This is a genomic window from Winogradskyella ouciana (genome assembly GCF_965284585.1).
GTDB classification, from domain to species: domain Bacteria; phylum Bacteroidota; class Bacteroidia; order Flavobacteriales; family Flavobacteriaceae; genus Winogradskyella; species Winogradskyella ouciana.
In genome coordinates this window covers 2,941,242-2,998,912 of sequence record NZ_OZ260095.1, presented here as the reverse complement: position 1 = coordinate 2,998,912, position 57,671 = coordinate 2,941,242, and the positions used below count along the sequence as shown (strand labels likewise).

Here is a 57,671-nt window from a genome sequence, read left to right as displayed (position 1 = left end):
TAATAATAACTCAAATATATAATTTAACGTTTTTTTAGTAATATTTTTTAGACCAAATACCAATCTTCCTGTTTTAATAAAAACACATTGCATTTCGTCGTTAAAATAAGTAATTGGATGGGAATTTACTTGCCTCTTAACTAATTGATTAGTAAAGTATTGTGTTTATATAGAAGAGGAATTTATAAAATATTATTTCTTAAATATACACATGTGCATATACCTAAATTATAAAAAAGAAAGTGAAAGTATGGGTTATTTAAACATATCCATCCCTGGAATGTTGGGCATGCCTTCTTTAGCTACAGCAGCGATTTCGTTTTCATGAACTTCCGTTGCTTTCTCTATCGCTTTATTGAGTGTTAGGATTAAGTAATCCTCTAACATTTCTTTGTCTTGAAGAAGCTCGTCATCAATTGATATGGATTTCAGGGTTCTATTGGCAGTTATTGTAACTTTAAGCTTTTCATCATTGCTTATTTCATCTATTAAAACAGTGTGTAAGCGTTCTTTGGTTTCTTCCACTTTTTTTTGAGCTTCTTTTAATTTGCTCATCATTCCCATCATATCTCCAAACATAGTTATAGCCTTTTAAATTAATACGATGCAAAATTACTAAATTGCGCCACTTTTAGACTAATTTTTTCTTAAAAACAAATGACAAAACATTCTAATGTAAAACCTCCAATTGCAAAGAAGATTCCTCATCACTTAGAAAAGCATGGTGATCTGCGTGTTGATAATTATTTTTGGATGAAAGACAGAGATCATCCTGAGGTCATCAACTACCTTAATGCAGAAAACGAGTACTGTGACGCGCAAATGGCTCATACAAAAGGTTTTCAAAAAGATTTGTTTGAAGAAATGAAAGCCAGAATCAAAGAGGATGATTCTTCAGTGCCTTATAAGTATAACGGCTATTGGTATATCACTAGATTTGAAAAAGGAAAGGGTTATCCAATTTATTCTCGAAAGAAAGATTCGTTGAACAATCCTGAAGAAGTATTATTTGATTGTAATAAAATGGCAGAAGGCCATAGTTACTTTAAATTGGCAGGCATTAGTGTCAGCCCTGATAATAAATTGGTTTCATACGGAGTTGATACCACAGGGAGAAGGAATTACACCATACATGTAAAAAATATTGAATCGGGAGAAGTTGCAAATGATAGAGTTTTGCATACTACAGGGTCTTCAAGCTGGGCAAATGACAATAAAACACTTTTCTACACTAAGAAAGATGAGGTTACGCTTAGAGCATATCAGATTTATAAGCATAAATTAGGAGAAAAAGATGATGAATTGATATTTCAAGAAGGAGACGATACTTTTGGTGTTACAGTGTACAAATCCAAATCCCGAAAATATATCATCATCGCTTGTTATAGTACATTAACCAACGAGTACCATATCCTTAATGCAGACCAACCCGACGGAAAATTTGAAGTCTTTCAAAAAAGAGTTAGAGGACTAGAGTACAGTATTTCTCATTATAAGAATCATTTCTACATTTTAACCAACAAGGACAAAGCGACAAACTTTAAGTTAATGAAATGCAGAGAAGAAGATCGCAAAATAAATAATTGGGAAGAAGTCATAGCACATAGAAAGGATGTCCTTATTGAGAACATAGATATTTTTAAAGATTACCTAGTGGTAAGCGAAAGAAGTAATGGGCTCAATGAAATAAGAATAAAACGGTGGGACGGAACTCAAGACTATTACTTACCGTTCGATAATGAGACGTATACCGCATATACAGGCACCAATGTGGACTTTGATACCGAATTGTTGCGCTATGGTTACAATTCCCTAACAACGCCATCCTCGGTGATAGAATTCAATATGCGTACTAAGACTAAGACAGTTCTTAAAGAACAAGAGGTTTTGGGCGGAAAATTCAAAAAAGAAAATTATACTTCTGAGCGCATTTGGGCCACAGCGGAGGATGGAACCAAGATACCGATGTCTGTGGTTTACAAAAAAGGAATTAAGAAAGATGGAAATAATCCTTTATTACAGTATGCTTACGGTAGCTATGGCTCTACTGTAGACCCTTATTTTTCTTCTGTACGTTTAAGTTTGTTGGATAGAGGTTTTATTTACGTTATAGCTCATGTTAGAGGTGGTGAGTACCTTGGGCGCCAGTGGTACGAAGACGGAAAACTGTTAAAAAAGAAAAATACGTTTAAAGATTTTATAGCATGTTCTATCCACTTAATTAAAGAACGTTATACATCTTCAAAACATTTGTACGCCATGGGCGGAAGTGCAGGAGGGTTGCTAATGGGAGCGATAATTAATAAAGCACCAGAATTGTATAATGGCATTATTGCAGCTGTGCCCTTTGTGGATGTGGTAACAACAATGCTAGATGATTCAATTCCTTTAACAACTGGTGAATATGATGAATGGGGAAATCCAAACGATATTCTCTATTATAACTATATTAAATCCTATTCGCCTTACGATAATTTACAGTCAAAAGCATATCCTAATATGCTGGTTACAACAGGTCTTAACGATTCTCAGGTACAATATTGGGAGCCGGCTAAATGGGTTGCTAAACTGAGGAATATAAAAACAGATTCTAATAAATTATATCTAAAAACTAACATGGATGCTGGTCATGGCGGTGCGTCTGGCCGTTTTGAAAGCCTTAAGGAAGACGCAGAGGAATTTGCATTTCTCTTAGATTTGGAAGGTATTTCAAGTTAGTTCAAAAAAAAATGTTACTTTTGCAAGGTTTTATGTGTCTAAACTAAATGTTTAGAAGACAGAAATTAACATTTATGGATAAAAACAAAAATGTATTTGATAATGTATTACAGCTTATAGGTAGTACACCTCTTATCAAATTAAATAAAATGACCTCTGACTTTGATGGTGATTTTTTTGCTAAAGTTGAAGCATTTAATCCAGGTCATTCTTCCAAGGATAGAATCGCATTGCACATTATAGAAGAAGCTGAGCGTCAAGGTATCTTAACTCCTGGTGACACTATAATAGAAACAACTTCTGGTAATACGGGCTTTAGTATAGCTATGGTTAGTATTATTAAAGGTTATGAGTGTATTCTTGCTGTAAGTTCAAAGTCTTCCGCAGATAAAATAGATATGTTAAGATCTATGGGAGCTAAGGTTTATGTTTGCCCAGCTCATGTTAATGCAGATGATCCTAGGTCTTATTACCAAGTCGCTAAGCAATTACATGAAGAAATTAAAGGCTCCATATACATTAATCAATATTTTAATCAATTGAATATTGATGCGCATTACAACACTACTGGTCCTGAAATATGGAATCAAACCAATGGTGAAATTACGCATTTAGTAGCATGTAGCGGAACAGGAGGAACTATTTCTGGTATTTCTAAATATTTGAAAGAACAGAACCCAAATGTAAAAGTTATTGGTGTTGATGCTTATGGTTCTGTATTGAAAAAGTATCATGAAACCCGTGAGTTTGACGATAAAGAGATTTACCCATACAGAATCGAAGGATTAGGTAAGAACTTAATCCCAACGGCTACAGATTTTGACTTAATCGATAAGTTTGTAAAGGTAACTGACGAAGAAAGCGCTCACACCGCACGTGAGATTTCTAATACTGAAGGGCTTTTTGTAGGCTACACAAGTGGTGCGGCAATGCAAGCATTAAAGCAACTTAATGAGGAAGGTGAATTTAAACCTTCTGACAAGGTTGTGGTCATATTTCCAGATCATGGTTCTCGTTATATGAGTAAAGTTTACAGTGATAAATGGATGGCAGATCAAGGCTTTTTTGATAGTAAAAACGAAGTTTCGACCACCATAGAGTATATAAAATAAAGGAACTAACTAACAATAGACCTATCATAGAAATATGGTAGGTTTTTTTATGTTCAAAACTTAGTGGATAGTAAAATTAAATAAATTATGCTGTCATAATATTATTACCTAATTTTGCGGACACTAACAAGATTAAATTAACTAAGATTCAAAGTCTATTTTATGTATCATTCGGCATAAGAAAACTAGGCTTATTGCAACCGTAGCGTATGAAGGATTTATTTGAAAAGATTTACAGAGATAAAGGGCCATTAGGAAAGTGGGCTGCTCAAGCAGAAGGTTATTTTGTGTTTCCAAAGCTCGAAGGTGAGATTTCTAACAGAATGAAATTTCAGGGCAAAGAAGTTATAACATGGAGTATTAATGATTATTTGGGATTGGCTAACCATCCCGAAGTTAGAAAAGTTGATGCTGAAGCTGCTGCGCAATATGGCTCAGCTTATCCGATGGGAGCAAGAATGATGTCTGGTCACACGGATTTGCACGAGCAACTGCAGAGCGAACTTGCCGAATTTGTAAACAAAGAAGCTGCTTACCTTTTAAACTTTGGTTATCAAGGTATGGTTTCTACCATTGATGCCTTAGTCTCAAAAGACGATATTATTGTTTACGATGTTGACGCACATGCCTGTATTATTGATGGCGTTCGTTTGCACATGGGCAAGCGTTTTACTTACAAGCACAATGATGTAGAAAGCCTAGAAAAAAACCTAGAGCGTGCTACAAAAATGGCAGAACAAACTGGCGGAGGAATTTTAGTAATTTCTGAAGGTGTTTTTGGTATGCGTGGTGAACAAGGTCGATTAAAGGAAATCGTTGCACTAAAAGAGAAGTTTAACTTTAGACTTTTTGTTGATGACGCTCATGGTTTTGGTACGTTAGGTAAAACTGGTGCAGGAGCAGGTGAGGAACAAGGTGTACAAGATGACATAGATGTTTACTTTGCAACATTTGCTAAGTCAATGGCAAGTACAGGAGCGTTTATTGCTGCTGATCAAGAAATTATAGATTATTTAAAATATAATTTACGTTCTCAGATGTTTGCAAAGTCTTTACAAATGCAATTGGTGGTTGGTGCGTTAAAACGATTAGATATGTTGCGCACAATGCCAGAACTTAAAAAGAATCTGTGGACCATCGTTGATGCGTTGCAATCGGGTTTAAAAGAGCGTGGTTTTGATATAGGAACGACACAAAGTTGTGTCACTCCGGTTTACTTAAAAGGTAGTATTCCTGAAGCTATGGCCTTGGTAAAAGACTTGCGTGAAAATCATGGAATATTCTGTTCTATAGTGGTTTACCCTGTAATACCTAAAGGAATGATTTTACTTAGAATGATTCCAACGGCAACACATACTTTAGAGGATGTAAGGGAAACTTTAGACGCTTTTGATGCGATTAGAGATCGTTTGGTAAATGGAACATATAAAAGAATGTCTGCGGCTTTAATTGCAGCAATGGGAGAATAATAATTACTCAATTTTAGATATAAAAAAGGCTTTGCAATTTGCAAAGCCTTTTTTTGTTATAAGTCTTTTCTCAGTGTTTTTCTCCGTTTGTAAACTACAGGGTCAAAATGTTTCCAGATTTTGTGTATAGCCTCATTATCCTCTAATTCTGGTGTTCTGTAACAGGTTTGTATACCCTTTTTAGTAAAGGTTTCATAATATTCATTGAAGATTACAGCATGTACACCTTTGTTCTGATATTCTGGATGCACTCCAATTAAGTAAAAAATAACATCCTTACTTTTCTTTTTGGCTTTAAGAATATGACTAAAACCTACTGGAAATAACCTACCGTTTGCTTTCTGTAACGCTTCAGCAAACTTAGGCATTACTATGGCGAATGCAATAAGATTGTCATTTTCATCAACAACAAACTTTATATAATCGGGATTTACAAAACTTATAAATTTACTTTTAAAATAGGCTTTTTGAAGGTCTGTAATTTCGACGAATGAAGCGAGAGAGGCATAACTTTTATTAAATAAATCAAACATTCGATCAGCATAAGGCATGACCTCTTCAGTTTTTGTAAACTTCAGTGCTTTAAGCTTGTAACGCCTTTTAATAAGCTCTTGCGCTTTTTTAAAAGTCTCAGGTTTTACATTTTCGAAAGGAAACTTACTTTCAGAGTATTCCTTTTCAATTTTATAGCCGTTCTCTAAGTAGTGGTTAATGTAGTAAGGGTGGTTGTACCACGTAATCATTGGTGCTATACTATCAAATCCTTCTGTCATAACTCCAACTTTATCTAAATTGGAAAAACCGACGGGACCTTCGGCATACTCAAGCTGATGCTCTCTGCCAATGCGTTCAACGGTTTCTAATAAAGCCTTACTGACTTCCAGATCATCAATAAAGTCAAACCATCCAAAACGCATTTTTTTTATTTGCTGTTTGTTGACTTCGAGCCAATTTACTATAGCTGCCACACGACCAACAATTTTATGGTCTCTATATGCCAAGAAAAATCGAGCTTCAGCATCTTTAAAAATAGGATTTTTATCCTTGTCGAAGGTTTCTAGCTCTTGCCTGATAATTGGTGGAACCCAATATTTTGAATCTTTGTAAAGCGTGAAAGGAAACTTTACAAATACCTTTAGGTCTTTTTTGGTGGTGGCTTCTTTAATTGTAATCATGCAGTCGCTTATATGCCGTCAGAGTCAAAATCGTCAGTTTTCTTATCCCTTTTTCTTTTCTTTTTGAAATTTCCAGTATTGCCGTTACCATTATCAATTTTCTTGTCTTGGTGAAAATCTAAACGGTAAGAGGCACCAAAAGCAATATTAAATACTGAAGGCGTGTCTTTTGTGTTAAAAGCTATATTGGCATCGAGCTGAAAATCTTTGGTCCATAAATACGCACCGCCAAACCTAAAGATGTTATCTGCATAAAAATCGCTGTTGATACCTTGAGCTTCGCCAAACACAACCCATTGTGGAGTAAAGGAATGGGTTAGTGTAAAAATGTATTGAAAGTCTGAAAAATCAGAGCCAATTCTGTCTTTTATTAAATTCATGACAAAAACCCAACCACCGTTAAAATTATTTTGGGTGGCAATCATCACCTTTGGACTGAACCCTTCTACGTCTGGAGCTGTATATGGATTGTTCTTGGTGTCAAAATTGGCGCCAACATATACAGAGACAGCTGGTATTAAAGATTTCCATTGAAAGCTTCTGTTGGCATGGTAGCTATATAAGTTGGGTTTAGCCTCTTCGGCATTTTTATAAGGATCGTATACTAAATACTTTGCGCCGAATGTGAAATTTTTAAAATTAGAGCGTTTATCTTCAACTGGAACTGAAGCACTGTTGAACGTTATGTTATCATTCTGATATACACCATCCAAGGAAATTTCCAATTGCTCAAATAACAACCCGTAACGTACTGAAAAATCCAAACCAAAACCAGATACTTCATAATTTAATGGCACATGCTCTTCCTTTACGGTAAAAGCGCCAGCTTCAAACTGAACAACATTGGTTCCGACAGAGAAAGCACTTTCAGATAATCCTGGGCGATTAGAGTTTATGACTTCGGTATATTGCGCTTGTGTAGAGTTGTAGGTTAGCAGTAATAATAAAACGAAAATTGATTTGAGTATTCGCATTAGCTTTTGGTTTAAGTTCAAATATATATATTTTATACTTTTTTTAAGGAATAATAACGGATTATAAATACCAATAATTGTATTTTTGAATATTACTTTATTTTTAAATGATACAGCAAGCTTCGGCAATGGGATTATTAAGAACTATATTAATTATTTTGCTTATTTGGTTTGGTTTAAAGATTTTAACCAGACTTTTTGCTCCGTTTCTTATGCGTTTTGTGGCAAAAAAAGCTGAAGAAAAATTTGGGCAACAATTTGGTGGTTTTCAAAATCAGTCTCAACAACGCGAAGAGAAGAAAAGACGCGAAGGGGAGACGGTTATAGATAAAATGCCCGAACAGAATAAATCCTCTAACGAAAAAGTGGGAGAATATATCGATTACGAAGAAATTGATTGATATAGTTTTTGATTAAGCAGTAATTTTATCAAAAAAATAACTACTTTTCAGATTCAATTATATAGACGATATTCATGTCATTTTCCTTTAAACGTTTTTTACCACATCTCCTTGTTTTAATTGGGTTTGTGGTATTGTCATTAGCTTATTTTAGTCCGGTTCTACAAGGTAAAAAGATTTTTCAGAGCGATATAATGCATTATATAGGCATGGCTCAGCAGCAAAAAGAGTTCGCCAAAGCTACAGGTGAAGAAACCTACTGGACTAATAGTGCTTTTGGAGGTATGCCAACTTATCAATTAGGTGCAAAATACCCACATAACTACATAAAAAAACTCGATTTAACTTTACGCTTTTTACCAAGACCAGCAGATTATTTATTTCTATACTTTATAGGGTTTTACATCTTATTGCTATCGCTAAAGGTTGATTTTAAGCTGGCCGCACTTGGCGCACTGGCATTTGGATTTTCCACATATCTTATTATAATTCTCGGTGTCGGTCACAACTCAAAGGCACATGCAATAGCCTATATGCCATTGGTGTTATCAGGAATCATTCTCACATTCAGAAAAAAATACATTGTAGGGTTTCTGCTCACAACTGTTGCACTAGGTTTAGAGATTGTTGCCAACCATTTTCAGATGACCTATTATCTCTTGTTATTGGTTATTGTTCTCGGAATAGCTTATTTAATTGATGCCTACCGAAAAAAAGTATTGCCACACTTTTTTAAATCCGTTGGATTGTTGGCTGTAGCTGCTATTTTGGCTGTTGGCTTAAACGCCACTAATATTATGGCGACCCAAGAGTACGTAAAAGAAAGCACACGTGGTAAGAGCGAATTAACTATAAATCCGGATGGTTCACCTAAAGAAGTCTCTACTGGATTAAGTAAAGATTACATCACAGAATACAGTTATGGTTTTGCTGAGACATTTAACCTTTACATTCCAAAATTTATGGGTGGAGGCAATTCGGAGGACATAGGAAAGGATTCTGAAACTTATAAGACTTACGTTAATATGGGTGCTTCACCTATTGAAGCTTTAGAGGTTTCTAAAAACGCACCAATGTATTGGGGAGACCAACCTATTGTAGAAGCGCCAGCTTATGTGGGAGCGGTTATTATTTTTCTTTTTGTTTTGGGCTTATTCTTGGTAAAGGGAAGATTAAAGTGGTGGCTCGTTGGTGGTACTATTCTGTCCTTGTTATTGTCTTATGGAAAGAACTTAGGCATCCTCACAGATTTCTTTATAGACTATGTGCCACTGTATAACAAGTTTAGAGCAGTGACGTCTATTCAGGTGATTTTGGAGTTATGTATTCCTATTCTAGGGATTTTTGCACTGGTACGCTTGTTCAATGATTTTCAGAAAGATGAAGAAAAATTAAAGGCACTAAGAAACACGGTTATAATCACAGGAGGATTATGTTTGGTGTTTCTATTATTTAAATCGACACTGTTTGATTTTAAGAGTCCAAATGACCAAGGAATACCAGAACCCTTGCTAGATGCTATTATAAAAGATAGAAAAGCATTATTCACTACGGATACCATAAGAACATTAATTCTGGTTTTACTTTCTGCAGGAACCGTTTATTTCTTTTTAAAGAAAAAACTATCAGAAACTCTTGTAGTTGTTGTATTTGCTGCATTAATACTTTTTGATTTGGTAAGTGTTGATAAGCAATATGTTAATAACGACAAGTTTGTATCTGCTTTGCAGGTCGATAAACCATATCAACCTACTTCTGCAGATAAAGAGATATTAAAGGATGATGGTCATTTCAGGGTTTTAGATATGTCTACTGATGGACAGCGAAAGCCAGGACGTGCTGCATATTTTCATAATTCTCTGTTTGGTTACCATGCAGCGAAATTAGGCCGTTATAATGAATTAATGGAGTTTCATATTTACAACAATAATATGAATGTCCTCAATATGCTGAATACCAAATATATCATTGCCGAAGATCAAGGGCGCATATTTCCATATACTAATACTGATGCTAATGGTAATGCTTGGTTTGTAAGCAAATTGAAGCAATTATCAAATGCAAATGCTGAAATTAAAGCCTTAGATAGTTTAGACACAAAATCAGTTGCTGTTACCACAATGTCTGAATTTAGCAGTAAACCAGAAACTGTCCGATATGAAGCTGATTCAACAGCCTTTATTCAATTAAAAGAGTTTAAACCAAACTATTTAAAATACGAGTCCAACAACCCAAACGATGGTTTTGCGGTCTTTTCTGAAATCTATTATGATAATGGATGGAATGCCTATATAGATGGTGAGTTAAAACAACATATTCGTGTAAATTATGTTCTTAGAGGTATGGAAGTACCAAAAGGCAACCACACTATAGAATTTAAGTTTGAACCAGAAGTTGTAGAAACCGGTAGTACTATAGCATTGGCAAGTTCTGCTGTTTTAGGAATTTTATTGTTGTTGGGAATATTCTATACTTTTAAAAAGAAAGACAACTAATTGTCATTCCTGCGATGGCAGGAATCTACACTCTGAATAAATTAAATAGATTCCTGCCATCGCAGGAATGACAGAAATGAGCAAACAAAAGATTTTAATAATATGCTATTATTGGCCACCAGCTGGAGGACCAGGCGTACAACGATGGCTAAAATTTGTAAAGTACTTACCTGATTTTGGTATTGAGCCCATTGTTTACTGCCCTGAAAATCCAAACTACCCAATTATTGATGAGAGTTTAGTTGATGAAATTCCAAATAATGTAACTGTTTTAAAACAGCCTATAAAAGAACCGTATGGTTTGGCTAATGTCCTATCAAAAAAGAGTTCTAAAAAAATAAGTTCTGGTGTAATTCCAAAAAACAAAAAGCAATCATTAATAGAAAAACTGATGCTCTATGTTAGAGGGAATTACTTTATACCAGATGCTCGTAAAAATTGGGTAAATCCTTCGGTTGATTTTCTTTCAAACTATATAGGTGAAAACGAAATTAAAACCATTATTACCACTGGGCCACCACATAGCCTACATTTAATTGGCCTTCAACTAAAAGAAAAATTGAATGTTAATTGGATGGCTGACTTCAGAGACCCATGGACTACCATTGGTTATCATAAAGAACTAAAGTTAACAAAAGCATCAAAAGCAAAACACAGTGCTTTAGAAGCTCAAGTCTTAAACTTAGCGGATAAAATAATAGTAACCAGTAATCATACTAAGAACGAATTTGAAACTAAGACCAAACAGCCTATTACCGTTATCACTAACGGATACGATTCACATTCCATAAGGGTAGAAGGGAAGGATAAAAAGTTTACGTTATCGCATATAGGTTCATTACTTTCAGAGCGAAATCCTGCGGTTTTGTGGCAAGTGATTTCTGAATTGGTTGATGAAATTGAAGCATTTTCAGGAGCCTTTCAGCTCAACTTAATAGGTGTGGTTAGTGATGATGTTGTAGAATCTATTCATCAACATGGATTGGAACAGTTTTTAAATGTAGTTGGTTATGTAAGCCATGAGGAAGCGATAAAGTTTCAAATGAAATCTCAATTATTATTGTTAATTGAAATTGATTCCGAAGACACCAAAGCCATTATTCCGGGAAAAATCTTTGAATATCTCATTTCCGAAACACCAATATTAGCCATAGGTCCTAAAGACGCTGATGTGGAGCGAATCATTACATCCACAAATACAGGGACTTATTTTAACTACAACCAAAAAAAGGAATTAAAAAATCAGATCATGAGCTATTTTGAATCTTACCAAAAAAATAGCCTAGAAGTGAATGGTATCGGACTTCAAAAATATCATAGAAAGGCACTTACAGAGCAATTGGTAAGTTTAGTGCGTTAGAGTTTTGGAACTTGGTGTTTTTAAATTGTAAATTGTGATGCTATGGGCATCGTATTAAATCAATCCTTTAAAAATACAATAAGCACTTATATAGGTTTTGGTGTTGGTGCCATTAATACCTTGTTCCTCTACACTAACTTTTTAACCGATCAATATTATGGGCTAGTTGCCTTTTTGCTATCTGCTGCTAACATTATGATGCCGTTTACGGCATTTGGTGTTCATAATGCGATTATTAAATTCTATTCGTCTTTTAAATCTAAAAACAGCATCAATAGCTTTTTAACCTTAATGTTATTTTTGCCGTTGGCCTTTATTATTCCTGCTGTGTTTATAGGTTGTTTTTCTTATGAAGCCATAGGAACTTTATTGTCTAGGGAAAACCCTATAGTTAAAGATTATGTGTGGCACATCTTTATTCTTGCCGTTGCCATGGCTTATTTTGAAATATTCTTCGCCTGGTCTAAAGTGCAATTGCAAACCGTTTTTGGTAATGTGATGAAGGAAATATTTCATCGTGTTTGCATTATGGTTTTATTGTTTGCGGTGTATCTAGACTGGTTAAGTGTTGAGCAATTTATTTTGGCACTGGTTGGAGTTTATGTCTTACGAATGCTAATTATGAAACTGTATGCCTATTCTGTTAGGTTTCCAAAATTTAAATTTCAAAAAATCGAAAAGTTACCAGCTATATTAAAGTATGCTGGACTTATGATTATAGCTGGTTCTGTAGCCATGCTCATTTTAGATATCGACAAATTTATGATTGGCTTGATGATAGAGGATATTGAGCAAGTAGCTTACTATAGTGTAGCCATTTTTATCGCAACCGTAATTGCAGTACCGCAACGCTCAATGCATCAAATAATGATGCCCTTAACGGCGAAGTATCTCAATGAAAATAACAAATCAGCCTTAGAAGATCTATACAAGCGTAGTTCTGTGAGTCTATTGGTCATCAGTGGTTTTATTTTTCTATTGATTGTCTTAAATATTAATCAGCTATATGAAATACTGCCGGAAGAATTTACAGGTGGACTTTTCGTAATCCTAATTGTGAGTCTGGCTAAATTGTATGACAATAGTTTAGGGAATAATAATGCCATATTATTTAATAGTGATTATTACAGAATGGTGTTACTTTTTGGTGTCGCTTTAGCGATAATCGCTATAATTTTGAATTTTATTTTTATCCCAGTTTACGGTATAGACGGCTCGGCATTTGCAACATTTCTGGCTGTTGCTATTTATAATACGGTTAAAGTTGTATTTGTAAAGCTTAAGTTTAACGTACAGCCTTTTACATGGTCGTCTGTAAAGATTTTTCTCATTTTAATCTTACTTTCTGGACTCATGTATTTTTGGGACTTTCCGTTTCATCCAATAGTAAATATTGGTCTTAAGTCTGCTTTGGTTGGTCTTCTGTATTTTATCTTGATTTATAAATTGGATGTTTCAGAAGATATTTCTACCCAAATAAAAAAGTACCTAAGACTATAGGTACTTTATATAAACGAGAAATCCCGTAAGGTGCTCTGAGGCATACATCATACGGGACTTCTACTAACCAACCAAAAAAATCATGTTTTTATCTTTTATCCTCTGCTTCGTCTTGAGTTAGATCTGGTAGAACTTTGGTTGCTTCTTCTACTTGTTTTAGATCTAGACGATGCTGAAGATGACTTTCTCTTATTTTGAACTGTACTTCGCTGTCTGTTATTTTGCGTTGTCGTTCTGCTATATGTACGAGAGTTATTGGTTTTCGGTTTTCTTACCGAAGTACTTTTTTTTCTCTCTACTTTTTTAGACACAGAACCACGTGTTCTGGTCACATTATTATTAGTATTTCTTTTTGTTCTTGTACTATTACTCGGTCTAGTCACTCTAGTATTAGAACGTGTGGTAGTGCCTTTATCAGATCGTTTTATAGATCTTGTAGTCCTAGCATTGTCACCACGAGTTGCTCTTGTACTGTTGCCACGTGTTGCTCTAGATGTTCTGGTAGACGAGTTTTCTGCAAGACGTGTAGTTCTAGTTCTTGTGATTTCTGTGTTTCTGCGGGTAACCGTTCTCTGTATAGTACGCTCTCTTCTATTTCTTGGAGTCTGTACGTATCTATCACTAGTGTTTCTTCTAGTTACTTGTGCGTTGCCACGTCTTCCATTGTTAACATTGTAATATCTCACGTTGTTTCTATATGGTCTGTAATAGATATGTCTAACAGGTGTGTAAAATTGTCTGTATGGACGCACATTAACAACACAGTAATTTACTGGTGGAATAATGTAAAATCTATGCCAAGGTCTCCAAACGTATGCTCTGTTATAAACGTTGATGAACCCATCACATCTCCAATATGTATTGTTTCTGTAATAAACATTTAATCCACCAATTCTACTAATTCTGTTAAATCCGTTATAAGTGATAAAAATGTTACCGATTTGATTAACCCTTCCATAGAAATCATAGAAGATTGGTGTGTTTTCAATTTGAATGATTGCACCAAATCTATCATACTGCACATATGGGTTATAATCATAACCTGCGTTAAAACTCAAGGTAAAACCTGGTGTATCGATGCCAACACTGACGTCTGGTCCATAATCAGGTAAATAAAAATCGAATTGTCCGTCTCTGTAAACCGAAAATTCAATGCCTCCTTCAGTAAATATGAAAGAATTCCCATAACCTCTCACATAATTATTAATAGAAGCATCAGCCTCAGATGTTGTTGTGGTGGTTGTAGTTGCGAATGCAGTAGTGCCAAAAGCCACTATACTTGCAAATAAAAATAGAATCCGTTTCATAGTTAAAGGGTTTTAAAATTAAATTCATCTAGTAATAAACAAACAGCGTGCCAAAATATTTAACTATTTGATACACTGATATTTAACAAATCATAAAGGTAAATGCTTCAAAATTTATACTTTAGCCATCTATAAATAAACTTACCATGAGCGACTTAGAAGATAATAGCATTGAATTACGTAAGGTATTTAGTATAAAATCATTGTTTTTGAAGCTCATAGGTGTAACAGCAGCTACTGTGGCTATAAAAGGATTTATGATTCCTAATCACTTTTTAGATGGTGGTCTCTTGGGAATTTCAATTCTTTTGCACGAAATTTATCATATCGATGTTTGGATACCATTGCTTCTCCTTAATATTCCTTTTGTGTTTATGGGCTATAGGAAAATTGGTAAAAACTTTGCTGTACATGCTTTAGTAGCGCTAATTTTGTTAGGTGCAGCGCTTAATTTAATTCCCGTTCCGGCAATCACAAAGGATCATTTTTTAGTCGCTGCTTTTGGTGGTGTTTTTGTTGGATTAGGTATAGGCTTTGTAATTAGAAGTGGAGGAGTCATTGATGGATTGGAGGTGATAGCTGAATACACAAATAAGCAATTGGGTTTTTCAACAGCTGAGATAATTATCGCAATCAACACCACTATTTTCTTAATCATTGCTTTCTTTTTAGGCCTGGACAAAGCCATGTATTCTATAATTACCTTTTTTACTGCGGTAAAGGTTTCAGATTATATCGTAAATGGGATAGAGAAATTAATTTCATTAAATATTATATCTCCTAATTCTGAAATGGTTAAATCGCTTATTGTAAATGATTTCAATAAAGCTATTACGGTTTACAAAGGTGAAAGAGGAAATTTACCTGGTTCTTATGGAGTAAAAGAAGATTGCGATATTATTGTAACGGTAGTTACAAGATTGGAAATGCATAAAATTAAAAAAGCCATTGCGGAAAAAGACCCTAAAGCATTTATGTTTGTACAAAATATTAGAGAAGTTGGTGGCGGCATTCTAAGTAGAAAAAGTGCTCGTTGATGAAAGTACCCTTTAAGAAAATACAAGCTCATGTATTTGAGCTTTTAGAGAAAAATTTACCAAGCTATTTAACTTATCACAGTGTAGAACATACGCGCTATGTTTTAGAGAAGGTTATCTACATAGCTTCAAAAGAGAATATTTCTAAATCAGATTTATTACTCTTAAAGATAGCCGCCTTGTATCATGATGTAGGGTTTATTAAATCACATGAAAATCATGAAGAGATTGGTTGTGAAATTGCTTCAAAGGATTTGAAAGGTTTTCATTTTTCTACAGAAGACATCGATTCTGTATGCGGAATGATTATGGCTACTAAAATCCCTCAGGATCCAAAAAACCATTTGGAAGAAATTTTAGCTGATGCCGATCTGGAATATCTAGGCACTAAACATTTTTTTTCGGTTAGTGAATTGTTGTACAAAGAGCTTAAGTATTTTAATAAAGAACTAACGCCACAGGAATGGTATAATATACAAGTGGATTTTATTAATAATCATACTTATCACACCAATTATTGTAAGCACTATAAATCTTTCAGGAAATATAAAAACCTAGAAAAACTCATGTATCAGTCTGGTAATTTTTCAAAAAAATAAACCCTGAACTATTTGGGGATATATTCAGGGTTATTATAGCCATCAAATACAATTTAATGGTTTAACATATCAATCAAAATCTTTGAATTTTCCTTTCTTCTGCTTCTTTACTTTACCATTCTTTCTGTAATAGTAATGGTCGTCATCATCATCCCAATCGTCGTCCCAATCATCATCATCGAAAGAGTGACTATCAAAGTGATCTAGGGTACAGCCAGAAATTCCACAAAAGCCACAACCTTGGTTGCTAAAGTTTACCTGTCCTCGGGTACCAATCACCTCTCCATATCTATTATAAAGAATTTGTAAGCCACCAACCTGTTTTAGTTGGCCTCTTCTGTAACTCATATATACAGAACCAGCACGTTTAATTCTGCCTTGTCTGTCGTAATTGATAAATACGTTACCAATACGTCTTACACGTCCTAATCTATCGTGTTGTACCAAAACACCTCTTTCACCTCTATGGTATCTTGTGCCTGGTGCTCCGTAAGTTCTATTTGTGCCACGTCTATTACGTCTGTAATAGTGATTGCCTGGGACTGTAGAAAATGCTTCCGTATTAAAGTCGAAGCTTCCATCAGGAAAAATCAAAAACTCTACACCACGTTCTACAAACAAAATAGGTTGTGCATAACGATAGCGTGCATTTTTAAAATCTTCCCCATTTAAAACAGCATCTCCTGCTGTTGTCGCTGTGGCTGATGTTACTCCTAATAACACCATTGCCAAAAAAAGTACTTGCCTTTTCATATTTTATAGGTTTTTAGATTTGCCTAGCTCTAACTCGTTTAGAACTTTTAGGCTTACGCTATATGTCTGTAGAAAACCAATTAGCGTGCCAAGATTACAAATCGTTTAATCACAGTCGCTTACAAAACATTTTAAGGCAAGCTTTGTAACAAAATTGATGCTAAGTCTTCTAAATTATAGCTAACCATATTATAAATTTTACTACTTTTAAAGCAGACTAACCACCAATTATGGATACTAACCAAGCCACTTGCCAGAATTGCGAGCAACCTTACGATGAAGGTTTTCAATTTTGCCCTCATTGCGGACAAAAAACCAATGATGAGCTAACTATTGGTGTGCTTTTCTATAACACCATCAGCAATTACTTTTCCTTTGATGCAAGATTTTTAAAAAGCTTTATTCCATTAATGATTAGGCCAGGTTATTTGGCTAAGGAGTTTATAAAGGGTAAGCGGTTGTTGTATTTGCATCCAGCTCAGATGTATTTGTTTGTTGCTGTTATCTTCTTCTTTATTTTTAATTTTTATGTACGTGAGGGTAGGGAAGAATTAGATAAGAATATGCAAAGGGTTTTAGAGAATAGATCTGAAAAACTTGCACAACGTGATAGTGTCATTCCTCAAGACTCCATTAACGTAAACGAATTTGTTAAACCCCTTCAAGAAAATGGCGTAAATATAGGTTTAGATGAAGAGGGCTTAAAGGCACTCGACTCCATATCGAATATTAAGATTCCAAAAGACGATATAGAGACATCATTTAGTTTTAATGAACAAAAGTTGGATTCTCTAATTGCAAAAGGCGCAACAGATGAAGAGCTTTATAAGGCCATGGGAATGGATGAAGATGATGGTTTTTTAACCAGGAAGTTTTATGAGCAAGGATTAAAGTTTTACAGAACGATGGGTTTGGGTCAAATCTATCAAACCTTTATCGATAGTATACCTTTAGCTATGTTCTTTTTGTTGCCAATTTTTGCCTTTTTGTTAAAACTATTCTTTTTTAACAAAGGAAGATATTCGCATCATTTAGTCTTTAGCTTTTATTATTTCTCGTTTTTGTTTGTAGTATTCAGTATTATTTTTGGCGTTAACCGTTTTTGGCCTATACCAGATTGGATAGACTGGCTTGTAGCATTTTCTACATTTATTTATTTGCTTCTAGCAATAATTAAATTTTATGGACAAAACTGGTTTCTAAGTTTTATAAAAAGCGGTTTGGTGAGCTTTTTATTTTTATTATTTGTTTTGCCTTTATCTTTTGGAATTCTTGGTGTAATTGCGTTTCTGTTCTACTAGTTTTCCATTTTAGTCAAAACACTATAGCCCATTAACTTGCCTTTTTTGTTATAAGACTCAGAGCGCACTAAGCCAATACCTTCTGAATACCATTCTTTAGAAGAGGCTCTTACTTTAACAATCATTTTAGTACTGATGTTTTGTGATATAACAATACAATCAAACTCACCAGCTTCTGTAGTTAATGTCTCTCTTTTTTCTACTTTGCGGTCGGTTATTTCTATTGTCATTTTAAATCCGATAGCACCAGAAGATCCTATACTTACATTTAAAGTGCCATCTTCTAGTTCAGTACCTGGACTAGCGTCCATTTCAGGGATTTCAAATTTTGAAGCATCTACTTCTACATCCATTCCGTCGTACTGCGACATTTGACTTCCATCCATTTTAACGGCCATATCTAGATCAAAAACACCATCAATGCATTTCGCTTCGTATTCGCTCTCAAAAATTTGCTTTCCTTTTTTGTCAAAAGTTGTTGTTTTTATTTTAAAGGTCACTTCATTACCGTCCACGATTTTATCAACCAATTCATAATTGACCGTTCCGGTAATTTTCCCTTTGGCATTATAGTTTGTCAATTCCCATTTTGTGCCTTGTTCTGTAGGTACATAGGGTTTACAATCTGTTTGTGCAAAAGACGTGTTGCACACTATAAAAAGTAATAGGATGGAAGTTAATGTTTTCATTTTGTAAAAAATTGGTTAATAGCTGTTTACAATTTACAAAATGAAAATTAAACGAAATAATTTATCCCTTATCCTTTTAGGTTAATTTTAGACTAATATCTAGGTTAAAGCTTATCAACTAAGTATCTCCCAGTGATTGAACTGTCGTTCTTTACGAGTTCTTCTGGAGTACCAAAAGCCACTAGATGACCTCCCTGTTTTCCACCTTCAGGTCCTAAATCAATGATATAGTCAGCACATTTTATCAAATCGATATTGTGCTCAATAACAATTATAGAATGTCCCTTTGCGATTAATGCTTGAAAGGATTTTAATAGTTTCTGTATGTCATGAAAATGTAAGCCTGTCGTAGGTTCATCAAAGATGAATAAAGCGTTGTCGCTTTTGCTACCTTTTCCTAAGAACGTTGCCAACTTTATACGTTGTGCCTCACCACCAGAAAGAGTAGAAGAGGACTGTCCCAAAGTAACGTAGCCTAAACCTACGTCTTGCAGTGGCTGTAACTTTTTCTCAATTTTAGTTTGCTTATAGGTTTTAAAGAAGTCTATAGCATCATCAATCGTCATATTAAGAATATCGTCAATAGACTTACCCTCAAAAGTGACTTCCAATACTTCTTTCTTAAAACGTTTACCGTTACAAGTGTCACAAGTTAAATGCACATCTGCCATAAACTGCATTTCAATAGTCACTTCGCCTTCACCTTTACAAGTTTCACAACGTCCACCATCGACGTTAAAACTAAAATGTTTTGCTGCATAGTTTCTAATCTTGCTCAATTTTTGTGATGCAAACAACGCTCTGATGTCATCGTAGGCTTTAATGTAAGTCACAGGATTAGAACGCGACGAGCGACCTATTGGATTTTGGTCTACAAACTCCACATGCTGAATGTTACTATGATTCCCTTTCATTTCTGTAAACTGACCAGCCTTATCACTAAACCCAGTTAATTTCTTCTGTATGGCAGGAAATAAAATCTTCTTCACCAAAGTACTTTTTCCACTACCAGAAACACCAGTAACAATGGTGAGCATTTCCAATGGAAAAGTGACGTCTATATTTTTAAGATTGTTCTCGCGTGCGCCAATGATTTCAATGTTGTATTTTGATGTTCTACGTTTTTCAGGCACTTTAATTTCTAATTGCCCATTCAGATATTTTGCCGTTAAGGTATCTGAAACCAAAATGTCCTTAAATTCTCCAGTGGCCACGATTTCACCACCAAACGTACCAGCTTCAGGGCCAATGTCAATAATTTCGTCGGCAGCTTTCATGATGTCTTCATCGTGCTCAACAACGATAACGGTATTGCCCAAGTCGCGCAAAGATTTTAAAACTGAAATTAAGCGTTCCGTATCCTTTGGATGCAAACCAATACTTGGCTCATCTAAAATATACATGGATCCCACTAAACTACTTCCAAGCGATGTTGCTAAGTTGATGCGCTGACTTTCACCACCAGATAGCGTATTGGATTTTCTGTTAAGTGTCAAATAGTTTAGTCCAACATTTGAGAGGAACTCGAGTCTTGTGTTGATTTCGGTCAGTAAACGTTTGGCAATTTTAGCATCGTATTCGTTTAGCTTTAAATTCTTAAAAAACTCAGCCAGTTCGTTTAATGGTAAATCCACCAAATCCGTAATCGTGGCATCGTTGATTTTTACATAACCAGCTTCTTCTCGTAAGCGTTTGCCCTTACAAATGTTACATTTGGTCTTGCCACGATAACGCGACAACATCACACGATTCTGAATTTTATAAGCTTTAGATTCTAATTCGGCAAAGAAACTATCTAATCCTTCAAAATATTGATTACCAGACCAAATCAATGCTTTGTGTTCTGGACTCAATTCAAAATAAGGTTTGTGTATAGGAAAATCAAACTTATGTGAATTATTCACCAGTTGATCTCTGTACCAGCTCATACTTTCACCTCGCCAAGGAAAAATAGCATTTTCGTAAACCGACAATGCTGTGTTTGGCACTACTAAATCTTCATCTATACCTATAACATCACCATAACCTTCGCATTTAGGACAAGCTCCATAAGGGTTGTTAAAGCTGAATAGGTGAGCGTTGGGTTCAAGAAAAGTCATGCCATCCAATTCAAATTTATTGTTGAAAGTAGTCTGCTTTCCGTCTGAAAGCGATTCAACAATGCATGTACCTACTCCTTCAAAAAAAGCGGTCTCAATGGCATCTGCCAGTCGATTTAAAAAATCTTCATCGTCTTTATAAACAATTCTATCTACAACGAGATAAAGGTCTTTTGCTGATTTAATATTCTGCTTCAATGCATCATCGATGCGCAAAACTTCATCCTTAACTTTAACTCTTGCATAACCTTGTTGCTGAAGTGTTTGCAATTTGTTTTCAACTGTTCGGTCTTTTTCTAAAATAATAGGTGATAACAATAATAGTTTTGAACCTTCCTCAAATTTTGAAATATAATCTATGACATCAGTGACTCTATGTTTTTTTACCAAATCTCCAGAAATAGGAGAGTAGGTTTTACCAATTCTGGCAAATAATAATTTTAGGTAATCGTAAATTTCGGTAGTTGTGCCAACGGTTGAACGTGGGTTTGTTGAATTCACTTTTTGCTCAATGGCTATAGCAGGAGCAATGCCTTTAATGTAATCTACCTTTGGCTTATTTAATCGTCCCAAAAACTGACGCGCATAACTACTCAAACTTTCAACATAACGTCTCTGGCCCTCAGCATATAAGGTGTCAAATGCTAAACTCGACTTACCTGAGCCAGATAACCCTGTAATAACCACTAATTTATTTCTAGGAATAACAACATCAACATTTTTGAGATTATGCAATTTTGCACCTTTTATGATGATGTTTTCTTTCGGATTTACGTCTAAAATAGTAGTGTTCATAGGATTTTTGAGAATCTAATTTCGCAAAGATACTACATCTTATCCATCTATTAAAGGAACATTTTTTCCGATAAAATGTTAAAATTTGGTAATATTTTTTGCTTTTTCGGAATGATTGTTGTTATATTTGAAGCATAATCATTTAAAAAACAACTGCGTATAGCATAATATTACTTTAGAAAATTTTAACCCCTTGCTAAGAAGTCCGCTTCTTACTACTAAGAGTAATATTATGAAAAAAGAACTTATCCAAGACGCAGAGTTGGTCAGCAACTACATTAAAGGAGACGAGAACGCCCTTGCCATATTGATAGGCAGGCACAAACAGAAAATCTATAGTTTTATTTATTCTAAAGTATATGATAGAGACATCACAGAAGATGTTTTTCAGGATACCTTTATTAAGGTCATTAGAACCTTAAAGCGTGGTAAATATAACGAAGAAGGTAAATTTTTACCTTGGGTAATGCGTATTGCCCATAACTTGGTCATTGATCACTTTAGGAAAAACAGCCGAATGCCAAAGTTTGACAATGCTGGTGAGTTTAGCATTTTTTCTGTTTTAAGCGATTCTAGCTTAAATGCTGAAAAAAGCATGATAAAGGAGCAGGTAGAATCTGACGTAAGACGTGTTATTGAGGAACTTCCTGAAGATCAGAAACAAGTGCTTATGATGCGTATGTACCAAGATATGAGCTTTAAGGAAATCTCAGAGCGCACAGGTGTAAGCATTAATACAGCGCTGGGTAGAATGCGTTATGCGCTCATTAATATGCGTAAAGTTATAGAACAAAATAATATCGTTTTAACGAATTGATACAATAAAGTGTTTTAAGGTGCGTTTTTAATCCATATAACAAATCCAAAACTGGTAATATGGAAAAAATTTACTCTAACGCTTCCCCAAAAAAAAACAACCTGCATCCAAAAGATGAAACCGTGAGTTTCCTTTTGAATTACTCAAAGGCTTTAAGTGTTATAAATTATAATAAATTGAAGTTTGAAGCACTTCTAAATTAAGTTGGAAAAGAATCCTGATTTTTACGAATCAGGATTTTTTTTGCTTTTTATAATACTCGTCTAATACCGATTTTCGCCCAATGGTTTTGGTAATAATATCTTTTTCCAAATCCCAGCCACGCGCTGGGGAATACTCTCTACCATACCAGATAATTTGAAGGTGTAGATCATTCCAAAGTTCTTTTGGGAACAAGCGTTTGGCATCTTTTTCGGTTTGTACTACATTTTTACCATTGCTTAAATTCCAACGGTACATTAGACGATGAATGTGCGTATCCACAGGGAATGCAGGAATCCCAAATGCCTGTGACAATACAACTGCAGCTGTTTTATGACCCACAGCTGGCAAGGCTTCTAGCTCTTCGTAAGTCTGTGGAACTTTGCCATTATGTTTATCAATTAAAATATGCGATAAGCCATAAATACCTTTGCTTTTCATTGGAGACAACCCTACTGGTTTTATAACTTCTCTAATTTCTTCGACACTCAATTTAATCATGTCATAGGGATTATCAGCGCGTTCAAATAACAACGGTGTAATTTGATTAACACGCACATCAGTACTCTGTGCAGACATCAATACCGCTATTAATAAGGTATAAGGATCTTTATGGTCTAATGGAATGGGAATTTGCGGATATAATTTATCCAAAGTATTGATAACAAAGTTTACCTTTTCTTGTTTGGTCATTTCGCTGTATTTTTACAGAAACACAAATTTAAGCAATTATGACACATTTAAAAGAAGGAGATAAAGCGCCTGATTTTTCAGCAAAAGACGAACAAGGCAACACGGTTTCTTTATCAGATTATAAAGGTAAAAAGTTAGTGGTTTTCTTTTATCCAAAGGCGAGCACACCTGGATGTACAGCTGAAGCTTGTAACCTTAATGAAAACTACGATAGGTTTAAGTCAAAAGGATATGAAATTTTAGGAGTAAGTGCCGATAGTGCCAAACGTCAGTCTAATTTTAAAAATAAGTATGGATTTCAATATTCACTTTTGGCAGATGAAGACAAAAACGTAATTGAAGCCTTTGGAGTTTGGGGACCAAAGAAGTTTATGGGCAGAGAATATGATGGTATTCATAGAACCACTTTTATTATTGATGAAAATGGTATAATAGAAGATGTGATTACTAAGGTGAAGACCAAAGCGCATACATCTCAGATTCTTTCAGAGTAGATTGTTGTTAAAATAATAAAAAGCGACTTTTTCAATATTTTGTCTAATGAAAGAGTCGCTTTAAAAATTTTAGATTTTGCAATTTTATTTATGCATCACCTCTTCAGATTCGCATCCAAATAAACTCTTTTCCTTAATTAAGTTTGAAACACCTTCAGGGAGCATTTCTTCCCAACCATCTTCGCCATCTGCAATCATTTTAAGGACCGTTCTAGAGAATACGGCTAGGTTTGAGGTATCAAAATCAGTAATATCCACAACCTTACCATTGTATTTAAAGAACTTGTAAAGCTCTTTCATACGAGGGTGTACCTTAAGGTTTTCACTATTGGTTAAGCTGCCATCATCGTTTTGCATTGGGTAAAGATATACACGCAAATCTTTATAGAATAATTTACCGAAGGCTTCTAGAATTCCACCACTTAAATGGCGATAGTATTTTTCATCAAAAATATCAATGAGATTGTTAACACCCATTGCAAGTCCCATCCGGTTTTTAGAATATTGAGAGAAATATTCAACCAGTTTATAATATTCCTGAAAATTGGATATCAAAACCGTCTGACCTAGAGAGCATAATAATTTTGCACGATCCATAAAATCTTGCTCATCAATTTTACCTTCTGCTCTTAAATTGGATAATGTAATCTCAAAAATGACTTGAGTATTGTCCTTATCAACCTTATTCTCTTTTATGAACATATCGTATGATTTCTCATACATATCCATATTCACTTTGGTAACAGGTCTAAAACTACCTCTTAAAGCAAGGATATTCTTTTTATACAGTACACGAGCAGGCAGTACATTGTTTCCATCTGGTGCAAACATTACAGCATCTGTCATTCCGTTTTTAACTAGCTGTAAACTCATTAATCTGTTATCTACATCCTTAAAAACAGGTCCAGAGAAATTTATCGTGTCTATTTCAAGTTGGTCTTTATCTAAATGATCATATAAATAGCGTAATAATTTTCGTGGTTGATTGTATTTGTAAAAGGCACCATAAATTAAATTAGTTCCTAGTTTACCAAGTGTCTCCTGTTGTAATCGCGCATCATTTTCTTTAAAGCGAATGTGAAGTAAAATATCATTATAAGCTTGGTCAGGTGCTACCTGATATTTTATACCAACCCAACCATGACCTTTGTATTTCTTTGCAAAATCAATTGTAGCAACTGTATTGGCATAAGCGAAGAAGATCTTGCTTGGATGCTTTTCCCTAACGATTCGTTGCTCAATTAGTTCAACCTCATGATTGAGCATTTTTTGAAGTCTAGCTTCTGTTACATACCGCTTGTCATCCTCAATACCATAAATAGCATCACTAAAGTCTTTGTCATATGCAGACATTGTTTTTGCAATGGTACCTGAAGCACCACCTGCTCTAAAAAATTGGCGTACAGTTTCTTGGCCTGCACCTATTTCGGCAAAAGTTCCGTAAATGTCTTTATTGAGATTAATACGTAAGGCTTTGTCCTTGAGGGAGGGAATGTTTTCAAATTCCGAGTCGCCTATATACGTTATTTCTTCCATGGATATTGGGTTTGCATCGTTTTAGCAAAGGTATTAATTTAGTATCGCAAACAAAAAAATAAGCTTACTTTTGTTATAAACTTAACACCCTTGAAAATTACATTTTTAGGCACCGGAACCTCACAAGGGATTCCAATAATCGGAAGCACACATCCTGTGTGTTTAAGTGATAATCCAAAGGATAAAAGATTACGTGTCTCGGTTTTGATAGAATGGGACAATTTTAGTTATGTGATTGATTGCGGTCCTGATTTTAGACAACAAATGCTCAAGGCAAATGTTGCTAAAATTGATGGTATCGTTTTTACGCATGAGCATGCAGATCATACCATGGGTTTGGATGACATAAGACCATTTTTCTTTAGACAAGGTGATATTGATCTCTACGCTCACAAGCGAGTTTTTAAAGCCTTGAAAAAACGTTTTGATTATATTTTCACTTCCGAGGCCAAATATCCTGGTGTGCCGAGTGTTAGGACGCACGAAGTTAAAAACAAACCGTTTGAGCTTGGTAACCTTAATGTAGTTCCCATTGATGGATTGCACCACAAATTACAAGTATTTGGGTACCGATTTAAGGATTTTGCCTATCTCACTGACATGAATTTTGTGCCTGATATGGAGGCAGATAAGCTTAGCAACTTAGAAGTTCTCGTTGTTAATGCACTTAGGATAAAGCCTCATTTATCTCATTTTAACCTTGAAGAAGCTTTGGATTTTATTAAACGAGTAAAACCAAAACGTGCTTATTTAACTCATATTAGCCATCATATGGGTTTTCATGATGATGTACAACAAAACTTGCCAAACAACGTTTTTCTGGCATACGATAACCTACAAATAACCATTTAAGATATTATGAAGAGTAAATTATTTATGTACCTGTTTATTTTTTCGGCATTGCTCATTATTTTTCAATATGTAAATTCTAAAAATATAATCGACAAATACGAAAATGACATTGATAGTTTTAAGACTGAAATTGCAGAACAGGAAAAAACCATCGAAGCCTTGGAAGAGCAAAATTTTGAATTGAATTACTTTAACATAGATCGAAATGACAATGCTCTGGATTATTTTGTTGCACAAGGTTATAACACCGAACAATTAATTAATGCGATTAAAGAAGGACTTTATAATATGAATGATTACGAAGGTGATGACCATCCCATTGTACCATTTGTATCCATGACAGATTCTAAGTTACTAATTAATAAAGTTAGAATCTTAAATCATAGATGGATTGTTGCAAACTTTACTGATGGTGAATATTGGGGAGAAATCTTTATCACCTATGAAATTGATGAGAACAACGATTTAAAGTATAAGCTTGTTGAGTATTTTATGTATCCTAAGGTCGCATAACATAAGACTTAATAAATGTTAGGTTGAGCGCAGTAGAAGCTCAATTAGTTACGATTCAATGTTTTAAATATAGTCTTTCAGCCAATCCTTAAAATCATAAAAATTCTGAGGTGCAACACCATGGCCAACGGGATATTCTTTATACGTATAGTTAATGTTTAAAGCCTTAAGAAAATCTGGTGTTTTTCTTGCCCAATCCACAGGTATTACCTGATCTGCCGACCCATGAGAACAGAAAAAATTGAGATGCGAAACCTCACTATCTTCAATTGAATCGGGTAAAATACCTTTATTGATGTAACCGCTCAAAGCCACAATATTTTTAATTTTTGTTGGGTAATTAAGCGCCACAGCATAGCTGAGAATGGTACCTTGGCTAAATCCTAAAAGCGTTACATTTTCAGGATTCACGGGATATGTTTTGCAAGCATAATCTATAAAATCTGCAATTTTATCAACCGACTCAGTGGCTTGTTCATCATCGCTCCATTTGCCTTTTTCAGCATCGAAATTTATAGCATACCATGCATTGCCAAAGGGTTGCATCGCGTAGGGCGCTCGCAGTGAAATGATAAATAATTCTTCTGGCAATTCTGATGCAAAAGAAAATAAATCATTTTCATCGCTTCCGTAACCATGGCACATAATCATTAGAGGTGTATTTTCCTTTAGTTTAGAAGGTCTTTTGATGTAATGTAAATCTGCCATACTTATTGTCCGATGGATTTAAATAAATTTTGAAACACGCTGCCAAGTATTGGGATTTTGTTCATTTTGCCAGATATGGCGCCAATTATTCCATAAATAAAAAGGACAGAGAAAAATATCCACCAAGAATAGGTGATATTCCAATTATTAAAATAGCTTACGACATATCCCATTATCATGAAGAGAATCCATAATCCAAGCCCTTGTCTAACATGAAAAGAAATAAAAGGGTTTCGTTTTTCTTGATTCATAAAGAAAGCAATTAAGACGCCAATAATCGTTATATACGCAACAATTCCTAGGGGCTTACCTTCTTCAATTGTATTTTGATCCATTATTTTAAAACAATTTTATTATTAGCGATAATGCCATAAGTCTTCCCGTTTAATTCCTTGCCTAAAAATGCACTGTTCTTAGATCTTGAAGTGATGTCAGATTTATCAAATTGATAATTAACATTTGGATTGAACAAACATAGATCCGCAGCTTCACCTTCTTTAATTATTGATTCCTTCACGCCAAACCGTTCTTTGCCTTGCGTTAATAGACCAATGGTTTTTTTGGTAGTAAAAACAGTCTGTAGTGCTCCAAATGCAGATTCTAAACCAATAGTCCCATATTTAGCAAAATCGAATTCCACTTTTTTATCCTCTATATCAATCGGATTATGATCCGTTGTGACCATATCAATAGTGCCATCTTTTAAACCTTCAATTAAAGTATCACAATCGTTTTGTGTACGCAAAGGTGGCAGTACCTTATATCTCGTGTCAAAACCTTCTAAACTATCATCAGTAAGCACTAGATTGTGTATGGCAACACTACAGCTTACATCGAGTTTCTTTTGCTTTGCAGCTCTGATCAACTCGACAGATTGTGCAGTTGATATGGTTGGGATATGTAATTTACCTTCGGTATATTCCAATAAAAATAAATCTCTGGCAATTTGAAGTTCCTCTGCCAAAGCCGGATTACCTTTTAAGCCTAGGCGTGTGCTATTAATATTTTCGTTGACCACTCCCTTTCCAGAAATTTTTGATTCTTGAGGAAATGAACAGACCAAACCACCAAAATTACTCGCATACTGTAACGCAATCTTCATTAAGTTAGGATTGGATATAGGTTTTTGATAATCATAGAATGCCACAGCTCCAGCATTTTTCATATCAAAAAGCTCTGCTAAATCTTTTCCATTACTGCTTTTGGTTAAAGCACCAATAGGATATAGGCTCGTCGCTTTGCTCTGTGCTTTTGACTTTACAAACGTAATATCAGCGTAACTGTCAATTACAGGATTGGAATTGGCATTCAGTGCAACCGAAGTAAAACCAGATTTCGCAGCTGTGTTTAAACCGTTTTCAATGGTCTCGCGTTCTTCGTAACCTGGCTCTCCAAAAGATACGCTACTATCAAACCAACCTTGGGATACGTGTAGATTATCTAATTTTATTTCTCTGTAATTATTGGGATTTGAAATGCGTTTGGAAATCTTAGCGATACGACCTTTTTCAATTAAAATATCAACCGTTTCGTTGTGAAAATCACTTTTAGAATCAACGATAGTGGCAGATTTTATGAGTGCGTTCATTTAAGATATTTTAGTAGAAGTATCTCTATAATTAAAAATACCAGTGCAAAAATAACAAACCATTTCCATAGCGCATTAACATTTGTGCTACTTTTTATATCATTGATTGTAGATGCTAAGCTGCTACTTACATCAGTATTGGATATGTTTTGTAAGTCATAATAGCTGAGGTTACTTTCGTTTCTGTTGTAATTAAAACTAAGATTCTGTATAATTTGTTCTTTGTTTTTTACATTAAGTATGCCTGCAGTATTAGGGTAGTCTTCCGTTTCCATCACTACTGATTTGCTATAGGTTTTCTGCAGGGGAATCACAGAAGCGTCATCTGAGGATAAAGTTAAAATATCATCCTGACCCAACACAGCATTTACGGCAATGGTATTGGGTTGGCCAATGGAATAGTAAAGTTGAGATAACTTTAGGCTTTGCTTCCCAATATTGTATAGCACAGGAACAATTAAAGGCGAATTTTTAAAGTTGGAATTTTCTTTATTCAGTGCAGACGAAAATGCATATGAACCAGCGTTTCCTGTTAAAAAAGAACTTCCATCTTCATAAGATAAAACACTGTTGGAATTTGAAGAAAATTGATAGGAACTGCTAACCTTTGGGTATTGAAAATTGGTCACTTTTGAATAAAAAGCATTGGCCAAAAGTGGATGGTTATAATTAATGGTTGTTATTCGTTTCTCATTATCATTTAAAGAATTATAATAAGAAATATTTAAATTATTAATTAATTGATTATAAGAATTTAAATCAACATTATTTGAAGGTATTATTAAAATACTTCCTCCGTCATTTTTAAACGCATTTATTGCTGTTTTTAAAGCTTCTGAAATCGTTTCAATCTCATTTAACACAATTAAATTCTGATCTGGGATGAGATTAAAATTTAGAGCGTTAAAATTATAAGCTTGGTATTCAAATTCATCATCGGTATAAATGCGTTTTAGAAAACCGTCTTCTGCTTCTTCTTTAACAGCTAAAACCTTAATTTTCGGTTTATCATTTATATTAAAATAAAAGACGTTGTCGTACAGCAAACCATTGTCTTCAACAACCAATTTACCATTAATAGCCATAGCATTAGATATGGTGAACGTGGTTTCAGCATCACTATCAATATCCACTGCGCTTTTGGCTAATAAAGCATCATCATTAAATAATGAAACCGTTACATTCTCTAAAGCCTCACCTTGGTTGGATAGCTTTACGTTTAAGTCTAGTGTTTCCGCAGTTGTATTAGTAACATAAACACTATCTATACTCACATTAGCTATAAGTGTAGATTTTGGTTGAACTAATTTTAAATTCAATGTACTGTCAGCTTCAAAGGTCAAATTATTTGCTTTTTGCTGAAAATCTGATACTAAAACCAAATTACGAGTTGAAGAACCATCATCCGAAAATAGTTGCCTGCCTTTTAAATACACGGCATCATAATCAAGTTGAGTAGGGGAATGCTCTAACTGTATTAAATCATTCTTTAGTGCTTTAACCGTTGTATTTCTAAAGGTTTGGGTATTGGTAAAGAGCGATATGGGCTCATCTTCTGGTAAGGTGTTGATAATGTCTTGTATAGCTTCATTCAATAATGTACCATTTTTACCTTTGGCTTGCATACTGTAGGAGTTATCCAAATAGATGACTGTTTCCTGAGCTTCATTAAAATCTTCTGTATTAGGAATAAAAGGTTGGGCAAACGCGATAATTACACAGGCTAACAGTAGCATACGAGATAAAAGGGTTAACCACTTTTTTAATTGTGAACTCTTACGTGTTTGTAATTTTACCGCCTTTAAAAACTTTACATTGGTAAACTGAACTTTTTGAAAACGACGAAGCTGAAATAAATGAATAAGAATGGGAATGACCAGTAAAAATAAGGCGTAAAGTAATTCTGGGTGTTTAAACTGCATTCATCGAATTTTAGGAGACCTAGCAGGTTTTACAAACCTTGCAGGTCTAAAGCTCAAATATAGAAAATGCAAAACGATAACAGTATTGCGCTTTTGAGAATTTTAACAGAAAAAGAAATAATCAATCATAGATTTCATGCCATTATCAGTGAAGTACTGTCTAATCTCTTGCTGTTCATGGTCATTGGCAACGGTTACAATACTCTGAGGATGGTTTAGTTGCAATAAATAATCAAAATTAAAAAGCTCTTGATCGTAAATATGTTTGCCTATTTTTTTCTCGTTATCGCATATCCAGTAAAACGGAACTTTCTTTTCAATTAAAAGCTTCGCCACGGTCTTCCCTTTATTACCAGCTCCCCAAATAGTTAAGGGTCGGTTTGGGTTGTAATCCAACTCTAAAAAATAATGCACCTTAATATCCAAAAAGTAATTAATGGCATAATGTTCATGGGTTCTCGATGTACGTGTACTGTAATCGCGCCAATGGAGTAGGACTTTATCACAAGGAATACAGGTGTAATCTGCTTTATAAAACCGAAAAGCCAAATCATAATCTTCAGGATAGCGATTGGGTTGAAAGCCTTCACAAGCTATAAAATCATCACGATGCAACATCCAACATGGTGACGGAATAACACATTCTTTATAGATTTCAGAATAATTGCTTCCTGTTGCAGTCAATTTATTAATCCAGCGTTCGTAGCGTGCATAACCATCGCTAACACCATCTGACCTGAAGTATTTCACTTGTCCGACGGCAAGATGCGCCTTTCCATGTTTTAAAAGACTGTTCAGCATGATTTCTAAACGATCAGATGACATAATATCATCGCTATCCATTCTGGTGATATAACTTCCTGACGAATGCTTAAAAGCCGTTCTTAAAGCTTCAATGATGCCATTACCATTGTTGTTGTAAAGCTTTATTCGGGAATCTTGGTTAGAAAATTCTTTTACAATTTGTTGCGAGGAATCCTCAGAATGGTCATTGACAAAAATGGCCTCCCAGTTTGTGTAAGACTGATTTATGATGGACTTTAAACATTCAGTAATAAAGTCTTCCGTATTCTTAAATGGGATTAAAATGCTTACAAGCGGTTTAGACATGGCACGAATTTAACAAAACCTTTAGGTTTATAATAGTAACAGATTGTAGATTTGTGCGTCTAGTAAAAAAAATAATAAGATAAACATGAAGAATTATATAGCCATACTTGGCTTAAGCGTAATTTTGGTAGGCTGTGGTTCAGCAAAGCCAAAAGTAGATGATTTAGCGGTAAACAATCCTATTGAAACAGCTTTAGATTTAACAGCAGTAGTAGATGACAAGGTGCCAGTAACCATTGATCCTGGTCGTTTTACTGCGGAAACGGTAACTTATAGATTACCGAGAGTTGTTCAGGGAACATACTCTGTTAGTGATTTCGGAAAGTATGTCGATGACCTTAAGGCATTGGATTACGATGGCAATGAATTGGAAGTTTCTAAAGTAGATACCAATACTTGGACCATTTCTGACGCTACTAAATTAGATAAGCTTACCTATTATGTTAATGATACGTTCGATATAGAATCGAGTGGAGGTATAGGAGGTGAAAATCCATTTTCTCCTGCAGGTACTAATATCGAAGATGACAATTATGTATTAAACCTTCATGGATTTATAGGATATTTCGATTCTCTAAAGAATAACCAATATGCATTGGATGTTACGGCACCAGCAACTTTTGTAAGAACTTCAGCTTTAGAAAATACAGGTATGAAGTCTAGCCCAGATGGAAAATCCATAACAAGCAGTTACTTCGCACAGCGTTATTTTGATATTACCGATAACCCAATGATGTATGGTAAGTTGGATGTTGAAGAATTTATGGTTGGTGATATTAAGATTGTTTTGAGCGTCTATTCACCAAATAATGTACATACAGCTGCAAGCCAGAAAGAGACGGTTTACAAAATGATGCAAGCCCAAAAAGAATATTTGGGAGACGTCAACAGTACGGCACGTTACGATATTTATTTATACTTATCAGACGGTTCTGAAACCGCGCCAAAAGGTATGGGAGCTTTAGAGCATCACACGTCTACAGTAGTAGTTTTACCTGAATCTTCAAGTAAAGAAGGTTTGGCTGCTTCTATTATTGATGTGGTAGCGCATGAATTCTTTCATATTGTAACACCATTATCGGTACATTCAGAAGATGTACACTATTTTGATTATAACCAGCCTACGTTCTCTAAGCATCTTTGGATGTACGAAGGTGTGACGGAATACTTCGCACAGCACTTTCAGGTATATGAAGGGTTGATTGAGCCTAGTGCTTTCTATAACACTATAATGTCTAAAATAGCCACGTCAAAGAATTTAGATGATGCCATGAGTTTCACAATTATGAGTGAAAACGTATTGGAAGAGCCGTATGCATCTAATTATTACAACGTCTATATGAAGGGTGCTTTAATCGGTATGTGTATTGACATATTAATGCGTAAAGAAAGTGATGGCAATAGAAGTATGTTGTCTTTAATGAAGGAATTATCAGCTAAATATGGTAAAGAAAAGCCATTTGAAGATGATAAGATTATAGATGAAATTACAGCTATGACTTACCCAAGTGTTGGTGAGTTCTTAAAAACACATGTTGAAGGAGATGTACCCATCAACTATAACGCGTTTTTTGAAATGGTAGGTTTAACTATGGGTGAAACTGAAGTGCCAACAAATTACATCTTTGCAGGTGGACAGAACATTATTTTTGATGCAGACCCAGACAAAGGAACCATTTTCTTTTCGCCTATGGCATTAAAGAATTCATTTTGGGCATCCCAAGGAGTTCAAGCAGGTGATGTTATAAAAAAGGTGAATGGTACAGATTTAACTTTGCAAAATGCACAGCAAGTAGTTGGAGGTATGTTTGCATGGCAAGTAGGGCAGGAGTATAGTTTAAACATTGAGCGCAATGGTGAAGCTATGGAACTTAAAGGCACTTTAACTGAAGCTACAGCAAAGAGTGAATCCTTAGTTGAAGACCCAAATGCTACTGAAGCGCAAAAGGCGTTAAGGGCTGCTTGGTTGAAAGGGTAAACTTATTATTGAAATTAATTATAAAGGCTTCTTCCGAAACTTAGGAGGAAGCCTTTTTTTGTGTAAGATGCTGGAACAAGTTCAGCATGACAACGATTGATATTTGTTACTACATTTTTGTCGTTTTTCAGTAATCCCACAGTTTGTCATTCTGAATTCATTTCAGAATCTTGTATATGATATGGTAAAAGATGCTGAAACAAGTTGAGCATGACAAGGATTTATGTTTCTTTCTACATTTCTGCTGTAATCCAATACTACCTTGATTTGTCATTCTGAATTCATTTCAGAATCTGATAGGGTTAAAGATGCTGAAACGAGTTCAGCATGACAATAGAATTGGGTATTATTGCCATATTATGCAATTCACTCAGGTTTGGTTTGTTGTTCAGAACTTGATTCAGAATCTAAATTTTTCCATAAGTCATCCCAATTTGGATTTGACTCTTCAATAAGGTTAATCTTCCATTGACGTCTCCAATTCTTTATTTGTTTTTCTCTTTTAATTGCATCTTCCACATATTGATATTCTTCAAAATAGACCAAGCGCTTTAGTCTGTACTTAGAAGCAAAATAACTCCCAATACCATCCTTGTGTTTTTCCATTCTATCGTCAATGCCTCCAGTGAATCCTGTATATAAAACACCTCTTGGTTTGTTGTTAACAATATAGACCCAGTAGTTATGGTAAGCGCGTTTTGGCATTTTACTTTATTTAAGATGCTGAAACGAGTTCAGCATGACAAAGGTTAGTATTTGTTTCTATATTTCTATCGTTATTCAATAATCACTTAATTTGTCATTCTGAATTTATTTCAGAATCTAGGATGTGCTGTACTGCTTAAAGTTTTAGATGCTGAAACAAGTTCAGCATGCCAAGGATATAAGTTTGTTTTTAATTCAGAATCTAAAATCTAATCAATACTTCGCAGATTTACCGTTTGATGCCGAGTTTTTAATAAACTCTCGTAAATCTTCGTTGGCTTGTATTAAGTCTTCGTTACGTAGATACATCATGTGGCCACTTCGGTAGCCTTTAAATGAAAAACGATCTTTCATCTTTCCGCTTGGATCTATTTGCCATTGTGAGTATTTGGCAGCAAAATAGGTTGTAGCTCCATCGTAATAACCAGACTGCGTTAAGACCTTCAAGTATGGATTCTGAGCCATGGCTTGTCGTAAATCTTCTCTGGTGTTATCATTGGTTCTGTCCCAGTTACCTACATTTCCGAAGACATTGTACTTTACGTCGGTCTTAAAATTCAATTCATTCTGAATGTAGTAATTAATAGCTGGTGTAAAGCTATGTAGCCATGAGGTGAGCTCTGCACTGTAATCTGGACTCGTGCCTGTTTCAACCCTGTCGATTCCAATGTATCTTGAATCTAGTCGTCCTATGGTTTCGCCGGTTTTGTCTCTTAGGAGTTCTTTCCAGAAATAACGGTTAGGTACATCTAGATTTTGTTGTAAGATTACTTTTTCCGATAGGCCAGAATACTGACTCATCTGTTTGGCTACGGCTTGTTTTTCAGCTTCAGGCAATGACCAACCTTTGGCTATGGCTGGCATTAATGTGTTTATGGCAAAATCTTCAGCTTCTGGTAAGACTTCTAATAAGTCTTTGTTCTGAAGTTCTGGAGATAAGGCCTTGTGGTACCATGCAGCTGCTGTGTAGTAAGGTAAATTCAAGCTAGAAGCTAATGGTCCACCTACACGCAATACTTTATAATCTGCAGGTGATACTAATATTACGCCATTGAGATACATCCATTGGCTATTCTGTAGTTCTAAGGATAAGCCCATCACTCGTGTGCCACCATAACTTTCGCCTATGATATACTTTGGCGATTCCCAACGGTTATGTCGTGTGGTAAAGGTATTCATCCAACTGGCTAAATATTTAATGTCGGCATTAATGCCGAAGAACAGTTTATCGTCTGGCATTTTTCCTTCTTTATCTGCTACCTTACGTGAATAGCCTGTATTCACTGGATTGATAAACACAATATCTGCCACATCTAATATGGAATTGGGATTGTCCTTTACTCCATAAGGCTGAATGGGATAACCCTCATCATCAATTTTTAGGATTTTTGGGCCAGTGTAGGCGATGTGCATCCAAACCGAAGCTGACCCTGGACCACCGTTAAAAGAATAAATGATTGGTCGTTTGTTGTCCTTGCTATCATTGGTGCGTTTGTAGTAGGTGTAATAAAGCGATGCTATCATTTTGCCCTCATCATCCCAAACGGGTTGAAAGCCTGTTTCTGCTCTGTAGTTGACTTGCTTTCCTTTTATGGTCACGGAATTTGTGGTGACGTATGCTGTGTCAATAGGGATTTTTAGGTCTTGGGAGAATAAAAGACTCGTGCAAATAAGTGCGAACAACGATAGTTTTAGTTTCATGTGAATAAAATGTTTCTTTGAGATGCTGAAACAAGTTCAGCATGACAAACTGTTATTTTTTCTCTTATTATATTTTGTCATTCTGAACTTGTTTCAGAATCTATTTTTTAAAAATTAAAGATAAACAACTAAAATTAAAATCCCTCAAAAACACCTAATCCGAATAGGGCGAAATCGTATTTTACGGGATCGTTTGGGTCTAGTTGTCTTAAGTTGGTGTCTAATTCTGCTAGGGCTTTGGCGTCGTTTTGCTTTCGTTTTAGTAGGCCCAATTTTCGGGCGACGTTACCGGAATGCACATCTAATGGGCAACTGAGTTGGGTAGGTGAGAGGCTTTTCCAAATGCCGAAGTCCACACCAGCGTTGTCGTTTCTTACCATCCAGCGGAGGTACATGTTAATGCGTTTGGCTGCTGAGTTTTTTAACGGATCGCTGACGTGTTTTTTGGTGCGCTCTAGATGTGGTATCTCAAAGAACACCTTTTTAAATTGATGGATGCTCTGTTGAAGGGATGCTTTTTCTGCGTGTTTTGAGAATACAGTTTCTAATCCACCATGTTTGTTGTAAATATGTTGTAGGCTTTTTACAAATTGCTTTGCATCTTCGCTATTGAAGGTTCTGTGCACAAAACCCTCAAAGCGGTCTAGGTCTGATTCTTGGTGCTGGGTTATAAACTCAAAAGGGGAGTGGTCCAATAAATCCATCATTCGCTTTGCATTGTTGATAATGCTTTTGCGGTTTCCCCAAGCGATGGTTGCGGTTAAAAAGCCTGCAATCTCAATATCCTCTTTTGTTGAGAATTGATGTGGCACTTGTATTGGGTCGCTCTCAATAAACTTTGGGTTGTTGTATAGATTGACCTTTTCATCTAAAAAGGTTTTGAGTTCTGTTTTTTTGAGTTTCAATAGTGTGTAGTGTTTGGTTGCAAAATTAAGGGTTTATTGCTGAATTGCCATGTGTGGATATTGGCTTAGGATTGGGTGACTCTACTCGAGTCTGCTAACGACTCTGTCTAACTTAGAATTAATACATAGTAACCTTCACTAAGGGTTGTACGAGATTGTCTGGCTTCAAGATTTTGTAATTCCAATAAATTAAAAATCATATCTTTAGAGAAACCAACCAACAAGATCCCGGCTTTCTCGGGAAATAGAATATGATAAAATTCTTTAGAAAAATTCGCCAAAACTTGCTTATGGAAAACAAAACTGGAAAGTATTTTAAATATGCTATCGGAGAAATTGTTCTTGTGGTTATTGGGATTTTAATTGCATTATCTATTAATAACTGGAATGAAGAGAGAAAGTCTGTTAATAAAGGAAAAGAATTAATAAGACTCGTCTATAATGACTTAAAAACTGATATCACTATCCTAAATGAGATTGTCGAAAGGTTAGATGAACAATCAAATGCTGTCGATAATCTTTTGAAAATATTTGAATCACAGAATCAATTTATTAAAGATACACTTGCATTTTCAAATGACTGGTCACGAAGTTCATGGCCATTAACTGTGGACAGAACTCAAAATACATTCTCAGAATTAAAAACATCTGGACAAAGTACTTTAATTAATGACAATTCTTTGATTGATGATTTAAATCAATTTTATAATAGCTATGATTCTCGTATTAAAAATTACAACGAGTATCCTAAAGATGTACGTTTGCAAAAAAGAATAATCAATTTGACATCAGGCAATTTATTCGACGCCAAGACATATCAATCAAAAAATATTACTACTAAAAATTACATACAAGATGTTTTAGAAAATCCAAAAGTACACAAATTGCTTCTGGGTATATATAGGTCTTGTCACTACAATAAGATATTTTTTAATGATTTATTAGTTAAAGCAGATAACATTATAAAATCAATTGAAGATCGACATCCAGATAAAATATATTAAATAACGAAAGCACAACAACGGCTATAATTCATTGCGGTTGAATTCCTTATCGGAATTGCTTCGCCAGTTCGCCACTAAAAGTGACTCGTGTCAATACAATTTGCTATCTTTCGGTTACTGCGGAAAATTATAGCTGATTTACAGCAACGAAATCATATAGAAACACGTTGTAGCACATTACAAGCAACATTAACAATGATAAAACAAAATACCTTTTTATTACTCTCAATCTTACTTATCTTGAGTTGCACTCAAGAAAAGGAGAGCTTGCTTTTCTCATCAAGTAGAAACGGAAATTCGGATGTTTTCATTATGGATATTGATGGAGAAAACAAGAAAGCATTAACTCAAACCGATTTTGAAGAATGGGGACCGACTTGGATTAATAAAAATGAGATTAGTTTCTTAAGACAAACTGAAGATTCTATTTTTAGAGTAAAGTTGAATCTAAAAACAAAGAAAGAATCTATTATTAAACACCCAACCAACTGCGCATTAGACGATAAAAATATTCTCTATTCGTACGAATTAGAATTATACCCCTGCAAAAATGATATTTTTATATTGAACTCAATAACAAATGAAACTATCAACATAACTGATAATTTGGATGGAGTAGCTAATTATCCAAGTTGGAGTCATGATGGAAAAAGTGTAGTGTTTACAAGTAATCATTTGGGAACCAATGAACTTTTTGAATACAAAGTTGATTCTAAAAAAACACATCAGTTAACCGATTCCAAATCGAACAATGAACGAGGTGAACTCTCGCCAAACAGAAAATTTTTAGTTTATAGTTCAGACTGTTTTAATAAAGGAAACCAAGATATTGTTTTGAAAGACTTAAAAAGTGGCGATATTAAAAATATATCGGAAAGCTCTGGAATGGAACTCATCGCTCGTTTTTCAAATAATGGGAAGAAATTATACTATGGGTCTAACAAAGATGACAATTGGGAAATCTATGTTTATGATTTAGATACTAAAAGCCAAACCCGATTAACTAATAATCAAGAATTTGATGGAGACCCTCGAATTTTGAAAATCAAATAACGTGCTACAACAACGTATAACGCTCATTGCTAGATTTGTTTCCATCGGAATGATACGCGGAGGCGAGAAATGTTGAATTCTTAAGTGATTTTAAATCTGATACAACGCAACGAAGCGTTATAAAATACCGTTGTATGCAAGCTGGAAAATAAGCTCTGTTTTATCGATTATTATTACATTGAACATAGATGACGTAATAATGTCATAAGCATGACGACATCAATGTCAATACTTCTGTTTTACTTTTGTTTCAGACATATAAACATAATTATATTAATGAAAACAGAATTATACATCAATCAGAAATCAATAATTCTTCGTGCATTAGGCCTCGCCAAAAAGGCAATATTGATTGCATTTGTTTTAACTCCTATTCGCTTTTCCCTTGAACTTGCCAAATTGCCAGAGCGTGCAATTTTTATTGTTGGTTTGCTCTGGCTAACACTAGGGTTTGCAATTTATTGGGGAATAAAGCTATATAATGAAAAACATGCCTATCTTTTACTATTATTGAGTTTACTGATTTATTCACCGATTTCAAGATTTCCTGTTGCGGTACTGTGGTGGATTGACACTAAATGGGAAATTGGCACTCATTATGGATTTTATTTTAAAAATTTTGGACAAGCTCTATTAAATCAGGTAGGTTATGGTTCTCTGGTTCAAATCATCCCTGGATTTATATTAGGGTCAATAACAATAGCTATAATGAGTAACAGAAAAGGTGCAATAAAGAAAACTAACAATTTAGAAAATGAATAAGAATAGCTTAGGGTTAAGAATAAAAGAACTAAGAAAACAAAAAGGGATGTCGCAAGAGTTTCTTGCCGACGAATCAGGACTAAGTTTGAGAACTATTCAAAGGATTGAAAATGGAGGTACAAATCCAACTGGTGAATCACTTAAACGATTATCGAATGCATTGAATGTAAATCCAGATGAATTAATTGATTGGTCTATAAAAGAAGACAAAAGGTATTTGACGTTTCTAAATCTTTCTGCCCTTACTTTTCTGTTCTTTCCTCTGCTAGGAATTTTAGTGCCATTCATATTATGGACATCAAGAAAAGGTAAAATTAAAAACATCAATAAATTAGGTAAAGATCTAATCAATTTTGAAATAACTTGGACATTACTTCTGTTTTTTATTCCAATTGTATTGTTTCTCACGTCAAAAATCGGGATTTTAAAAAATCTTACTCTTAGCATAATTTTCATTGTTATTGGAGGTATGTATTTAATTAATCTGATTTTTATATTACTAAATACGTTAAGAATTAGTAATGAAAAAGATGTAATCTATATTCCAAGAATTAAATTTTTAAGATAAGAGCCAGTTGCCAACAATGTATAACCACAATTTATTCACGAAATAGTATCATGACTAAAGTGTTCATCGGTCGCTTCGCTCGGTCGGCGGATTCGGCTACCCTTTGACTGCGCTAAGGGCAGGCTCAAGCGAATCCACTTGGAATTGCTAACGTCGGTGCTTAACCGAAAATTATTAACTTTAATCCCGTGACTGACGGTTATACCAACCGTTGTAACCAATTAAAATGAACGCAGAAATAACATCGAATCTTACGAATTTATTCAACATTAATTTAGAAGTAATTAAGAACACTTCGATTGAAAAAATGTTCAATGAACTAATAAATGAAAACCCAAAATCATTCAATGTAAATCTTGGATTTTTAACAAATTTGTTTGATAACGAGGAAATTAAAAGTTTCAAAAAAGCAAAAAAGAATACTGAATTGATTTCAGCTTTTGAGAATGCAAAAAAAATGGAATTTGATGAAAAAGAAATCATTGCAGAATTTAAAACTGATATTTTAAATTCTATTCCAGAATTGAAAAACAAAATTGACTCTGAAAACAAAGGTTACAAAAATCAAATAATATTTTTAGAATATGATTATGAACCTTGCGCCTATTTTTGTGGTTTTGGAAAAGGAGATTATCCGATTTTAAAAAAACCTGAATATTTTGAATTTAACTTTCAAGAAGAATTATATGCTGGAATTGGAAAAGTGGATTATTCTAAAATATGGAGAGAATTGTCTTTAATAAATGAAATTTTAGAGGATTTAGATATTTACGACCAAGTATGCGAAACTGAACTATATCAAAGTTTGCTAAATTGTGTAAAGTTCAAAACTTATTTATTACTTAATAAGGCTTTTGACGAAATCGGAATAAAAGCATTTGACGGAATAGAAATTGAAAAACCATTAATGATTTACGGAAATGAACATGATTGTAAATCAATTAATATTTATGCTTACGAATAAAATAATTGGTTACGCCAACGTGTATAATTCATTGCTAGTTGTGGCTTACTTACGAAAGTCCTCGCAGACTAATTATCTGTGATTTATTTGCTAACTTTAGTACTTAAACACGCAACAAAACTATATACAAAGACGTTGGTAACAATTAACGACAAACTTTACGAACAAGAATAAAAATGGAATTATTAAACAAAAAAGAATACGCAATACCGATATTTATTCTCTTTGTCTTTTTTATGTTTTACAAGCCTGTAATTTGTTTTTTAATTCTTGGTTCTTTGGCAACTTTAATCGGAATAAAATCTTGGATTTTTATAGTTGATATTCAAAAAAACGGAATTGAAAGCAATGGAAAAATACTATCCTATGAATCTGACGAAGACGGACATAAAACCCCAACGATTGAATTTGAAACCAAAAAAGGGAATCAAATCAAGAAAAAACCATATTATTATGCGTCAACTGATTTGAGTAAAATTAGAACTTATAAGAATAAAATTGATGAATCTGTTTCTGTATTGTATGACAAAGAGAATCCTGAAAAGTTTGTTATCGGAACTGAACGGGATTTTAATTATTTCAGTCTGATTTTAATTATTTTAGTTGGAGTAGTTTTTTTGACAGTTGGAACTTTAAGCCTTTTGGAAATTATACAAATTGATTTTTAAAATAACTGTTGCTAACAAAGAACTGAGTTAAAAAACAAGCAATTTTAAGCTAATTTAATCAATTGTAAACTTATGACGTGTATAGTTCATTGCTAGTACTCGCATACTTACGAAAATCCTGACGGATTTTCTATTCGGTTTGTATTTGTTAAATTAGTTACTGAAACACGCAACGAAAGCTATACACAAAACCCGTTGTACAACATTTAAAAAAACCTAATGGCAAGTATTGATAGAGCAGATTGGCATTATGGAAATGATTTTCCCGATAATCTTCCCGAAGAAAATAGTGGAACTCATATTGGAATGTATCTGAATTGGATAATTGACAATAATCTAATTAGTGAATTTCATCTGACCGAATCAAAAGACGCAATTGAAAAAGTAAAATCAGGAGAAATAACAGGTCGAGACTTTTTATTTGACTATTGTGACGGAAAATTTTGGAATCAAGAATTAAATGAAATCGGACTCAGGTTTACCGAAAGTTACTACGCAACTGACAAATATTTTGGTGATTATGCCAAGGTTTTAGCGAACGAATTGGATAGTATTTATGAGGTTAAAGACAATCGACAAAATTACGCTCTGATTAAAGAAAAATTAGACCAAAGATTTGAAAAATGGAACTCTCGTAACAACAAGAAGTTTTGGGAGTTTTGGAAATAAAAACGTTGTACAACAAAGTATAACCGCAATTTATTCACATAATAGTATGATGACTAAAGTGTTCATCGGTCGCTTCGCTCGGTCGTCGGATTCGGCTACCCTTTGACTGCGCTCAGGGTAGGCTTAAGCGAATCCACTTGGAATTGCTAACGTCGGTGCTTAACCGAAAATTATTAACTTTAATCCCGTAACGGACGGTTATACGAGACCGTTTTGCTTTATTATCAGAAACCGATAACCAATGATTAAATTTTTTAGGAAAATTAGACAAAAACTACTATCTGAAAATAAACTCAGCAAATATCTGATTTATGCCATTGGAGAAATTGTACTTGTGGTTATTGGAATTTTGATAGCGTTATCAATCAATAATTGGAATGAGAACAGAAAGAACAGGATACTGGAACAAGAAATTCTTAAGGATTTGAAAGAAGAATACGTTCTAAATCTTTCCCAACTTCAGCAAAAAATTGATATGCGAAATTCAATTATACAAAATTCTAATGATGTGCTTCGCTATATAGATAACTCGGAATTTGATATTAATAGAGATACACTAATTCATAAAATAAGATACCTGGGATTAGACCCTACTTTTGACCCCATTCAAAATGACCTTATCACGTCGGGTAAAATTAGATTGATACAGAATAAACCCTTACGTAAATTGTTATCAAGCTGGACTTCTGATATACTTTCTTTACAAGAGATGGAACTTCAATGGCAAATTCTAAAAACAGATTTGAATATTCCTTATCAAATAAGTCTCGGAATTTTTAGAGATATGGTACACTCATCGTACGAATCCAGTGGAACACCGATTTATCTCGTAGAAAAAAGTAATGATATAGATGGAAGATTATTTGTCGGGAAATCCAAGAACACACCAAGTTCGGAAGAAATATTGCAAAATTCGCAACTGGAATCTATGATGGCTAATGCCATTGCTCAAAGTAATTCGACGAATATGCAGGCATTGGCTTTGAAAAAAAGAATTGAATTAATAATTGATTTATTAAATAAAGAAATTAAAAAATAACGAAAGCACAACAATGTATAACGGCAATTAATGCACGAAATAGTATCATGGCTAAAGTGTTCATCGGTCGCTTCGCTCGGTCGGCGGATTCGACTACCCTTCGACTGCGCTCAGGGCAGGCTCAAGCGAATCCACTTGGCATTGCTAACGTCTGTGCTAAACCGAAAATAATCGCTAATTTAACCCGTCTCTGACGGTTATACTAGACCGTTAGCAAACATTTTGACAAACAACTTAATCATGAGCTCTACAAATATTTTATATTTTTGTGTATTCTTAAAAGCACAAGTCTATTAATTTTAAAAAAATAACATGAAATATAATTTACTGTTTATAATCTTACTGTTTTTTTTTCTATACAGTTGTTCGTCTGAAACTGATGATACTGCATCAGAAGAAATTTTATTCGAAATAACAAACATCTCACCCTTAACTGGTCAATCAGGGGATGTTATTAATGTAACTTGGTCTGGTTTTAATGAAGTGATAAATTCAAGTATTATAAGATTTAATGGAGTAGATTCACAAATAAATAGTATTGAAGAAAATGAATTAACATGTGTTGTGCCAAATAACGCAACTTCTGGTAATATACAGTTAATATTAAATGGTACTGAAGCTTTGTCTACTGAAGACTTTATTATTGATACAACACAAAACAATCAAAATTTTTATATAGATAATGTGATGCCAAGTTTACCTAGACCTGGTTATGAAATGATTATAGTAGGAAGTGGATTTGGTAACTCTGATGAAAATGTGACTGTTGCATTTATGGATGTTTCAGATACTGTTTTAGAAGCTAAAATATTAGAAGTTTCAGATTCTCAAATTAGACTAGTTGTACCAACTAATGCAGTTAGTAGCGATGTATCTGTTACAATAATTTCAGAAACAGTAACTGTTTTTCAAAATATTGCAGAAATAATGCATAAGGGTTTGTATTTTTTTCAAGATGGATTAATTAGAACTTTTAATTATAATATAGATAATTATATGCTATTAGCTAATTACTCAGCAAATGTGTTTTATGATGAGTTATATAGTTTTACATATAACCCTTCTCAAGATACATTTTATGGTTTTAACCATCTATCAGACCAAACAAATACTAAGTTAAGATATTTTGGATATAATGATACTTCAAATCAATGGAATGTGAATTTAATTTGTAATACCACATCAGGAGGCTCGGTATGTTCTAATGATTTTGCAGTGGTAACAAATACACTTACAAATAAAAATTATTACATTAATCGATACGAAAATACATTTACAGGTCTATCTTTTAATGAAATAAATTCTAACGGTGAAGTATTGGTACAATATGATTTTCCTAATATTAATACTATAGGTTTTTCAGATAACAATATTCTGTTTATTGAGTCAATTAATTCTTTCATTTTTGTTGAAAATAGTTATGACGCTATTACCTTACATTCTGTAGACGCTTCAACATTCACATTAACTTCACATACGCTTTCAGGAACTATTGATTACGTAGATGAGTTGTTTTCTGAAATATGCTATAATAAATTTGAAAATCAATTATATGTAGCTAGAGCAGATGATATCTATAATATAGATTTTGCTAATTTTACAGTAGAGCGACTAAATACAAACTGGTTTGAATATATTAACACAGGTAGTTATACTAATTCACAGCCATGGAATTTTATATATTATGAACCAACAAACGATTTTTACATTGAAGCACTAATACCAAATGAGGGTCCAAGGATTTTTGCAATTAACTTATTAACTAAAGAAACTCGATCAATTCACGGAAGTAGTTATGGAAGTGGTGGGCGAGTGTTTAATTGGGTTTTAAAAGATTAATTAAAAATAAGCTTACAATTGGAATTGAATCATTAAGTCATTTTAACTCTTATTTTATCATCTCTATAAAAATATTTTAAAAACGTTTTACAACAAAGAACTGAGTAAAAAACAAGTAAAAACTTATTAAATTTTTACCAAAACACTTTTATATTCCGCATTGTAAATTAATCCTGATTTAGCTATTTTAGTGCCAACCCACGCAACGACGCGTTACACAAGCACGTTATGCACAATTAAAATATTGAAATGATTTAATAATTATGGACGCATCAATTCACGAAATGATTAATTATTTACAAAAATATAGCCTTCTCTTTGTTGCATTAGTAATGCTTTATAGCTGTCAAAAAGAGACTAAAAATCAGTTGTTAAAAGACAGGATTGAAGCAGCAGTAAATTCAAGGCAAATGCCCGACCCTGCCAAGCAACTGATAAGTTTTAAATCCCCAGATTGGATTACTTTGATAAGTCCGGATATTGCCGAACTCAACAGACATTTTGAATATTATTTACCTACCGTTACTATAAGTAAGAGAGATACAAAAACCAAACAACTAGAAGAAAATCTGTCAGAAACATTAGGACAAGAATTGTTAACGAGTACCTTTTTCAAAAAAGAAACTACCTTAGATGACATTTGTGCTCGTAAGGCTATAAATGGGGTGATTGTTCTTCACAAAGGAAAAATCATATATGAAAAATATCCAGACATGAATCCAGATGACAGACATATTACCGCATCCATTGCCAAATCATTTGTGGGTACGGTAATTGCAATTCTTGCAGACCAGAGACTATTACATGAACAGGATTCCATTACCAAATATTTACCAGAGCTAAGAGATGCAGGTTTTGAGGATATTACAATTGAACATTTACTGCGAATGGCTTCAGGGATTAATTGTAGGGAACATTTACCCGATATGGAAGCAATCACCAATCCTGAGTCTTGTTTTTATCAACTTTTAGAACATACGGGTTTGTTTCCTGAACCCAATTCTGGATTTGAAAAGGAGTTTCTACAAGTCATTAAAGATTTTGGAATAGCGGAGCCTCCTGGGAAAACTTATGATTATACCGGTGCCAATTCTGTACTCCTTGCTATGATAGCTGAACGAATCACAGACACTCCCTATCATGAACTTGTGTCCTCAATGATATGGTCAAAAATTGGAGCGGAGCAAGATGCTCTGATTACAATGGCAAGCACGGGTATTTCCGGAAGTTATGGCCCCATGATGATGACTTTGAGAGATATGGCAAGGTATGGTTTGGCATTTACTGAGGATGCCGATATCAAAATTGCTTCTGACAGGTATTTGAAGGAAATTAGAAAAGGTAATCATGATTTATTTCTTTCCAAGGACGGTTTTGGAGATTTAGTGTGGTCTCAACAATATGAGGGACAGGGAGCCATGTTTCAGAGCTATCATTGGGATGTTGTATTTGAAGATGGAGATTTCATAAAACATGGTGTTGGAGGTCAGGCTCAATATATTTCACCAAGTAAAAGGCTAATAATTGCTTTTAATAGTTCCCCTAAAACATCATATGAAGAAAATCACAGCTTGCAATATCTAGTAAGAAGTTTAGCTCTTTTAGACCAGTTTAATTAAAAAACATGTGCATAAAATGCGTATAATTCATTGCTAGTTATAGCCTACTTACGAAAGTCCTCGCGGACTTTCTATCTCTGGTTTATTTGCTACTTTAGTTCTTAAACACGCAACGAAACCATAGCCAAACACGTTGTGCTTCATTATTTGAACAACTTAATTCAATTAAAATGATATCTTTAGAGAAACCAACCAACAAGATTCCCGCTTTCTCGGGAAATAGAATATGATAAAGTTCTTTCGAAAAATTAGACAAAACTTGCTGATGGAAAACAAAACTGGAAAGTATTTTAAATACGCTATTGGAGAAATTGTGCTTGTTGTTATTGGGATATTAATTGCACTTCAGATTAACAATTGGAACGAGGATAGAAAAGTAAGAAAACTTGAGACGCAGATTTACAAAGAATTGAAAAGTGATTTGGTTCAAACTAAAAATGATATTGAAAAAGTAATTTCCGAACATAAAAAAATCCTTAAATCTACTCAACAACTTATCTTTGATATCTCTAATAAAAAATTATATTCTGATTCTATATATAGATTATTCGCTGATGCTGGAGGTGATTTTAAGATAATTCCAAAAACAAGTGCTTTTGAAAACCTTAAAAATATTGGTCTAAGTACAATATCAAACGACACTCTTCGTATTTCTATCTCAAACTTATTTCAACTAGATTTAAAACGCTTAGGAGATGAATTAGGTGTTCAAAATACCAGTTTTAATATTACTGAACAATTGTATCCTTATCAAATGAAGTATTTGTTTCTTGATACAAATGAACCTACAAACTATGGCTTTAAACATTCAGATACGATTAAGGTTTACAAATTAAAAATAAAAAATTACGATACGTTTTTGACAGACAACAACCTTCTAAAGACATTACAATTATCGCTTTGGAATAGAAGTTTAGTCGTAAACGAAGAAGCCGAAATTCTTGAAACCGTTAAAAATGTAATTGATGGAATTGAAAATGAAATTAAACAATAATAAAAATAACGAAAGCATAGCCAAAACCGTTTTACGTCATTTAAACCAACCAAAACCAACAGATGGAAATTAAACAAAATAGCATTCTTTTTTTTCTCACTGCATTTCTGATTTTTGGCTGTAAGGACTCTGAAAAAAGCAGACCTGAACAAGAAACTAAAAAATCTGATTCTTATGTTTTAGTCAATGATTGGCCTAAATTACCTGATAATTTTACTTTGGGAAGTCCTACTGGATTGGGACTTGATAGTGAAGGGAATATAATTGCCTTTCATCGTTCTGGTAGAACTTGGGAGACAATGCCTATTTCACACCTTCCGGTGATTGAAGAAAATACCATATCAAAAATAGATTCAAAAACTGGAGAAATACTGAATTCTTGGGGAAACAATTTATTCATAATGCCACACGGTTTGGAAGTTGACAAGGAAGATAATATTTGGGTTACGGATTGTGGTCTTCATCAAATTTTTAAATTTGATTCGAGTGGAAATTTAATAATGACATTAGGGGAAGCAAAAGTTTCAGGAAACGATTCTGAACATTTTAATCTTCCTACAGATGTTGCCGTTACAGCTGATGGTTCTTTCTATGTGAGTGATGGATATGGCAATAGTCGAGTTATTAAATTTTCAAAAGACGGAACATACTTATTTGAATGGGGAAAATTCGGAAATAATCAGGGAGAGTTTAATATTCCACACGGAATTGATTTAGACAAAGAGGGCAATGTTTATGTTGCTGACAGAGAAAACAACAGAATTCAAAAATTTGATGCTAATGGAAATTTTATTGCGGTTTGGCAGAATAAAATAACCGAACAATTATATTCTGTTACTATCGATAATAAAAACAACCATTTGTTTGGAATAGATTATCTGACTGTAAATGATACTATTGTAAAAGGCTCTGATATTTTTCGCTTTGATTTAGATATTAATCTACAATTGCAATTCGGCAGAACTGGATTTTATGATGGTCCGATTTCAAGATATCACGACATTCAAATTGATAATGATGGGAGTATTTATGTTGGAGATATTTTAGGCAATAGAATTCAGAAATTTGAATTAAAATAAAAACGCCGTATAACAATGACTATAATTCATTGTGGCTGTATTTCAACTTATAAATTCAATCTTATTCGCTACCTTTAGTCCACAGCGTAATAACACAACGTGTGATTAAGCTAGAAGCTACACCAACAACCGTTCTTCATAGAACTTAAACGCTATAAATCAACAATTTGGACTATTTAACACCAGCAAGATTATTAACGACTGAATTAAATTGGGAAGATTTAGTTTTGTCCAAAAGCGTAAAGAATGATATTGATGAAATTTTAATGTGGTTAAAATTAGAGAAAAACATTAAAGAGGATACTCATCTTAATAAATGGTTGAAACCTGGTTATCGTGCTTTGTTTTATGGACCATCTGGTACCGGAAAGACTTTAACAGCCTCGATAATAGGAAAATCCGTCAACAAACCTGTTTATAAGATAGATTTATCCATGGTGTTTTCAAAATACATAGGAGAAACAGAAAAAAACCTAGCTGAAGTTTTTGATCAGGCTGAAAATAATAAATGGATTTTATTTTTTGATGAAGCTGATGCCCTTTTTGGTAAACGCACAAAAGCACCTTCTCCCAATGATCGTCATGCAAATAAAGAAATCGCCTATATTCTGCAAAGAATTGAAGATTTTTCTGGATTGATTATTATTGCATCCAATCTTAAGAGCCATATAGATGAAGCTTTTTCGCGCCGATTTCAATTACTAGTTCCGTTTAAAATGCCAAATAAAGAAGAAAGGTATATGCTTTGGAAACGCATATTTTCAAAAGAATACAGTCTTGATGAAGAGTTTATTAGACAATCTTCTGAAAATTATGAACTCACTGGAGGCGCATTAATTAATGTACTTCATAGGGCACTATTGCATAGTCAACAAGATTCAAAACCTAAAATATCAAAGGAAGCTGTCATCTATGCGATTCGTAAAGAATTTGAGAAAGAGTGTAAATAAGCCCGCTAACAATTATAAGAATGACTCGTAACGTACTCATGATTTTTGCATTTATTTCTCTTTTGGTGTCATGCTATGAACCACCGAGCTTTGTTGCTTTTACTTATCCAGATGGAAATACAAAGGCGTTAATATTGAGTTATGATGATGGCACTATTCAAGATATAGAACTAGCAGCATTGTTTGATAAAAACCATCTTATTGGCACCTTTAATTTAAATTCGAAATACTTAGGAGTCACTAGAGGATGGCCACAACAAGATGGAGATACTATTTATCAGCGCTATGTGCCAAAAGATTCTTTATTGATTATTTACAAAAATCATGAAATTGCTGCACACGGAGCGTTGCATAAAAATTTTACCGCAATTTCTAAAGAAGAAATACTTGAAGAAATCCATACGGATTTGGAGGTTTTGGAAAAACTGACCAAGAGAAACATTATCAGTATGGCGTATCCTTTTGGCAGTACCAATGATAGTATTGCCAATTTAATAGCTTCTACAGGAATTAAAAACGGAAGAACTGTTGATGATACGCACACTTTTGATCTCCCAAACAATTATATGATTTGGCACCCTACTTGTCATGATAGTAAAGCTCTAGATTACCTAGATTTATATTTGGAATTAAATAGTCAACAATTATCGGTCTTTTATGTTTGGGGACACTCGTGGGAATTCGGAAATAAGGAAAGGTGGGATAACATGGTTACTTTTTGCGAAACCATTGGAACATATAATGATATTTGGTCTGTAGGCCATGGGGAGCTTACCAATTATTTACTAGCCATTGAAAATGTTCAGATAGACCATAATAAGATTGTAAATCCTTTAGATAACGAGCCCGTCTGGATTAGACTTTCGAGTGGTATTGAGAAGCTCAGTCCTGGGGAATCCATTGCATTAAAGCAGTAGCTCACCAAGGCGTGTTTGGATTATTGCAATCTATTATCTTTAATCTAAGGCGGATTACCATTGTCTGTGATTCCGCAACAGTCCCTATATAAAACAGTTGGCTTTATGATTTTGTAATTCCAATAAATTAAAAATCATATCTTTAGAGAAACCAACCAACAAGATCCCGGCTTTCTCGGGAAAAAAGAATATGATTAAATTCTTTCGACGGATCAGACAAAACTTGCTTTTAGAAGGTAAAACCGGTAGATACTTTAAATACGCTATTGGCGAAATCATACTTGTGGTTATTGGAATTTTAATTGCATTACAGATTAACAATTGGAATCAGTCTATAAAAGGTAAAAAATCTCTGGATGAATATTTGGTGAAGATTAAAACCCATACAGCAGAAGATATAGAACAACTTAAACTGTTGTCTCAAGGAAGGAAACAAATTGCTGACCTTTGTAAAAAAGCGCGTAACAGTATCTTAGAAAAGACCGAAAATGATAATCTTTTCTTGTTTAAGATAAGTGGTTCTGCTTTTGTCGATTTTTACTTTAAGCCAAATTCTGGAGGCTATGAATCATTGCAAAATTCTGCATACTACGGTAAAATCAATAATACCAAACTCGATTCACTTATGGCAAAATATTACAACTTGGTGGATGTTATCGCAGAAAATGAGAAGAGCTACAATCAGTATACAGTTCACCAAGAGAATTATCTCGATACGCAATTCGATAGGTCACTTATTTTGGCATCGGCATTTATGTCATTAGATTCTCTAGCCACAAAAGCAACACCTCAGTCGGAATATGACCAGGCATTTAAAGAATATACGGCCAAACCAGCTTATAGGAATGTGATTAGTTTAGCTGCCTGGCAATTTGATACGATGATTGAACAATATGATCAGCTAACTGAATTAGGACATTTAATTATCAACGAAATTGATGTAATTACTGACAACTAATATCTAAAATAGTTAACATACAATCGCACTGAAAGTAATACCTTGTATCTATTTTACTCAAGTAGGATTAACCTTATAAAAGGTACAACTGTCAGAAAAAATACTATAGCAGTAATAATCCTTATGTTATTTACTGACCTATACTAGTTTACTCAATGTGTGTATTAAATTTTCATCTGTGAAATTTTCACTAAATTAGATGTCAGACACCCAACTTCTCATGACTTGACCCTAGGCATTTCAACTAATATCAAATCAATTGGGGAAGCCGAAAACCTTTTAGAGTAGGCAAACTAAATATCAATATTCATGAGAAAAATCCATTTATTCATTGCATTACTTATAACGTTAAGTTTTGCATCTTGCAAAGACAATACCGAAAAAACCATCATTGAAGAAACCACAGAGGTTGAAACTACGGAAGTTAATCAGGAACTAGACAACGCGCCTACACTGCCAATGGATGTTATTACAGTATACCATACGGTTAAAGATTATGATTCTTGGCGTCGAGGATTTGATGCAGACTCTGTAGCAAGAAATGCAAGTGGCTTGTCCTTTGTTGCTGTTGAGAGATCAATAGAGAAACCTAATGATGTTAAGATTGTTTTGGCACCATCAGATATGGATGATGCGAAATCATTTATAGACAACCCTAGATTAAAAACAGTAATGGACAGTCTTGGAGTTTTATCGAAGCCCGAAATACATTTCTGGAATATCTTAAGATACAATACAGAGCATAAAAAAGATGGCGGAACCCGACTAGAAATTACACATAAGGTAAATGATTTTGATACTTGGGTAAAAGGATATGATGGTGAAGGTAAAGAGACGAGAGCCGCTAATGGCTTAAATGATTTAGCTCTTGGACGAGGTGTGGATGACCCAAACATGGTACACGTCGTATTTGCGGTGTCAGATATGGACAAAGCCAAAGCTAGAATTAATGATCCTGAACTCAAAAAATTAATGGAAGAAGCAGGTGTTATGGGTGCTCCAACCATTACATTTTATAAAGATGCCAATTAACGGTTTATAACTTAGTGTAATTAGGAACAGCTCATCTAAAACACATGAGCTGTTTTTGTTTAAACCATATAGTTTTTCATAGCAATTGCGTCATTAGCATAATAAGTGTGATAAACCATTTATATAGGTATCGAAGAGGGTGGCAAGAGCCTGAACCTTAATACGCCATTACAACCAAGCAATAAGATTCCCGCTTTCTCGTGAAATAGACCATGATAAAATTCTTTAGAAAAATACGATACGACCTTATGGAGAAAAACAAAACAGGAAAGTACTTTAAATACGCTATCGGAGAAATTATACTTGTGGTTATTGGTATTTTAATTGCTCTCCAAATTAATAACTGGAATGAGCAGAGAAAGGATAACAAAAGAGCTAAAGATTACATTACACGAATTTCTGAAGATTTAGAGCGCTCGTTAGAATTGAGTGAAAAACTACTTGAACAAAATAAGTCTATACTTCTGGCTGTAACAGAAACACAAAAACTTATTGAGAGAGGTACAGAATTAACAACGTCTGAAAAAAAGACCATAGACTACAGTATACTCTGGTTTCCCAGAACCACATATCAGTTACCGGATATGCTTACCTACGAAGAAATGAAGGAAAGCGGGGATTTAGGCCTTATCAAAGATATTGACCTACGAAACGACTTGGCCGAGTTTTACAGCTATACCAGACAAGTAAAAACGGTTTACGAAAAATTAAGTAGAAATATAGAAAATCAGCACGAAGTTTTCAATACCGAAATTCGCACGTACACTAACCCAGAGACTTTAGATCTTACATTTAGTTACGATATAAAGTCGATGAGCCAAAACACTATTTTTATAAATACCTTTTCCCGTATGGCTACACATTGGAGAGGCTATGTTTATTTTATGGAGCGTGTTCATAGACAATCCAAAGACCTGCTTAAAAAGGTGAATAATTATGATTAAATTCTTTAGACATATTCGTAAATCATTACTTATGGAAAACAAAACATCAAAGTATTTTAAATATGCCATAGGTGAAATCATACTTGTGGTTATCGGTATTCTGATTGCGCTGCAAATAAATAATTGGAATGAAGAGCGTAAAGACAAAATAATAGAAAAACAAATTTTAGATGAAATGCTCGTCTCACTTAAAAATGACAAAGAGATTTTTGAAATGCTTGAAAAACGATTGATGGAAAAGGATAGTGCTATTCAAAAAATACTAGATTTAAAGGAACAAGGCGAACTACCTTTTGGTAAATCATTTGGTGGTTTAATAGGAACTGCAAGGCAAACAATACGATTTACCTATGACAGAAGTCCGTATGAAAATTTAGTTGCGCTCGGTATTAATAAAATGTCCAACAAGGACCTTCTTAAAGCTATCAATAAATACTATTCTCAAAGCTTACCAAGAACAGCAAATTTTATAGAAGCTATTGAAGAAGAATATCAACCTAAACTTCAAAAATCTGAAGAGGAGGCCATAAAACGAGGAATTTTGCAAAAACTTTTTGTAAAGAGAAATGGAGATGATAAGTGGAGTGTTATGTATCAATCGAATCCAAATAAATTATTTGAAGATGAAAGGTTTTATCAATCAATGATAGATGAATTTCAATATATGTCAAATTCCCTAGGTAGACTAAGAAACCTAATTAAATACAATAGCAATATGATTGAGGAACTTGAAAAAAATAAACTGTAAAAGTCATTTAAAAACTAAAAAAACAACAACTATTGTGCTTCATTATCCCTATGCTGAAGCTTCGGAATAGAAACTATAACCAACCAATAAGATTCCCGCTTTCTCGGGAAATAGAATATGATAAAATTCTTTAGAAAAATTAGACAAAAACTGCTATCTGAAAATAAATTCAGTAAGTATCTGATTTATGCAATCGGAGAAATAGTACTTGTCGTTATTGGTATTTTAATTGCGTTGAGTATTAATAATTGGAATCTCAACCGAAAGCAACATTTGGCTGAAAAGGAATTTCTACAAGGCATCAAAGCCGATCTAAAAAAGGACAAGGACTATATTGATCTTGTAATAGAAAGACAGCAACCAAAGCTCGATGTCTTTAATTATTTAAATGCGGCGTCAACCAAGCTTCATACTGAAAACGCCATTGAGGTTGATTCGTTATTTAAAATATATTTTTCAAGCCAGCGTACGTTTTATCCCATTTCTGGTTCCTTTGAATCGGCCGTTTCAGGCAATAAAATCAATTCATTTAAAGACAAAGCTATTACCAGTGCACTCATTAAACTTTATAACACCACCTATGCGCGTTTAATTGATAATGGCAACATCAGTGATGACCGATGGGATTTTCTTAGTAAAAAATACCGCCATGAACGACGAACAGGCATTAATGAAAGCATGAGTGATGCCCAACTTTCAGCACTCTTGGATGATATGTATCACCATTTTGTGCATATGCGCTGGTATCAAAATCAATTAACGGATACCAATAACGAAATTGATGCCATATTAAATAACATAAAATAAACTAATGATAAAGTTCTTTAGACACATACGCTATACGCTTATGGAAACTGGTAAAACCGGCAAGTATTTAAAGTATGCCATTGGTGAGATTGTGCTTGTGGTTATTGGTATTCTAATTGCGTTGAGCATTAATAATTGGAATGAAAATCGACAATTAAAAAAAATAGAGAACGCTAGTATTAAATCACTTTTCAGTGAATTCAATTTTAATAAATCAGCAATAGAAAGTTGTAAAAATTTAATCATTGAAATGAGAATGTATGGTGACAGCATTCGGATGCAACTCGGTCCTCAAAAATCAAATTTAGAAATCGAACAAGTGAATTTTTGGTTTGGGGAAATAGGCTTCACAAGAAGGTGTGAAATTTCGACAGATGTTCTAAACTCTGGAAATATAAATATCATTTCTAACGCAGAGATAAGAAGAAAAATAAGTAAGTGGTTTTCTGATTTAAAGGATCTTGAGCGGGAGGAAAATGAATGGGCGCAACAGTTTTCTACCACAATTACTTCATATTTAAACAAATGGATACTTTGGGATGACGTTGATTATGAGGGTTCACGTGATGACCCACGATATTTCAAATCGCGTTTTTCAATAGATCCAAGAGTAATTTTACAGCAGGTTGAATTTTCAAACATCATGAATAATCATTACTGGAGAATCAAGAGGACTGAAGAGCGGACAATATCTCTTTTACAACAAACTGATGAAGTTATACAACTTATGCAAGAAGAATTAGATAAAATATGATAAAGTTCTTTAGAAAAATTCGCGAAAACTTGCTCTCCGAAGGAAAAACTGGAAAGTATTTTAAATATGCTATTGGCGAAATTGTTCTTGTTGTTATTGGGATTTTGATTGCTATCCAGATTAACGATTGGAATGAAAATAGAAAAATCAATAAAGAAGAAACACGATTTCTAACACAACTTAAAGAGGAGTTTACAATAAATAAAGAGAAGCTAACAAAAATAAATGACAATAACACGAAGATTCTTGAGGCCTTGCAAAAAGTATTAGATGAAATGCCAATTGATGTAAAAACCGTTGATCTTGATACACTTTCAAAAAACCTCTATGAAACTTACTATTTTGACACTTTCGATCCTATTGAAAGCACTATCACTGAATTAGAGAACAATTCTTTTAAAATCATTTCAAATAAAAAATTAAGGTCACTTTTACAATCATGGAAAACTGTTAAAGAAGATTTTAAAGATGACGAAAACTTTGCAATAGAATATGCTAAAGATTATAATAAGTATATGCAAAAACATGTCAGTATTGATTTTGGCCTCAAAAAACCAAACACGGATTTATCTTTTTTAACGAGTATAGAATTTGAAAACTGGGTTAGGTTAAGGCATATTTACTACCTTGATATTGTTGAATCTAATGATTTGAAACGATTGTAAGCAGTAATAAATGAAATTATAGAATTGAGCGACTTAGACATGTAAGAAACAAAAGTTGTATTAGATAGCGAATGCACAGCAATGGTATAAGTAAATGCTTGTTCTCGGCTATTCTTCGGCTACACTTCGAC

The 57,671-nt window shown here is 34.1% G+C and carries 53 protein-coding genes; 37 read left to right on the top strand and 16 right to left on the bottom strand.

Translation table 11 applies throughout. From position 1 onward, the window contains the following. Nucleotides 1-255 precede the first annotated feature (255 nt). Nucleotides 256-579 (bottom strand): YbaB/EbfC family nucleoid-associated protein, encoded by a 324-nt coding sequence (locus ACQ65V_RS13365; RefSeq protein WP_430468297.1) that lies wholly within the window; start codon nt 577-579, stop codon nt 256-258. Nucleotides 580-657: 78 nt separating this feature from the next. On the opposite strand from ACQ65V_RS13365, the gene ACQ65V_RS13360 reads away from it, so the two are divergent. From ACQ65V_RS13360 to ACQ65V_RS13350, 3 genes are all read left to right on the top strand, one after another. Further along, nucleotides 658-2,718, top strand: coding sequence for a S9 family peptidase (locus ACQ65V_RS13360; RefSeq protein ID WP_430468296.1), 2,061 nt, complete (start codon nt 658-660; stop codon nt 2,716-2,718). Nucleotides 2,719-2,792: 74 nt separating this feature from the next. Then, entirely contained in the window at nt 2,793-3,830 is a 1,038-nt protein-coding gene (locus tag ACQ65V_RS13355) for a PLP-dependent cysteine synthase family protein (protein WP_155087647.1), read from the top strand. Nucleotides 3,831-4,039: 209 nt separating this feature from the next. Further along, nucleotides 4,040-5,299, top strand: a complete 1,260-nt coding sequence (locus ACQ65V_RS13350) for an aminotransferase class I/II-fold pyridoxal phosphate-dependent enzyme (RefSeq protein ID WP_412560754.1) — start codon at nt 4,040-4,042, stop codon at nt 5,297-5,299. A gap of 56 nt (nt 5,300-5,355) precedes the next feature. On the opposite strand, the gene ACQ65V_RS13345 is transcribed toward ACQ65V_RS13350, so the two are convergent. Next, nucleotides 5,356-6,474, bottom strand: a complete 1,119-nt coding sequence (locus ACQ65V_RS13345) for a GTP cyclohydrolase (protein ID WP_430468295.1) — start codon at nt 6,472-6,474, stop codon at nt 5,356-5,358. Nucleotides 6,475-6,482: 8 nt separating this feature from the next. Beyond that, nucleotides 6,483-7,448: a transporter gene (locus ACQ65V_RS13340; protein WP_430468294.1), complete on the bottom strand. Its 966-nt coding sequence runs from the start codon at nt 7,446-7,448 to the stop codon at nt 6,483-6,485. A gap of 107 nt (nt 7,449-7,555) precedes the next feature. Between ACQ65V_RS13340 and ACQ65V_RS13335 the strand changes: the two genes are divergently transcribed. From ACQ65V_RS13335 to ACQ65V_RS13320, 4 genes are all read left to right on the top strand, one after another. Beyond that, the gene (locus tag ACQ65V_RS13335; protein WP_412560756.1) at nt 7,556-7,849 is read left to right on the top strand and encodes a DUF4834 family protein; all 294 of its coding nucleotides are present in this window, start codon (nt 7,556-7,558) and stop codon (nt 7,847-7,849) included. Between the two features lie 74 nt (nt 7,850-7,923). Beyond that, the gene (locus tag ACQ65V_RS13330) at nt 7,924-10,344 is read left to right on the top strand and encodes a YfhO family protein (RefSeq protein WP_430468293.1); all 2,421 of its coding nucleotides are present in this window, start codon (nt 7,924-7,926) and stop codon (nt 10,342-10,344) included. A 76-nt stretch (nt 10,345-10,420) separates the two neighbouring features. Further along, nucleotides 10,421-11,704, top strand: coding sequence for a glycosyl transferase family 1 (locus ACQ65V_RS13325; RefSeq protein ID WP_430468292.1), 1,284 nt, complete (start codon nt 10,421-10,423; stop codon nt 11,702-11,704). A 42-nt stretch (nt 11,705-11,746) separates the two neighbouring features. Then, nucleotides 11,747-13,204 carry an oligosaccharide flippase family protein gene (locus ACQ65V_RS13320; protein ID WP_430468291.1) on the top strand — a complete coding sequence of 486 codons (1,458 nt, stop codon included), beginning with the start codon at nt 11,747-11,749 and terminating at the stop codon, nt 13,202-13,204. A gap of 95 nt (nt 13,205-13,299) precedes the next feature. On the opposite strand, the gene ACQ65V_RS13315 is transcribed toward ACQ65V_RS13320, so the two are convergent. Continuing rightward, nucleotides 13,300-14,511, bottom strand: coding sequence for a hypothetical protein (locus tag ACQ65V_RS13315; protein WP_430468290.1), 1,212 nt, complete (start codon nt 14,509-14,511; stop codon nt 13,300-13,302). A gap of 146 nt (nt 14,512-14,657) precedes the next feature. Here ACQ65V_RS13315 and ACQ65V_RS13310 point away from each other — a divergent pair, with 146 nt between their 5' ends. Continuing rightward, entirely contained in the window at nt 14,658-15,548 is an 891-nt protein-coding gene (locus tag ACQ65V_RS13310) for a YitT family protein (protein WP_430468289.1), read from the top strand. Beyond that, nucleotides 15,548-16,147, top strand: coding sequence for an HD domain-containing protein (locus tag ACQ65V_RS13305; protein WP_273289831.1), 600 nt, complete (start codon nt 15,548-15,550; stop codon nt 16,145-16,147). The genes ACQ65V_RS13310 and ACQ65V_RS13305 overlap by 1 nt, the downstream gene beginning before the upstream one ends. A 69-nt stretch (nt 16,148-16,216) precedes the next feature. Here ACQ65V_RS13305 and ACQ65V_RS13300 read toward each other — a convergent pair whose 3' ends face one another. Then, entirely contained in the window at nt 16,217-16,900 is a 684-nt protein-coding gene (locus ACQ65V_RS13300) for a hypothetical protein (protein ID WP_430468288.1), read from the bottom strand. 230 nt (nt 16,901-17,130) lie between these two features. Here ACQ65V_RS13300 and ACQ65V_RS13295 point away from each other — a divergent pair, with 230 nt between their 5' ends. Beyond that, nucleotides 17,131-18,201: a DUF3667 domain-containing protein gene (locus ACQ65V_RS13295; RefSeq protein WP_430468287.1), complete on the top strand. Its 1,071-nt coding sequence runs from the start codon at nt 17,131-17,133 to the stop codon at nt 18,199-18,201. Here ACQ65V_RS13295 and ACQ65V_RS13290 read toward each other — a convergent pair. Together ACQ65V_RS13290 and uvrA are read right to left on the bottom strand one after the other, a co-directional pair. After that, nucleotides 18,198-18,890: a hypothetical protein gene (locus tag ACQ65V_RS13290; RefSeq protein ID WP_430468286.1), complete on the bottom strand. Its 693-nt coding sequence runs from the start codon at nt 18,888-18,890 to the stop codon at nt 18,198-18,200. The genes ACQ65V_RS13295 and ACQ65V_RS13290 overlap by 4 nt on opposite strands. A gap of 104 nt (nt 18,891-18,994) precedes the next feature. Further along, the gene (gene uvrA, locus ACQ65V_RS13285) at nt 18,995-21,784 is read right to left on the bottom strand and encodes an excinuclease ABC subunit UvrA (RefSeq protein ID WP_430468285.1); all 2,790 of its coding nucleotides are present in this window, start codon (nt 21,782-21,784) and stop codon (nt 18,995-18,997) included. Between the two features lie 232 nt (nt 21,785-22,016). On the opposite strand from uvrA, the gene ACQ65V_RS13280 reads away from it, so the two are divergent. After that, nucleotides 22,017-22,601, top strand: a complete 585-nt coding sequence (locus ACQ65V_RS13280; RefSeq protein ID WP_430468284.1) for an RNA polymerase sigma factor — start codon at nt 22,017-22,019, stop codon at nt 22,599-22,601. 231 nt (nt 22,602-22,832) lie between these two features. Here ACQ65V_RS13280 and ACQ65V_RS13275 read toward each other — a convergent pair whose 3' ends face one another. Next, on the bottom strand, nt 22,833-23,495 hold the full coding sequence (locus ACQ65V_RS13275; RefSeq protein WP_430468283.1) for an endonuclease III domain-containing protein: 663 nt from the start codon (nt 23,493-23,495) through the stop codon (nt 22,833-22,835). Between the two features lie 38 nt (nt 23,496-23,533). On the opposite strand from ACQ65V_RS13275, the gene bcp reads away from it, so the two are divergent. Further along, nucleotides 23,534-23,989, top strand: coding sequence for a thioredoxin-dependent thiol peroxidase (bcp, locus tag ACQ65V_RS13270; RefSeq protein ID WP_430468282.1), 456 nt, complete (start codon nt 23,534-23,536; stop codon nt 23,987-23,989). A gap of 84 nt (nt 23,990-24,073) precedes the next feature. Here the strand turns inward: bcp and ACQ65V_RS13265 are convergent, their stop codons facing one another. Beyond that, nucleotides 24,074-25,525 carry a TonB-dependent receptor gene (locus tag ACQ65V_RS13265; RefSeq protein WP_430468281.1) on the bottom strand — a complete coding sequence of 484 codons (1,452 nt, stop codon included), beginning with the start codon at nt 25,523-25,525 and terminating at the stop codon, nt 24,074-24,076. A gap of 90 nt (nt 25,526-25,615) precedes the next feature. Between ACQ65V_RS13265 and ACQ65V_RS13260 the strand changes: the two genes are divergently transcribed. Both ACQ65V_RS13260 and ACQ65V_RS13255 read left to right on the top strand, forming a co-directional pair. Then, nucleotides 25,616-26,377, top strand: a complete 762-nt coding sequence (locus ACQ65V_RS13260) for an MBL fold metallo-hydrolase (protein ID WP_430468280.1) — start codon at nt 25,616-25,618, stop codon at nt 26,375-26,377. A gap of 6 nt (nt 26,378-26,383) precedes the next feature. Then, on the top strand, nt 26,384-26,890 hold the full coding sequence (locus ACQ65V_RS13255) for a hydrolase (RefSeq protein WP_430468279.1): 507 nt from the start codon (nt 26,384-26,386) through the stop codon (nt 26,888-26,890). A gap of 63 nt (nt 26,891-26,953) precedes the next feature. On the opposite strand, the gene ACQ65V_RS13250 is transcribed toward ACQ65V_RS13255, so the two are convergent. Continuing rightward, a complete protein-coding gene (locus tag ACQ65V_RS13250; protein WP_430468278.1) occupies nt 26,954-27,598 on the bottom strand; it encodes an alpha/beta hydrolase in 645 nt (214 codons plus the stop codon). A 29-nt stretch (nt 27,599-27,627) separates the two neighbouring features. On the opposite strand from ACQ65V_RS13250, the gene ACQ65V_RS13245 reads away from it, so the two are divergent. Continuing rightward, nucleotides 27,628-27,792: a hypothetical protein gene (locus ACQ65V_RS13245; RefSeq protein WP_430468277.1), complete on the top strand. Its 165-nt coding sequence runs from the start codon at nt 27,628-27,630 to the stop codon at nt 27,790-27,792. A gap of 140 nt (nt 27,793-27,932) precedes the next feature. On the opposite strand, the gene ACQ65V_RS13240 is transcribed toward ACQ65V_RS13245, so the two are convergent. From ACQ65V_RS13240 to ACQ65V_RS13230, 3 genes are all read right to left on the bottom strand, one after another. After that, complete coding sequence (locus ACQ65V_RS13240; protein ID WP_430468276.1) at nt 27,933-29,186, bottom strand: dihydroorotase; 1,254 nt, start codon at nt 29,184-29,186, stop codon at nt 27,933-27,935. Then, nucleotides 29,183-31,108: a BatA domain-containing protein gene (locus ACQ65V_RS13235; protein WP_430468275.1), complete on the bottom strand. Its 1,926-nt coding sequence runs from the start codon at nt 31,106-31,108 to the stop codon at nt 29,183-29,185. The genes ACQ65V_RS13240 and ACQ65V_RS13235 overlap by 4 nt, the downstream gene beginning before the upstream one ends. Nucleotides 31,109-31,210: 102 nt before the next feature. After that, nucleotides 31,211-32,218, bottom strand: coding sequence for a glycosyltransferase family 2 protein (locus tag ACQ65V_RS13230; protein ID WP_430468274.1), 1,008 nt, complete (start codon nt 32,216-32,218; stop codon nt 31,211-31,213). Nucleotides 32,219-32,303: 85 nt separating this feature from the next. Between ACQ65V_RS13230 and ACQ65V_RS13225 the strand changes: the two genes are divergently transcribed. Beyond that, a complete protein-coding gene (locus tag ACQ65V_RS13225; protein ID WP_430468273.1) occupies nt 32,304-34,196 on the top strand; it encodes a peptidase M61 in 1,893 nt (630 codons plus the stop codon). Between the two features lie 366 nt (nt 34,197-34,562). Here the strand turns inward: ACQ65V_RS13225 and ACQ65V_RS13220 are convergent, their stop codons facing one another. The 3 genes from ACQ65V_RS13220 to ACQ65V_RS13210 all read right to left on the bottom strand — a co-directional run bounded on the left by ACQ65V_RS13220 (nt 34,563) and on the right by ACQ65V_RS13210 (nt 37,507). After that, nucleotides 34,563-34,901, bottom strand: a complete 339-nt coding sequence (locus ACQ65V_RS13220; protein WP_430468272.1) for a GIY-YIG nuclease family protein — start codon at nt 34,899-34,901, stop codon at nt 34,563-34,565. A gap of 213 nt (nt 34,902-35,114) precedes the next feature. Further along, nucleotides 35,115-36,602, bottom strand: coding sequence for a S10 family peptidase (locus tag ACQ65V_RS13215; RefSeq protein WP_430468271.1), 1,488 nt, complete (start codon nt 36,600-36,602; stop codon nt 35,115-35,117). 134 nt (nt 36,603-36,736) lie between these two features. Continuing rightward, entirely contained in the window at nt 36,737-37,507 is a 771-nt protein-coding gene (locus ACQ65V_RS13210) for a TIGR02757 family protein (RefSeq protein ID WP_430468270.1), read from the bottom strand. A 290-nt stretch (nt 37,508-37,797) separates the two neighbouring features. Here ACQ65V_RS13210 and ACQ65V_RS13205 point away from each other — a divergent pair, with 290 nt between their 5' ends. The 21 genes from ACQ65V_RS13205 to ACQ65V_RS13105 all read left to right on the top strand — a co-directional run bounded on the left by ACQ65V_RS13205 (nt 37,798) and on the right by ACQ65V_RS13105 (nt 57,540). Continuing rightward, nucleotides 37,798-38,511, top strand: coding sequence for a DUF6090 family protein (locus tag ACQ65V_RS13205; RefSeq protein ID WP_430468269.1), 714 nt, complete (start codon nt 37,798-37,800; stop codon nt 38,509-38,511). A 240-nt stretch (nt 38,512-38,751) separates the two neighbouring features. Continuing rightward, nucleotides 38,752-39,564, top strand: coding sequence for a TolB family protein (locus ACQ65V_RS13200; protein ID WP_430468268.1), 813 nt, complete (start codon nt 38,752-38,754; stop codon nt 39,562-39,564). A gap of 276 nt (nt 39,565-39,840) precedes the next feature. Further along, on the top strand, nt 39,841-40,326 hold the full coding sequence (locus ACQ65V_RS13195; protein WP_430468267.1) for a hypothetical protein: 486 nt from the start codon (nt 39,841-39,843) through the stop codon (nt 40,324-40,326). After that, entirely contained in the window at nt 40,319-40,894 is a 576-nt protein-coding gene (locus ACQ65V_RS13190; protein WP_430468266.1) for a helix-turn-helix domain-containing protein, read from the top strand. The genes ACQ65V_RS13195 and ACQ65V_RS13190 overlap by 8 nt, the downstream gene beginning before the upstream one ends. 226 nt (nt 40,895-41,120) lie before the next feature. Further along, nucleotides 41,121-41,858 (top strand): hypothetical protein, encoded by a 738-nt coding sequence (locus ACQ65V_RS13185; RefSeq protein WP_430468265.1) that lies wholly within the window; start codon nt 41,121-41,123, stop codon nt 41,856-41,858. 176 nt (nt 41,859-42,034) lie between these two features. After that, the gene (locus ACQ65V_RS13180) at nt 42,035-42,526 is read left to right on the top strand and encodes a DUF3592 domain-containing protein (RefSeq protein ID WP_430468264.1); all 492 of its coding nucleotides are present in this window, start codon (nt 42,035-42,037) and stop codon (nt 42,524-42,526) included. Between the two features lie 219 nt (nt 42,527-42,745). Continuing rightward, complete coding sequence (locus tag ACQ65V_RS13175) at nt 42,746-43,195, top strand: hypothetical protein (protein ID WP_430468263.1); 450 nt, start codon at nt 42,746-42,748, stop codon at nt 43,193-43,195. Between the two features lie 241 nt (nt 43,196-43,436). After that, nucleotides 43,437-44,234, top strand: coding sequence for a DUF6090 family protein (locus ACQ65V_RS13170; RefSeq protein WP_430468262.1), 798 nt, complete (start codon nt 43,437-43,439; stop codon nt 44,232-44,234). Between the two features lie 312 nt (nt 44,235-44,546). Continuing rightward, nucleotides 44,547-46,073, top strand: coding sequence for an IPT/TIG domain-containing protein (locus ACQ65V_RS13165; RefSeq protein WP_430468261.1), 1,527 nt, complete (start codon nt 44,547-44,549; stop codon nt 46,071-46,073). A gap of 263 nt (nt 46,074-46,336) precedes the next feature. Continuing rightward, entirely contained in the window at nt 46,337-47,692 is a 1,356-nt protein-coding gene (locus ACQ65V_RS13160; protein ID WP_430468260.1) for a serine hydrolase domain-containing protein, read from the top strand. Between the two features lie 265 nt (nt 47,693-47,957). After that, nucleotides 47,958-48,686 (top strand): DUF6090 family protein, encoded by a 729-nt coding sequence (locus tag ACQ65V_RS13155; RefSeq protein ID WP_430468259.1) that lies wholly within the window; start codon nt 47,958-47,960, stop codon nt 48,684-48,686. 62 nt (nt 48,687-48,748) lie between these two features. Next, entirely contained in the window at nt 48,749-49,765 is a 1,017-nt protein-coding gene (locus tag ACQ65V_RS13150) for a peptidyl-alpha-hydroxyglycine alpha-amidating lyase family protein (RefSeq protein ID WP_430468258.1), read from the top strand. Between the two features lie 167 nt (nt 49,766-49,932). Next, nucleotides 49,933-50,715, top strand: coding sequence for an ATP-binding protein (locus ACQ65V_RS13145; protein WP_430468257.1), 783 nt, complete (start codon nt 49,933-49,935; stop codon nt 50,713-50,715). 20 nt (nt 50,716-50,735) lie between these two features. Further along, nucleotides 50,736-51,632 (top strand): polysaccharide deacetylase family protein, encoded by an 897-nt coding sequence (locus ACQ65V_RS13140; RefSeq protein ID WP_430468256.1) that lies wholly within the window; start codon nt 50,736-50,738, stop codon nt 51,630-51,632. 190 nt (nt 51,633-51,822) lie between these two features. Then, nucleotides 51,823-52,590, top strand: a complete 768-nt coding sequence (locus ACQ65V_RS13135) for a DUF6090 family protein (protein ID WP_430468255.1) — start codon at nt 51,823-51,825, stop codon at nt 52,588-52,590. A 309-nt stretch (nt 52,591-52,899) separates the two neighbouring features. Next, nucleotides 52,900-53,622: a hypothetical protein gene (locus tag ACQ65V_RS13130; protein WP_430468254.1), complete on the top strand. Its 723-nt coding sequence runs from the start codon at nt 52,900-52,902 to the stop codon at nt 53,620-53,622. A 212-nt stretch (nt 53,623-53,834) separates the two neighbouring features. Then, nucleotides 53,835-54,566, top strand: coding sequence for a DUF6090 family protein (locus tag ACQ65V_RS13125; RefSeq protein WP_430468253.1), 732 nt, complete (start codon nt 53,835-53,837; stop codon nt 54,564-54,566). Beyond that, nucleotides 54,559-55,314 carry a DUF6090 family protein gene (locus ACQ65V_RS13120; protein ID WP_430468252.1) on the top strand — a complete coding sequence of 252 codons (756 nt, stop codon included), beginning with the start codon at nt 54,559-54,561 and terminating at the stop codon, nt 55,312-55,314. The genes ACQ65V_RS13125 and ACQ65V_RS13120 overlap by 8 nt, the downstream gene beginning before the upstream one ends. Before the next feature lie 117 nt (nt 55,315-55,431). Then, nucleotides 55,432-56,121, top strand: a complete 690-nt coding sequence (locus tag ACQ65V_RS13115) for a DUF6090 family protein (RefSeq protein WP_430468251.1) — start codon at nt 55,432-55,434, stop codon at nt 56,119-56,121. Between the two features lie 40 nt (nt 56,122-56,161). Then, the gene (locus ACQ65V_RS13110) at nt 56,162-56,875 is read left to right on the top strand and encodes a DUF6090 family protein (protein WP_430468250.1); all 714 of its coding nucleotides are present in this window, start codon (nt 56,162-56,164) and stop codon (nt 56,873-56,875) included. Then, nucleotides 56,872-57,540, top strand: coding sequence for a DUF6090 family protein (locus ACQ65V_RS13105; RefSeq protein WP_430468249.1), 669 nt, complete (start codon nt 56,872-56,874; stop codon nt 57,538-57,540). The genes ACQ65V_RS13110 and ACQ65V_RS13105 overlap by 4 nt, the downstream gene beginning before the upstream one ends. Nucleotides 57,541-57,671: the final 131 nt, after the last annotated feature.

Bases quoted from the DNA above. Each gene is read 5' to 3' on its own strand.
- bcp (WP_430468282.1), top strand. From the start codon at position 23,534: ATGACACATTTAAAAGAAGGAGATAAAGCGCCTGATTTTTCAGCAAAA.
- ACQ65V_RS13355 (WP_155087647.1), top strand. From the start codon at position 2,793: ATGGATAAAAACAAAAATGTATTTGATAATGTATTACAGCTTATAGGT.
- ACQ65V_RS13140 (WP_430468256.1), top strand. From the start codon at position 50,736: ATGACTCGTAACGTACTCATGATTTTTGCATTTATTTCTCTTTTGGTG.
- ACQ65V_RS13130 (WP_430468254.1), top strand. From the start codon at position 52,900: ATGAGAAAAATCCATTTATTCATTGCATTACTTATAACGTTAAGTTTT.
- ACQ65V_RS13290 (WP_430468286.1), bottom strand. From the start codon at position 18,890: ATGAAAACATTAACTTCCATCCTATTACTTTTTATAGTGTGCAACACG.
- ACQ65V_RS13170 (WP_430468262.1), top strand. From the start codon at position 43,437: ATGATTAAATTTTTTAGGAAAATTAGACAAAAACTACTATCTGAAAAT.
- ACQ65V_RS13345 (WP_430468295.1), bottom strand. From the start codon at position 6,474: ATGATTACAATTAAAGAAGCCACCACCAAAAAAGACCTAAAGGTATTT.
- ACQ65V_RS13300 (WP_430468288.1), bottom strand. From the start codon at position 16,900: ATGAAAAGGCAAGTACTTTTTTTGGCAATGGTGTTATTAGGAGTAACA.
- ACQ65V_RS13335 (WP_412560756.1), top strand. From the start codon at position 7,556: ATGATACAGCAAGCTTCGGCAATGGGATTATTAAGAACTATATTAATT.
- ACQ65V_RS13105 (WP_430468249.1), top strand. From the start codon at position 56,872: ATGATAAAGTTCTTTAGAAAAATTCGCGAAAACTTGCTCTCCGAAGGA.
- ACQ65V_RS13295 (WP_430468287.1), top strand. From the start codon at position 17,131: ATGGATACTAACCAAGCCACTTGCCAGAATTGCGAGCAACCTTACGAT.
- ACQ65V_RS13265 (WP_430468281.1), bottom strand. From the start codon at position 25,525: ATGGAAGAAATAACGTATATAGGCGACTCGGAATTTGAAAACATTCCC.
- ACQ65V_RS13250 (WP_430468278.1), bottom strand. From the start codon at position 27,598: ATGGCAGATTTACATTACATCAAAAGACCTTCTAAACTAAAGGAAAAT.
- ACQ65V_RS13305 (WP_273289831.1), top strand. From the start codon at position 15,548: ATGAAAGTACCCTTTAAGAAAATACAAGCTCATGTATTTGAGCTTTTA.
- ACQ65V_RS13320 (WP_430468291.1), top strand. From the start codon at position 11,747: ATGGGCATCGTATTAAATCAATCCTTTAAAAATACAATAAGCACTTAT.
- ACQ65V_RS13240 (WP_430468276.1), bottom strand. From the start codon at position 29,186: ATGAACGCACTCATAAAATCTGCCACTATCGTTGATTCTAAAAGTGAT.
- ACQ65V_RS13205 (WP_430468269.1), top strand. From the start codon at position 37,798: ATGGAAAACAAAACTGGAAAGTATTTTAAATATGCTATCGGAGAAATT.
- ACQ65V_RS13230 (WP_430468274.1), bottom strand. From the start codon at position 32,218: ATGTCTAAACCGCTTGTAAGCATTTTAATCCCATTTAAGAATACGGAA.
- ACQ65V_RS13195 (WP_430468267.1), top strand. From the start codon at position 39,841: ATGAAAACAGAATTATACATCAATCAGAAATCAATAATTCTTCGTGCA.
- ACQ65V_RS13115 (WP_430468251.1), top strand. From the start codon at position 55,432: ATGATAAAATTCTTTAGAAAAATTAGACAAAAACTGCTATCTGAAAAT.
- ACQ65V_RS13215 (WP_430468271.1), bottom strand. From the start codon at position 36,602: ATGAAACTAAAACTATCGTTGTTCGCACTTATTTGCACGAGTCTTTTA.
- ACQ65V_RS13350 (WP_412560754.1), top strand. From the start codon at position 4,040: ATGAAGGATTTATTTGAAAAGATTTACAGAGATAAAGGGCCATTAGGA.
- ACQ65V_RS13125 (WP_430468253.1), top strand. From the start codon at position 53,835: ATGATAAAATTCTTTAGAAAAATACGATACGACCTTATGGAGAAAAAC.
- ACQ65V_RS13235 (WP_430468275.1), bottom strand. From the start codon at position 31,108: ATGCAGTTTAAACACCCAGAATTACTTTACGCCTTATTTTTACTGGTC.
- ACQ65V_RS13150 (WP_430468258.1), top strand. From the start codon at position 48,749: ATGGAAATTAAACAAAATAGCATTCTTTTTTTTCTCACTGCATTTCTG.
- ACQ65V_RS13110 (WP_430468250.1), top strand. From the start codon at position 56,162: ATGGAAACTGGTAAAACCGGCAAGTATTTAAAGTATGCCATTGGTGAG.
- ACQ65V_RS13220 (WP_430468272.1), bottom strand. From the start codon at position 34,901: ATGCCAAAACGCGCTTACCATAACTACTGGGTCTATATTGTTAACAAC.
- ACQ65V_RS13310 (WP_430468289.1), top strand. From the start codon at position 14,658: ATGAGCGACTTAGAAGATAATAGCATTGAATTACGTAAGGTATTTAGT.
- ACQ65V_RS13340 (WP_430468294.1), bottom strand. From the start codon at position 7,448: ATGCGAATACTCAAATCAATTTTCGTTTTATTATTACTGCTAACCTAC.
- ACQ65V_RS13165 (WP_430468261.1), top strand. From the start codon at position 44,547: ATGAAATATAATTTACTGTTTATAATCTTACTGTTTTTTTTTCTATAC.
- ACQ65V_RS13315 (WP_430468290.1), bottom strand. From the start codon at position 14,511: ATGAAACGGATTCTATTTTTATTTGCAAGTATAGTGGCTTTTGGCACT.
- ACQ65V_RS13275 (WP_430468283.1), bottom strand. From the start codon at position 23,495: ATGACCAAACAAGAAAAGGTAAACTTTGTTATCAATACTTTGGATAAA.
- ACQ65V_RS13325 (WP_430468292.1), top strand. From the start codon at position 10,421: ATGAGCAAACAAAAGATTTTAATAATATGCTATTATTGGCCACCAGCT.
- ACQ65V_RS13135 (WP_430468255.1), top strand. From the start codon at position 51,823: ATGATTAAATTCTTTCGACGGATCAGACAAAACTTGCTTTTAGAAGGT.
- ACQ65V_RS13185 (WP_430468265.1), top strand. From the start codon at position 41,121: ATGAACGCAGAAATAACATCGAATCTTACGAATTTATTCAACATTAAT.
- ACQ65V_RS13225 (WP_430468273.1), top strand. From the start codon at position 32,304: ATGAAGAATTATATAGCCATACTTGGCTTAAGCGTAATTTTGGTAGGC.
- ACQ65V_RS13280 (WP_430468284.1), top strand. From the start codon at position 22,017: ATGAAAAAAGAACTTATCCAAGACGCAGAGTTGGTCAGCAACTACATT.
- uvrA (WP_430468285.1), bottom strand. From the start codon at position 21,784: ATGAACACTACTATTTTAGACGTAAATCCGAAAGAAAACATCATCATA.
- ACQ65V_RS13255 (WP_430468279.1), top strand. From the start codon at position 26,384: ATGAAGAGTAAATTATTTATGTACCTGTTTATTTTTTCGGCATTGCTC.
- ACQ65V_RS13175 (WP_430468263.1), top strand. From the start codon at position 42,746: ATGGCAAGTATTGATAGAGCAGATTGGCATTATGGAAATGATTTTCCC.
- ACQ65V_RS13120 (WP_430468252.1), top strand. From the start codon at position 54,559: ATGATTAAATTCTTTAGACATATTCGTAAATCATTACTTATGGAAAAC.
- ACQ65V_RS13160 (WP_430468260.1), top strand. From the start codon at position 46,337: ATGGACGCATCAATTCACGAAATGATTAATTATTTACAAAAATATAGC.
- ACQ65V_RS13190 (WP_430468266.1), top strand. From the start codon at position 40,319: ATGAATAAGAATAGCTTAGGGTTAAGAATAAAAGAACTAAGAAAACAA.
- ACQ65V_RS13330 (WP_430468293.1), top strand. From the start codon at position 7,924: ATGTCATTTTCCTTTAAACGTTTTTTACCACATCTCCTTGTTTTAATT.
- ACQ65V_RS13365 (WP_430468297.1), bottom strand. From the start codon at position 579: ATGTTTGGAGATATGATGGGAATGATGAGCAAATTAAAAGAAGCTCAA.
- ACQ65V_RS13360 (WP_430468296.1), top strand. From the start codon at position 658: ATGACAAAACATTCTAATGTAAAACCTCCAATTGCAAAGAAGATTCCT.
- ACQ65V_RS13180 (WP_430468264.1), top strand. From the start codon at position 42,035: ATGGAATTATTAAACAAAAAAGAATACGCAATACCGATATTTATTCTC.
- ACQ65V_RS13155 (WP_430468259.1), top strand. From the start codon at position 47,958: ATGGAAAACAAAACTGGAAAGTATTTTAAATACGCTATTGGAGAAATT.